The 56,248-nt window shown below is 66.5% G+C and carries 50 protein-coding genes and 1 tRNA gene (2 of these 51 only partly in view); 32 read left to right on the top strand and 19 right to left on the bottom strand.

Translation table 11 applies throughout. The annotated features are described in order from the left end of the window. A protein-coding gene (gene clpB / locus AC13GA_RS18575; RefSeq protein ID WP_337302828.1) for an ATP-dependent chaperone ClpB crosses the window boundary here: on the top strand, positions 1-353 show its 3' end. Its footprint begins 2,233 nt before the window's first position; 353 of the gene's 2,586 nt are visible here — the last part of the coding sequence; its start codon lies beyond the left edge, outside the window; it ends in the stop codon at positions 351-353. A gap of 72 nt (positions 354-425) precedes the next feature. On the opposite strand, the gene AC13GA_RS18570 is transcribed toward clpB, so the two are convergent. The 3 genes from AC13GA_RS18570 to AC13GA_RS18560 all read right to left on the bottom strand — a co-directional run bounded on the left by AC13GA_RS18570 (position 426) and on the right by AC13GA_RS18560 (position 3,390). Next, on the bottom strand, positions 426-1,226 hold the full coding sequence (locus tag AC13GA_RS18570; protein ID WP_482998733.1) for a MipA/OmpV family protein: 801 nt from the start codon (positions 1,224-1,226) through the stop codon (positions 426-428). Between the two features lie 140 nt (positions 1,227-1,366). Then, a complete protein-coding gene (locus tag AC13GA_RS18565; protein ID WP_482998732.1) occupies positions 1,367-2,656 on the bottom strand; it encodes an ATP-binding protein in 1,290 nt (429 codons plus the stop codon). After that, positions 2,653-3,390, bottom strand: a complete 738-nt coding sequence (locus tag AC13GA_RS18560) for a winged helix-turn-helix domain-containing protein (RefSeq protein ID WP_482998731.1) — start codon at positions 3,388-3,390, stop codon at positions 2,653-2,655. The genes AC13GA_RS18565 and AC13GA_RS18560 overlap by 4 nt, the downstream gene beginning before the upstream one ends. A gap of 181 nt (positions 3,391-3,571) precedes the next feature. Here AC13GA_RS18560 and AC13GA_RS18555 point away from each other — a divergent pair, with 181 nt between their 5' ends. After that, positions 3,572-4,858, top strand: a complete 1,287-nt coding sequence (locus AC13GA_RS18555; protein ID WP_482998730.1) for an O-acetylhomoserine aminocarboxypropyltransferase/cysteine synthase family protein — start codon at positions 3,572-3,574, stop codon at positions 4,856-4,858. A gap of 307 nt (positions 4,859-5,165) precedes the next feature. On the opposite strand, the gene ybaL is transcribed toward AC13GA_RS18555, so the two are convergent. Next, a complete protein-coding gene (ybaL, locus tag AC13GA_RS18550; protein ID WP_006386675.1) occupies positions 5,166-6,866 on the bottom strand; it encodes a YbaL family putative K(+) efflux transporter in 1,701 nt (566 codons plus the stop codon). Positions 6,867-7,018: 152 nt separating this feature from the next. Beyond that, entirely contained in the window at positions 7,019-9,406 is a 2,388-nt protein-coding gene (locus tag AC13GA_RS18545) for a TonB-dependent receptor plug domain-containing protein (protein ID WP_482998729.1), read from the bottom strand. 336 nt (positions 9,407-9,742) lie between these two features. Here AC13GA_RS18545 and AC13GA_RS18540 point away from each other — a divergent pair, with 336 nt between their 5' ends. Then, positions 9,743-11,608 (top strand): ATP-binding cassette domain-containing protein, encoded by a 1,866-nt coding sequence (locus AC13GA_RS18540; RefSeq protein WP_046987513.1) that lies wholly within the window; start codon positions 9,743-9,745, stop codon positions 11,606-11,608. Between the two features lie 75 nt (positions 11,609-11,683). Here AC13GA_RS18540 and ampR read toward each other — a convergent pair whose 3' ends face one another. Then, complete coding sequence (ampR, locus tag AC13GA_RS18535; protein ID WP_295380451.1) at positions 11,684-12,550, bottom strand: LysR family transcriptional regulator AmpR; 867 nt, start codon at positions 12,548-12,550, stop codon at positions 11,684-11,686. A gap of 177 nt (positions 12,551-12,727) precedes the next feature. On the opposite strand from ampR, the gene blaL2 reads away from it, so the two are divergent. The 3 genes from blaL2 (at position 12,728) to AC13GA_RS18520 (ending at position 15,634) form a co-directional block, all read left to right on the top strand. After that, positions 12,728-13,639 (top strand): L2 family extended-spectrum class A beta-lactamase, encoded by a 912-nt coding sequence (gene blaL2 / locus AC13GA_RS18530; protein WP_482998728.1) that lies wholly within the window; start codon positions 12,728-12,730, stop codon positions 13,637-13,639. 85 nt (positions 13,640-13,724) lie between these two features. Further along, positions 13,725-14,939, top strand: a complete 1,215-nt coding sequence (locus tag AC13GA_RS18525; RefSeq protein WP_482998727.1) for a cation:proton antiporter — start codon at positions 13,725-13,727, stop codon at positions 14,937-14,939. Positions 14,940-14,992: 53 nt separating this feature from the next. Next, positions 14,993-15,634: a hypothetical protein gene (locus AC13GA_RS18520; protein WP_482998726.1), complete on the top strand. Its 642-nt coding sequence runs from the start codon at positions 14,993-14,995 to the stop codon at positions 15,632-15,634. A 95-nt stretch (positions 15,635-15,729) separates the two neighbouring features. On the opposite strand, the gene AC13GA_RS18515 is transcribed toward AC13GA_RS18520, so the two are convergent. Then, positions 15,730-16,476 (bottom strand): DUF3011 domain-containing protein, encoded by a 747-nt coding sequence (locus AC13GA_RS18515; protein ID WP_253078800.1) that lies wholly within the window; start codon positions 16,474-16,476, stop codon positions 15,730-15,732. 157 nt (positions 16,477-16,633) lie between these two features. Between AC13GA_RS18515 and aspS the strand changes: the two genes are divergently transcribed. The 18 genes from aspS to queC all read left to right on the top strand — a co-directional run bounded on the left by aspS (position 16,634) and on the right by queC (position 33,017). After that, positions 16,634-18,385 carry an aspartate--tRNA ligase gene (gene aspS, locus AC13GA_RS18510; protein WP_308518171.1) on the top strand — a complete coding sequence of 584 codons (1,752 nt, stop codon included), beginning with the start codon at positions 16,634-16,636 and terminating at the stop codon, positions 18,383-18,385. Positions 18,386-18,401: 16 nt separating this feature from the next. Continuing rightward, positions 18,402-18,734: a DNA primase gene (locus tag AC13GA_RS18505; protein ID WP_253078802.1), complete on the top strand. Its 333-nt coding sequence runs from the start codon at positions 18,402-18,404 to the stop codon at positions 18,732-18,734. Between the two features lie 32 nt (positions 18,735-18,766). Continuing rightward, the gene (locus tag AC13GA_RS18500) at positions 18,767-19,288 is read left to right on the top strand and encodes a GNAT family N-acetyltransferase (RefSeq protein WP_136639860.1); all 522 of its coding nucleotides are present in this window, start codon (positions 18,767-18,769) and stop codon (positions 19,286-19,288) included. A gap of 75 nt (positions 19,289-19,363) precedes the next feature. Further along, entirely contained in the window at positions 19,364-19,996 is a 633-nt protein-coding gene (locus AC13GA_RS18495; RefSeq protein WP_012511900.1) for an esterase/lipase family protein, read from the top strand. 162 nt (positions 19,997-20,158) lie between these two features. Next, a complete protein-coding gene (locus tag AC13GA_RS18490) occupies positions 20,159-20,890 on the top strand; it encodes a YebC/PmpR family DNA-binding transcriptional regulator (protein ID WP_006386270.1) in 732 nt (243 codons plus the stop codon). A gap of 128 nt (positions 20,891-21,018) precedes the next feature. Further along, on the top strand, positions 21,019-21,540 hold the full coding sequence (gene ruvC, locus AC13GA_RS18485) for a crossover junction endodeoxyribonuclease RuvC (RefSeq protein WP_006386268.1): 522 nt from the start codon (positions 21,019-21,021) through the stop codon (positions 21,538-21,540). 13 nt (positions 21,541-21,553) lie between these two features. Next, entirely contained in the window at positions 21,554-22,147 is a 594-nt protein-coding gene (gene ruvA, locus AC13GA_RS18480) for a Holliday junction branch migration protein RuvA (protein WP_005410756.1), read from the top strand. Positions 22,148-22,195: 48 nt separating this feature from the next. Then, the gene (locus AC13GA_RS18475; RefSeq protein ID WP_482998725.1) at positions 22,196-24,115 is read left to right on the top strand and encodes a potassium transporter Kup; all 1,920 of its coding nucleotides are present in this window, start codon (positions 22,196-22,198) and stop codon (positions 24,113-24,115) included. 474 nt (positions 24,116-24,589) lie between these two features. Continuing rightward, the gene (gene ruvB / locus AC13GA_RS18470) at positions 24,590-25,630 is read left to right on the top strand and encodes a Holliday junction branch migration DNA helicase RuvB (protein ID WP_046983214.1); all 1,041 of its coding nucleotides are present in this window, start codon (positions 24,590-24,592) and stop codon (positions 25,628-25,630) included. Continuing rightward, positions 25,620-26,051, top strand: a complete 432-nt coding sequence (gene ybgC / locus AC13GA_RS18465) for a tol-pal system-associated acyl-CoA thioesterase (protein WP_253078804.1) — start codon at positions 25,620-25,622, stop codon at positions 26,049-26,051. Before ruvB ends, ybgC begins: the two co-directional genes overlap by 11 nt. 10 nt (positions 26,052-26,061) lie before the next feature. Continuing rightward, positions 26,062-26,841 carry a protein TolQ gene (tolQ, locus tag AC13GA_RS18460; RefSeq protein ID WP_046983215.1) on the top strand — a complete coding sequence of 260 codons (780 nt, stop codon included), beginning with the start codon at positions 26,062-26,064 and terminating at the stop codon, positions 26,839-26,841. Between the two features lie 24 nt (positions 26,842-26,865). Next, positions 26,866-27,294 carry a protein TolR gene (gene tolR / locus AC13GA_RS18455; protein ID WP_006386166.1) on the top strand — a complete coding sequence of 143 codons (429 nt, stop codon included), beginning with the start codon at positions 26,866-26,868 and terminating at the stop codon, positions 27,292-27,294. Further along, on the top strand, positions 27,284-28,339 hold the full coding sequence (gene tolA / locus AC13GA_RS18450; RefSeq protein ID WP_253078805.1) for a cell envelope integrity protein TolA: 1,056 nt from the start codon (positions 27,284-27,286) through the stop codon (positions 28,337-28,339). The genes tolR and tolA overlap by 11 nt, the downstream gene beginning before the upstream one ends. A 295-nt stretch (positions 28,340-28,634) precedes the next feature. Further along, entirely contained in the window at positions 28,635-29,954 is a 1,320-nt protein-coding gene (gene tolB / locus AC13GA_RS18445) for a Tol-Pal system beta propeller repeat protein TolB (RefSeq protein ID WP_006386162.1), read from the top strand. 64 nt (positions 29,955-30,018) lie between these two features. Next, positions 30,019-30,537 carry a peptidoglycan-associated lipoprotein Pal gene (gene pal, locus AC13GA_RS18440; protein WP_006386160.1) on the top strand — a complete coding sequence of 173 codons (519 nt, stop codon included), beginning with the start codon at positions 30,019-30,021 and terminating at the stop codon, positions 30,535-30,537. 3 nt (positions 30,538-30,540) lie between these two features. Next, on the top strand, positions 30,541-31,359 hold the full coding sequence (ybgF, locus tag AC13GA_RS18435) for a tol-pal system protein YbgF (RefSeq protein WP_046983217.1): 819 nt from the start codon (positions 30,541-30,543) through the stop codon (positions 31,357-31,359). Positions 31,360-31,572: 213 nt separating this feature from the next. Next, positions 31,573-32,274, top strand: coding sequence for a 7-carboxy-7-deazaguanine synthase QueE (queE, locus tag AC13GA_RS18430; RefSeq protein WP_046983218.1), 702 nt, complete (start codon positions 31,573-31,575; stop codon positions 32,272-32,274). A 77-nt stretch (positions 32,275-32,351) separates the two neighbouring features. Then, a complete protein-coding gene (gene queC, locus AC13GA_RS18425) occupies positions 32,352-33,017 on the top strand; it encodes a 7-cyano-7-deazaguanine synthase QueC (protein ID WP_253078807.1) in 666 nt (221 codons plus the stop codon). A gap of 141 nt (positions 33,018-33,158) precedes the next feature. On the opposite strand, the gene AC13GA_RS18420 is transcribed toward queC, so the two are convergent. Continuing rightward, positions 33,159-34,115, bottom strand: coding sequence for a DUF2268 domain-containing putative Zn-dependent protease (locus tag AC13GA_RS18420; RefSeq protein ID WP_482998724.1), 957 nt, complete (start codon positions 34,113-34,115; stop codon positions 33,159-33,161). Positions 34,116-34,293: 178 nt separating this feature from the next. On the opposite strand from AC13GA_RS18420, the gene AC13GA_RS18415 reads away from it, so the two are divergent. Further along, positions 34,294-34,369 (top strand) — tRNA-Lys (locus AC13GA_RS18415). Between the two features lie 319 nt (positions 34,370-34,688). On the opposite strand, the gene AC13GA_RS18410 is transcribed toward AC13GA_RS18415, so the two are convergent. Then, positions 34,689-35,045 carry a winged helix-turn-helix transcriptional regulator gene (locus AC13GA_RS18410; RefSeq protein WP_227416532.1) on the bottom strand — a complete coding sequence of 119 codons (357 nt, stop codon included), beginning with the start codon at positions 35,043-35,045 and terminating at the stop codon, positions 34,689-34,691. Between the two features lie 142 nt (positions 35,046-35,187). Here AC13GA_RS18410 and AC13GA_RS18405 point away from each other — a divergent pair, with 142 nt between their 5' ends. Continuing rightward, entirely contained in the window at positions 35,188-36,132 is a 945-nt protein-coding gene (locus AC13GA_RS18405; RefSeq protein WP_482998723.1) for an aromatic alcohol reductase, read from the top strand. A gap of 395 nt (positions 36,133-36,527) precedes the next feature. Here AC13GA_RS18405 and AC13GA_RS18400 read toward each other — a convergent pair whose 3' ends face one another. Then, on the bottom strand, positions 36,528-36,845 hold the full coding sequence (locus tag AC13GA_RS18400; RefSeq protein WP_136639864.1) for a hypothetical protein: 318 nt from the start codon (positions 36,843-36,845) through the stop codon (positions 36,528-36,530). A 198-nt stretch (positions 36,846-37,043) separates the two neighbouring features. Here AC13GA_RS18400 and AC13GA_RS18395 point away from each other — a divergent pair, with 198 nt between their 5' ends. Next, positions 37,044-37,895, top strand: coding sequence for an alpha/beta hydrolase (locus AC13GA_RS18395; protein ID WP_482998722.1), 852 nt, complete (start codon positions 37,044-37,046; stop codon positions 37,893-37,895). An 84-nt stretch (positions 37,896-37,979) separates the two neighbouring features. After that, the gene (locus AC13GA_RS18390; protein WP_482998721.1) at positions 37,980-38,918 is read left to right on the top strand and encodes an alpha/beta hydrolase; all 939 of its coding nucleotides are present in this window, start codon (positions 37,980-37,982) and stop codon (positions 38,916-38,918) included. Positions 38,919-38,955: 37 nt separating this feature from the next. Here the strand turns inward: AC13GA_RS18390 and AC13GA_RS18385 are convergent, their stop codons facing one another. Both AC13GA_RS18385 and AC13GA_RS18380 read right to left on the bottom strand, forming a co-directional pair. Further along, positions 38,956-39,381 carry a response regulator gene (locus tag AC13GA_RS18385; protein WP_046983224.1) on the bottom strand — a complete coding sequence of 142 codons (426 nt, stop codon included), beginning with the start codon at positions 39,379-39,381 and terminating at the stop codon, positions 38,956-38,958. 94 nt (positions 39,382-39,475) lie between these two features. After that, the gene (locus AC13GA_RS18380; RefSeq protein WP_482998720.1) at positions 39,476-40,243 is read right to left on the bottom strand and encodes a CPBP family glutamic-type intramembrane protease; all 768 of its coding nucleotides are present in this window, start codon (positions 40,241-40,243) and stop codon (positions 39,476-39,478) included. 149 nt (positions 40,244-40,392) lie between these two features. Here AC13GA_RS18380 and AC13GA_RS18375 point away from each other — a divergent pair, with 149 nt between their 5' ends. After that, complete coding sequence (locus tag AC13GA_RS18375) at positions 40,393-40,710, top strand: TFIIB-type zinc ribbon-containing protein (protein WP_136639868.1); 318 nt, start codon at positions 40,393-40,395, stop codon at positions 40,708-40,710. A 6-nt stretch (positions 40,711-40,716) separates the two neighbouring features. Here AC13GA_RS18375 and AC13GA_RS18370 read toward each other — a convergent pair whose 3' ends face one another. The 6 genes from AC13GA_RS18370 to AC13GA_RS18345 all read right to left on the bottom strand — a co-directional run bounded on the left by AC13GA_RS18370 (position 40,717) and on the right by AC13GA_RS18345 (position 47,736). Further along, positions 40,717-41,229 (bottom strand): GNAT family N-acetyltransferase, encoded by a 513-nt coding sequence (locus AC13GA_RS18370; RefSeq protein ID WP_428710166.1) that lies wholly within the window; start codon positions 41,227-41,229, stop codon positions 40,717-40,719. An 81-nt stretch (positions 41,230-41,310) separates the two neighbouring features. Continuing rightward, positions 41,311-42,336 carry a copper resistance protein B gene (locus AC13GA_RS18365; protein WP_482998719.1) on the bottom strand — a complete coding sequence of 342 codons (1,026 nt, stop codon included), beginning with the start codon at positions 42,334-42,336 and terminating at the stop codon, positions 41,311-41,313. Further along, a complete protein-coding gene (locus tag AC13GA_RS18360; RefSeq protein WP_482998718.1) occupies positions 42,333-44,135 on the bottom strand; it encodes a copper resistance system multicopper oxidase in 1,803 nt (600 codons plus the stop codon). The genes AC13GA_RS18365 and AC13GA_RS18360 overlap by 4 nt, the downstream gene beginning before the upstream one ends. Positions 44,136-44,210: 75 nt before the next feature. Continuing rightward, complete coding sequence (locus AC13GA_RS18355; RefSeq protein WP_046983229.1) at positions 44,211-44,594, bottom strand: CopL family metal-binding regulatory protein; 384 nt, start codon at positions 44,592-44,594, stop codon at positions 44,211-44,213. Between the two features lie 224 nt (positions 44,595-44,818). Next, positions 44,819-46,624 (bottom strand): DNA helicase RecQ, encoded by a 1,806-nt coding sequence (gene recQ / locus AC13GA_RS18350; RefSeq protein ID WP_482998717.1) that lies wholly within the window; start codon positions 46,622-46,624, stop codon positions 44,819-44,821. A gap of 563 nt (positions 46,625-47,187) precedes the next feature. Continuing rightward, entirely contained in the window at positions 47,188-47,736 is a 549-nt protein-coding gene (locus tag AC13GA_RS18345; protein ID WP_025879374.1) for a Dps family protein, read from the bottom strand. Positions 47,737-47,822: 86 nt separating this feature from the next. Between AC13GA_RS18345 and hrpA the strand changes: the two genes are divergently transcribed. After that, positions 47,823-51,905, top strand: coding sequence for an ATP-dependent RNA helicase HrpA (gene hrpA, locus AC13GA_RS18340; protein WP_482998716.1), 4,083 nt, complete (start codon positions 47,823-47,825; stop codon positions 51,903-51,905). 110 nt (positions 51,906-52,015) lie between these two features. Here the strand turns inward: hrpA and AC13GA_RS18335 are convergent, their stop codons facing one another. Further along, positions 52,016-52,552, bottom strand: coding sequence for a hypothetical protein (locus AC13GA_RS18335; RefSeq protein WP_253079764.1), 537 nt, complete (start codon positions 52,550-52,552; stop codon positions 52,016-52,018). Between the two features lie 129 nt (positions 52,553-52,681). Here AC13GA_RS18335 and AC13GA_RS18330 point away from each other — a divergent pair, with 129 nt between their 5' ends. Further along, a complete protein-coding gene (locus tag AC13GA_RS18330) occupies positions 52,682-54,838 on the top strand; it encodes a RelA/SpoT family protein (protein ID WP_046987844.1) in 2,157 nt (718 codons plus the stop codon). Between the two features lie 30 nt (positions 54,839-54,868). Next, on the top strand, positions 54,869-56,248 hold the 5' portion of the coding sequence (locus AC13GA_RS18325) for a hypothetical protein (protein WP_482998715.1). It continues 186 nt past the right edge of the window; the window shows 1,380 of its 1,566 coding nt (coding positions 1-1,380); it begins with the start codon at positions 54,869-54,871; its stop codon lies beyond the right edge, outside the window.

Raw genomic sequence — 56,248 nt, 5'->3', positions numbered from 1 at the left:
TGGGCGTGGTGCAGGCGCACTTCCGTCCGGAGTTCATCAACCGCCTGGACGACATCGTGGTGTTCCACCCGCTGGACAAGCAGCAGATCAAGCAGATCGCGCGCATCCAGATGCGTGGCCTGGAGAAGCGGCTGGCCGAGCGTGGGCTGAAGCTGGTGGTATCCGATGCGGCGTTCGATCTGCTCGGCAACGTCGGCTTCGATCCGGTGTACGGCGCACGTCCGTTGAAGCGTGCGATCCAGGCGCAGCTGGAGAACCCGCTGGCGCAGAAGATCCTGTCCGGCGCCTTCGTCAACGGCGATACCATCGAAGTCGGCAACGACGGCGGCCACCTGGTGTTCGCCAAGGCGTGATTCACACGGGGCGCTGCTTGGTCGCAGCGCCCCGTTTCCTGCGTGTAGCACCGGGTCACACCCGGCGTCCCCTCAGAAGCGGTGCGTGTATCCGCTCATCAAGCCGAACTGATTCGGCTTCTGCACGATCGGGCTGTCGGCCGCATCGCCGAGCAGGCGCGTGCCTTCCGCCGAGATGTACCAGTTGCCATTGCGGCCCACGCGGTGGCTCCACTTCAGGCCAAGCCCGGCACTGACCAGGCCTGCTTTCGGCTTGTGCTGGGCAAATCCGGTGCGCGCTGCCTGTTCCGGACTCACGCCGTACCAGGTCTGCATGTAGCCGCGATTGCCGTACTCGGTGGCGACACTGCCACTGACCACACCACCGGCAAAATCGAACAGCGGCATCGACAGGCTCAGCTGCATCTGCTGGGTGGCCAGGCCGTTGTCACCCTTGTCTTCATCCTTGCGGGTGAACTGCCAGCTGCCGCTCAGCACGGCTTCGCCCAGCGTATAACCAGCCGAGAGGCCGACCAGGGGACGGGTACGGATATCACCCATGCCGCGCAGGAAGTCCGAACCGCCGAGCGCGGAGTCCTCGTCGCGGCGGCTGCCGCTGGCACCGATGTAGGCACGCAGGTGGGTGTGTTCGCCGATGGCCGTACCCCAGCCGAGGCCACTGGTGCCCAGAAACCAGCCACCGGGTGACATGGCATCGAAGGACAGCATGGGCGACGCCTGGTACTCCTTGCTGCCGCTGTAGCGCGGTGTCGCACCGGCACCGGCGGCGACTTCGAAGGTCCAGTGGTCATCCTTGGCGTGGGCGATCGGCGCGGCGAACAACGGCAGCAGGGCGAGGCAGAGCAGGGTGGGGGTACGGTGACGCAGGGACATGGGCACTCTCGACGAAGGGAGGAATGCAGCACGCGCATCCGGCGAGTGCTGCAGGGTCGCTAGCGTGGCGATACGCCAGCGGCCGTTCCCTCCGCAGTTGTGCGGGAGTTGTAATCAACTGTAATCGCGCCCGTGGGCGTTCAGCTGGCAGCCAGCGGCCAGTGCATTTCGAAGCGTGCGCCGCCCAGCGTGGCGCGGCTGATGTGCAGTTCCCCGTCATGGCGTGCCGCGATGCGGCTGACGATGGCCAGGCCCAGTCCGAAGCCACCGGTATCGCGACTGCGGCTGTCGTCCAGGCGGGTGAACGGGCGGATTGCTTTCTCGCGGTCGGCTTCGGCGATGCCTGGGCCGTCGTCATCCACGCGCAGGCAGGCGCGACCGCCGACGCCGACAAGAGAGACCTCCACCTGCGAGCGCGCATGGCGCAGCGCGTTGCCGACCAGGTTGCTCAGTGCCAGCTGCAGCAGGCGTGGTTCTGCGTCCACCCGCGGCAGTGCGCTGGGTTGCACGCGCAGTACCAGGCCGGCGCGTTCGGCATCGCGGCGCGCATCGGCCAGGCAGGCCTGCAACCAGTCATTGGCTTCGATGCGCTGCAGGGGCTCGGCTTCGTTGGGATGTTCCAGGCGCTCGTAGGCCAGCAGTTCGCTGACCAGTCCGTTGAGCTCGGCCAGGTCACCGTGAAGCCCCTGCGCCAAGCGCGCGCGTCGTGCCGGATCGTCGCTGTCCCGCATCAGGTCCAGGCCGAAGGCCACGCGTGCGATCGGCGTGCGCAGTTCATGCGAGATGGCATGCGTGAGGTCACGCTGGCGCTGCACAAGCTCAGCCACGCGCGCGGCCATGCGGTTGGAATGATCGACAATGACCCGGATCTGCGAGCGTGGCGACACCTGCGCGCGCGCCTGCAGGTCGCCGGCACCGATGCGATCGGCATGCATGCGCAGTGCCTCCAGGTCGCGCCAGAGCAGGCGTACCCAGGCATACAGGCTGGCGCCGACCAGCAGCAGGATGCCGAGGTAGGCAGCGATGGTCATATACGTTGTCATCGACACCGCACCGGGCAGGCGCAGGTGCAGCCAGCGGCCGTCCACGCTGTCGATGGGCAGCAGTACCTGCTGGTAGAGGTCGCGCACGATGAAGCCATCGGCCCGCACCGCCGCCAGTTCCTGCGGGTTGAGCGCGGGAGGCCTGTCGAGCAGGGTCAGGGCGATGCCGTAGTGCGGCTGCCACTGCTGCAGGCGCTCACGCTGCTGTTCTGCATCCAGGCCAGCCAGGCCACTGCGCAGGGCGTACACCTGCCCGCGCACCTGCTGCACGAACACGCGGTCCTGCACGGGCGTGTAGATGCCATCCAGGATGTGGTTGAGGAAGAACACCGAAACCAGGAAACAGGCACCGGTGACGAACCACAGCCACAGGAACAGGCGCTTCACGCCGACCAGGCCGAGGGATTGAACTGGTACCCCCGGCCCCATACGGTCTTGATCCGTCGAGGTTCGCGCGCGTCGTCGCCCAGCTTGCGGCGCAGCTTGCCGATGCTGACATCGACGCTGCGGTCCAGCCCATCGAAGCCGATGCCGCGCACCGCCTGCAGGATCTGGTCGCGCGAGAGGATCTGCCCCGGCTGGCTGGCCAGCAGCCACAGGATCTCGAATTCGGTGGTACCCAGCTCCACTGCCAGGCCGTGCAGGTGAACGTCGCGCTGCATGCGATCGATCAGCAGTCCGCCATGCATCAGCCGGCAAGGCGAACCGGTGCTGCCGCTGCCGTGCCGGCGGCGCAGCAGGGCGCGCAGGCGGGCCAGCAGCAGGCGCGGTTCGACCGGCTTGTGCACGTAGTCGTCGGCGCCGGACTCCAGGCCGAGCACCTGCTCGATGTCGTCCTCGCAGGCAGTCAGCATCAGGATCGGCACGTCGGAGAAGCTGCGGATCTGCCGGCACACGTCGATGCCGCCGAGGCCGGGCAGCATCAGGTCCAGCACCACCAGTTCCGGTGCGTGCTGGCGGCAGGCGGCGCCGGCCAGGTCGCCGCGGGCGATGTGCTGCACGGCGAAGCCATGTTCGTGCAGGTAGTCGCTGACCAGTTCGGCCAAGCGGCGGTCGTCCTCCACCAGCAGCACCGGGGTCGGTGTGCCGCTGGCGGCGGGTGTCCAGGGGGATGACTGCATGCGCTTGGGCCTCCGTGCCCGGGCAGGAGCGCCCGGCGGCGAAGCCTAGCAACGGCCCATGACGGCTGCCTGAATCGCGGCCAACCTGATAACCACCGGTACGGGCGTTATCGCCAGTGGCTCTCAGCGGTCTCTGCCGGCTGGCCTATCGTGGCCGTTTCCCCGGATGGAGCCTGGCGCAATGAGCGACCCGCAGTGGCAACTGGAAACCCTGGCCGTGCATGGCGGCTATCGTCCCGATCCGACCACCCGCGCGGTGGCGGTGCCGATCTACCAGACCGTGGCATACGCCTTCGATGACACCCAGCATGGTGCCGACCTGTTCGACCTGAAAGTGGCCGGCAACATCTACACGCGCATCATGAATCCCACCACCGATGTGCTGGAGCAGCGCGTGGCGGCGCTGGAAGGCGGCATCGGTGCGCTGGCGCTGGCTTCGGGGCAGGCCGCGATCACCTACGCCATCCAGACCATCGCCGAGGCCGGCGACAACATCGTCGCCTCCAGCGCGCTGTATGGCGGTAGCCTTAATCTGCTGGCGCATACGTTGCCGCAGTACGGCATCCAGACCCGCTTCGCCGATCCGGCCGATCCATCCGCGTTCGCCGCGCTGATCGATGAACGCACCAAGGCGGTGTTCGTCGAGTCGATCGGCAATCCTCGCGGCAACGTCACCGAGATCGCCGCCATCGCCGAGGTCGCCCATGCCGCCGGCGTGCCGCTGATCGTCGACAACACCGTGGCCACGCCATTCCTGCTGCGCCCGTTCGAGCATGGCGCCGACATCGTGGTGCATTCGCTGACCAAGTACCTGGGCGGCCACGGCACCAGCCTGGGCGGTGCGATCATCGACTCGGGGCGTTTTGACTGGGCCGCTCAGCCCAAGCGCTTCGCCCGCCTCAACCAGCCCGACCCGAGTTACCACGGCGTGGTCTATACCGAAGCACTCGGACCGGCCGCCTACATCGGCCGCGCGCGGGTGGTGCCGCTGCGCAATACCGGCGCGGCGCTGTCGCCGTTCAATGCGTTCCTGATCCTGCAGGGCATCGAAACCCTGGCCCTGCGCATGGAGCGCATCAACGCCAACGCGCTGGCGGTCGCACAGTTCCTGCAGGCGCACGCAAAGGTGGCCTGGGTGCGCTACGCCGGGCTGGCCGACGACCCCGAGCATGCCGCCGCACAGCGCTACCTGGGTGGGCACGGCTCGGGCGTACTGACCTTCGGCCTGCCTGGCGGGCGCGAGGCAGGTGCACGTTTCCTCGATGCCCTGAAACTGTTCACCCGGCTGGTCAATCTGGGTGATGCGAAGTCGTTGGCTACCCACCCGGCCTCGACCACCCACCGCCAGCTGGACGCCGTCGAGCTGGCCAAGGCCGGTGTCAGCGAAGACACCGTGCGGCTGTCGATCGGCATCGAGCACATCGGCGACCTGCGTGCCGACCTGGAGCAGGCTTTGGCTGGCGCCTGATAGCCACGCGCTTGGTCGTCATCGCCACAGGCGATCACCATGGGCCGTGCAATGCGCTACGGTGGAACTGCCTCTCCAAGGCAATGGCAACGTGGCGATCCAGATCCCCGGTCGATGCGGGTCGACCGGGGATTTTTTGTTTCCGGGGTCAGATCCGTTTTCCTGCGGAAAACGGATCTGACCCCATGCGACGCCGTGTCGACCAAGGTCGACACCTACCAACAGCCGCAGGAAGCCCGCTTTTGTTGTTGCTCTGGCTTTTGCTGTCGCCTCTGCGGGTGCAGGGCGCCGCCCTGCCGCAGAACCCTCACACCACCGGAATGCTGTGCTGGCCCAGGTTGCGATACGGCGGCGTGGCCATCACCATCTCGGCCAGCGAATAGGCCAGCTCGCGCTCGGCCATCACCGTCCCGTCGGCACCATGCTCCAGCAGGTGCTTCACCTCGGCATCGCTGTGTGCTCGCGCCAGCAGGGTCAGATTCGGGTTCAGTGCACGCAGTTTGGCCAGGGTCTCGCCGGCTTCCAACGGCTGTGGGATTGCCAGCACGGCGATCTTGGCGCGCTCGGGATGGGCTTCGGCCAGCACCTTGTCCGAGGCCGCACTGCCGCGGATGCCGGGCAGTCCCGCCGCATGCGCTTCGGCGACATGCTCCTTGTTGTCGTCGATGATCATCACCGGCACGCCACGGTCGCGCAGAACCTGCGCCAGCGCACTGCCGACCCGACCGTAGCCGATGACGATGGCGTGGTCGTGCAGGTCCAGCGACGGCCCAGGTGGCAACTCGGTTTCCACCGCGGCCGGCGTGGTTTCCTGGTGCTTCAGCAGCCAGCGGTCGAGCAGGCCGAACACCAGCGGGTTGAGCATGATCGAGATCAGCGCGCCGGCCAGCACCAGAGCCTGCCCGGTGGGCGGCAGGATCTTCAGGGTCACGCCGAGGCCGGCGATGATGAAGGCGAACTCACCGATCTGCGCCAGGCTGGCGGAGATGGTCAGTGCGGTACCGGTGGGATGGCCGAACGCTCGCACGATGAAGAACGCGGCGGCGGACTTGCCGAACATGATGATCGCGGCGGTGGCCAGCACCTGCCACGGGTGCTCGATCAGGATGCTGGGATTGAACAGCATGCCCACCGAGACGAAGAACAGCACCGCGAACGCATCGCGCAGCGGCAGCGAATCGCTGGCCGCCTTGTGGCTCAGTTCGGATTCGTTGAGCAGCATGCCGGCAAAGAATGCGCCCAGCGCAAAGGACACGCCGAACAGCATCGCCGACCCGAACGCCACGCCCAGCGCGATCGCCAGCACCGACAGTGTGAACAGCTCGCGCGAACCGGTACCGGCAATGCGTTCGAGGATCCACGGAATGACCCGGCGGCCGACCACCAGCATCACCGCCACGAACAGGCCCAGCTGCACGAAGGTCCAGCCGATGCTTGCGAGCACGCTGCCGAGGGTGTGCTGCTCGTTGGCCGCATCGGGACCGAACACGCCGGCCATCACCGGCATCATCACCAGCGCCAGCACACAGGCCAGGTCTTCCACGATCAGCCAGCCGACCGCGATCTTGCCGCGCTGGGTTTCCAGCAGGCGCCGCTCTTCCATCGCCCGCAGCAACACCACGGTACTGGCGGTGGCCAGCGCGAAACCGAACACGATGCCGTGGATGACCGGCCAACCCATCAAGGCTGCCAGGCCCCAGCCGAGCAGGGTGGCGACCAGGATCTGGCCGATCGCACCGGGAATGGCGATGGCCTTGACCGCCATCAGGTCCTTCAGCGAGAAGTGCAGGCCGACGCCGAACATCAGCAGCATCACCCCCAGTTCGGCCAGCTGGTTGGCCAGCGCCTGGTCGGCGACGAAGCCGGGGGTGAACGGACCTACACAGATGCCAGCAACCAGGTAACCGACCAGCGGAGACAAACGCAGCTTGTTGGCCAGCGCGCCAAAGATGAAGGCGAGCCCCAGGCCAACGGCAACGATGTTGATCAGGTCGGTGTCATGGTGCATCGGCTCTCGCAGAAAAACGGGGGTATCCCGATTTTCACCGATGACGCCAGATACGGCAAACCTTAAATGCGAATGGGGTCAGATCCCTTTTCCCGCAGGAAAAGGGATCTGACCCCGCCACGGAGTTGCCGACCAGGGGCCGGCACTACCACTTACCAGGTGTACTTGACCCGGCCGTACACGTACGCGCCGTTGAAGCCGAACGGCGAGTAGTTGCTGTACGGCAGCATGCCGAAGGTCGAGTTCTGCAGGTCTTCGGTGCGGTCCGGGTACTTGTCCAGCAGGTTGTCGGCGCCCACGGTCAGGGTCCAGTTGCTGCTCGGCTTGTAGCTGGCCGAGGCATCCACCACCCAGGCGTCGCCGTAGGTCTGGTCGCGCAGCGCGGTGGCCGAGTTGCGCACGGTGAACTTGCCGTAACGGGTCGCCGCCAGGCCCAGTTCCCAGTGATCCGAACGCCAGGTGCCGCTCAGGATCGCCTTGTCGCGCGGGAAGCTGTCCTCGATGCGGCCGATTTCATCGCGGCCGATCAGCGACTGGTTCAGGCCCAGCGTGCCGAACACCGCCGGGGTGACTCCAACGCGGCGCACTTCGGTGTCGTTGTAGCTGTAGGCGGCGGTCAGTTCCAGGCTGCTGGCGCTGAACGGCACGGTGTAGCTGGAGACGAAGTCGACGCCACGGGTACGCGTATCCAGGCCATTGGTGAAGTACGAGAACGCGGTCACCTGCGGCAGGCCCAGGGTGCCCAGCAGCGCGCTGGTTGCCGCATTGGTGGTGATGCTGGAGGACAGTGCGATACGGTCATCGATGTCGATCTGGTAGGCATCGACGGTGATGTACAGGCGGTCGATCGGCTGCAGCACCAGGCCCACGCTGTAGGAGGTGGAGGTCTCGGCCTTCAGCGGCGAAGCGCCCAGCGCCTGCGCGGCCTGGCTGGTGGTGGGGAACGTGCCGCGTTCGACGAACACGCCGTTGGTGAACTGGCTGGTCACCGCCTGGTAGCCCTGCTGGGCCAGCGACGGTGCACGGAAGCCACTGGAGGCGGTGGCACGCAGCGCGACCTTGTCGGTGAACGCATAACGCGCCGACAGCTTGCCGGAGAAGCGGTCGCCGAAGTCCGAGTAGTCCTCGTAGCGGCCGGTGACGCCGGCCGAGAATTTCTCGGTCAGGTCCGCTTCCAGACCCGCATAGACCGCGTAGTTGTGGCGGTCGGCATGCACTTCATTGGTCGGGGTGAAGCCGCCGAAGCCCTGCGCGCCGCTGCCGGTGTACGAGTTCAGCTCGCCCGGCTTCTGGTCCCACTTTTCCTTGCGGTACTCACCGCCGAAGGACAGCGTGACCGGGTAGGCCAGGCCCCAGTCCAGCGACTTGGTCAGGTCGGCATTGAAGATGTCCTGCTGGTACTTCAGCGTGCCGTCGTAGAACGAGCGCGGGCTGGTCGCACCCAGGCTGTAGTTGATGCTGTTGCGGGTGTGGAAGTCGAGGGTGTTCTCGCCGTGGTTCAGGCTCAGGTCCCAGGTCCAGCCGCTGTCGGTGTTGCCCTTGACCCCGGCCACCAGCGAGCGGTCCTTGGAATACTGGTTGATCTCCGGCACGAAGCCGTCCGGGTAGGTCTGCGCCAGCAGTGCGCCCTGGCTGTTGTGGTTGCGCGAGCGGTAGAACGCGAACGAGGTGATGTCGCGGTTGCTGAGCAGCGCGCTGGCGTAGCCGGTCACGTGGTCGCTGAAATCGAAGCTGGCGTTGACCGAGGCGGCGGTGGCGTCCACGCGCGGGTCGCCGACGATGAAGGTGGTCTGGCCGATGCTGGGGAAGTTGCCGGTGTTCGGCGTGGTGCCACGGTACGGGCCGGCGCGGTTGCTCTCGTCCTGCTGGCTGATCTGGCCGGCGACGTGCACGCGGCCACGGCCGTTGCCGAACTCGACGCCGGTATCGCCGGAGAGCTGGTACTTGTTGCCGTCGCCGGCCGAGTACTGGCCGTAGTCCACCGCCAGGCTGCCACCACTGCCGCTGCCCTTGAGCACGATGTTGATGACGCCGGCGATGGCGTCAGAGCCGTACTGCGCCGACGCACCGTCGCGCAGCACTTCCACGCGCTCGATCGCAGCGATCGGGATCGCATTGATGTCCACGGCCGACGAGCCACGGCCGATGCTGCCGTTGACGTTGATCATCGCCGAGGTGTGGCGGCGCTTGCCGTCGACCAGCACCAGTACCTGGTCCGGCGACAGGCCGCGCAGCTGCGCCGGGCGCACGCCGCTGGTGCCATCGGTCAGGGCAGGGCGGGGGAAGTTCAGCGAGGGCAGGGCGCGCGACAGTGCGGTGGCCAGCTCGCTGGTGCCGGTGGACTGCAGGGCTTCGGGGGTGATGATGTCGATCGGTGACTGTGACTCGGCCACCGTGCGGTCGGCCACGCGGGTACCGGTGACGATCACCGTGTCCAGGGTGTTGGCGGCGGTGCCGGCCTGCTGGGCAGCGGCAACGAACGGAGAACCACCGAGTGCGACAGCGACGGCGGCGGCGATCAGGCTGGTCTTGCGGGTCATCGGGATGGGGCTCCGGTTGGCGGGGGCGGCACCGGAATCGACATCACGGGGGTGAGGCGGACGGCGGTTGTTGCGGTGCGCAATACAGGAATTAACGGGATATTCAGCGCCTGTCAAATGCCGGTCATCAGAAAAAACGTTGCAGCAGCAACCATTTAGCCCGGATCGGCACTGACGGGGGAGGGGACCCGGGAGGCGCGCGGCGAGAACGTGGGAGAGAGGAACGTCGGCCGCTGCGCATCCCGGGGCCCGTCAAGTATTCGTTAACGTTAGAATTGCGTCGCAGGAACAGTGCTCACCAGCACATTCCATTCGGTTATATGGACCCCTCCCCCGATGATCTCCCTTCGTAATTTCGCCTTGCGCCGCGGCGAGCGGCTGCTGTTGTCCAATGTCGACCTGACCCTGCATGCCGGTTACCGGGTGGGTGTGGTCGGCCGCAACGGTGCCGGCAAGTCCAGCCTGTTCGCGGCAGTGAAGGGTGAGCTGGAGGCGGACAAGGGCGACGTCGATCTGCCCGGCAAGGTGCGCATCGCCAGCGTTGCCCAGGAAACCCCATCGCTGCCGGACCCGGCGCTGAGCTTCGTGCTGGGCGGTGATACCGAAGTGGCTGCCGTGCTGGCCGCCGAGGCCGATGCCACCGCCCGCGAGGACTGGGAGGCCGTGGCCGAGGCACACACCAGAATGGCCGAGCTCAATGCCTACGACGCCGAAGCGCGCGCCGGCAAGCTGCTGCACGGCCTCGGTTTCCCGGCCGAGACCCATCACCGCGCGGTGTCCTCGTTCTCCGGCGGCTGGCGCGTGCGCCTGAACCTGGCCCGCGCGCTGATGATGCCCAGCGACCTGCTGCTGCTGGACGAACCGACCAACCACCTGGATCTGGACGCGGTGTACTGGCTGGAACAGTGGCTGCTGAAGTACCCGGGCACGCTGCTGCTGATCTCGCATGACCGCGAGTTCCTCGACAACGTGGCCACCCACACCCTGCACCTGCACGGTGGTGGCGCCAAGCTCTACCCGGGCGGCTACACCGACTTCGAGCGCCAGCGCGCCGAACAGCTGCGCCAGCAGCAGATCGCGCACGACAAGGAACAGGCCGAGCGCGCCCATCTGCAGAGCTTCATTGACCGCTTCAAGGCGCAGGCCAGCAAGGCCGCGCAGGCGCAGAGCCGCATGAAGCGCCTGGCCAAGCTGGCTGGCACCGAGGCGGTACGCGCCGAACGCGAGTTCCGCATCGAGTTCGCGCCGCCGGCCAAGCTGCCGTTCTCGCTGATCCGCCTGAACCACGTCGAGGCTGGCTACGGCAAGGACGCGGTGATCCTGCACAACGTCGGCTTCGGCCTGGAAGCGGGCCAGCGCATCGGCCTGCTCGGCCCGAACGGCGCCGGTAAGACCACCCTGGTGAAGACCCTGGTGGGCGAGCTGGCACCAATCGTCGGCGAGCGCATGGCGCACCCTGACCTGAAAATCGGCTACTTCGCCCAGCACACGGTGGAGTCGCTGCACGAAGGCCAGTCGCCGATGGAGCATTTCCGCGAGATCGCCCCGGACGCACCGAACCAGTCGTTCCGCGATTTCCTCGGCAAGTGGAACTTCCCGGGCGACCGTGCGTTCGAGCCGGTCGATGGTTTCTCCGGCGGCGAGCGCGCGCGCCTGGCGCTGGCGCTGATCGCCTGGCAGCAGCCGAACGTGCTGCTGCTGGACGAACCGACCAACCATCTTGACCTGGAAATGCGCGAGGCGCTGGCTGAGGCACTGGCCACCTTCGAAGGCGCGATCGTGATGGTCTCGCATGACCGCCATCTGATCGGCCTGGTCTGCGATACCTACTGGCGCGTGGCCGATGGCGTGGTCGAGCCGTTCGACGGCGACCTTGACGCCTACGCCGCATGGCTGCGCACTCGTCCGCAGGCGCAGGGCACCAAGGCGCGCATGGAGCAGGTGGAAGAGCCGGTGGTGGTCAAGACCGCGCCGGTGGCGCAGGTGGTGCAGAAGAAGCCGGTGAATCCGCACAAGCTGGCCGCGGCCGAATCCAAGGTGGCCGAGCTGGAAGGCGCCCTGGCCGAGCTGGACCGCCAGCTGGCTGACCCGGCCAACTACGCCGATGCCACCCGCATGGCGGTGATCGGCCGCGACCGCGAAACCACCGCCGCGCAGCTGGAGAAGGCCGAAGCGGCGTGGATGGAGCTTCTGGAGTCCTGATCACGCAGAAAAGGGGACGGAGGGGATTAAGTCGTTTGTGTCACAAACGACTTAATCCCCTCCGTCCCCTTTTTGTTATGTGCCTTGCGCCTGCAGCCATTCGCGGAACCGCTTCGCTGGCTCGCGTTCGGTACGTGAGCGCAGCCGGGTCAGCCAGTAGCGGCCAAGATCCAGCGTGGTGCCGAATGGCTGCAGCAACCGGCCTTCAGCCAGTTCCTGCTCGAACATGCGCAACGGCAGCAGTGCCACGCCGGCGCCACCGATCGCGGCCATGGCAACGGTCAACGACGAATCGAATACCGGCCCGCGTGCTTCCAGGCCACTGATCCCGGCGGCCTGCAGCCAACGCGGCCATTCGTCGCTGCGGTAGGAGCGCAGCAGCGGCAGCGTGCCCAGGTCGCGTGGCTGCTTCAGCCGCCGCGCCAATGCCGGCGCGCACAGCGGTGCGAACGGCGCATCGAGGATCGCCGTGCAGGCCTGGCCCTGCCAGTCGCCGTTGCCGAAACGGATCGCCAGATCCAGGCCTTCGCCGGCCAGGTCGATGCGGTTGTTGTGGGTCTGCAGGCGCAGCTCGATATCCGGATGCGCGGCCTCGAATGCGGCCAACCGTGGCAGCAGCCAGCCGGTAGCGAAGGTACCGACCACGCCCAGGGTCAGCACCTCGCGCGCCGGGCCGCCGGTGTAGCGCGCGATGCTGGCCGAGATGCGCTCGAACGATTCATTGAGCACCGGATACAGCGCCGCGCCCTCGTCGGTGAGCGCCACGCCACGCGGCAGGCGATGGAACAGGCGGATGCCGAGGCGGTCTTCCAGCCCGCGGATCTGGTGGCTGAGTGCGGCCTGGCTGACGCACAGTTCCAGCGCGGCGCGGGTGAAGTTCTGGTGGCGTGCGGCCGCCTCGAAGGCACGCAGGGCGTTCAGCGGCAGGGTTGGGTGCAGCATCAAGGGAGTCGTGAGTCAGGGTGATGGCTGATCCTACCTGCTCGACAAAGATTTCAGGAAAATTAATGGGTTGATTGCGACAGTCATGAACTGCGCTAATGTCTCCCGCTGATTTTTCGCGCTGGTCGCCTGCGTGCGAGGCTTCAATAATCGAACGGTCCCCCAGGAGAACCCCGCATGCTCGCCCGTCGCCGATTCCTCCAGTTCAGTGGTGCCGTCGTGGCTTCCTCGCTTGCTCTTCCGTTGCTGGCACGCGCGACGGGCAAGACCACCGCCAACGCGCCGGCCGAAGCTGCGATCACCGCGGCCACCGACTTCGCGACGCTGGAAAAGGCCTGTGCGGGACGCCTTGGCGTAACCTTGCTCGATACCACCAGCGGCCGCCGCATCGGCCATCGCCAGGACGAGCGTTTCCCGATGTGCAGCACTTTCAAAAGCGTGCTGGCCGCCACCGTACTCAGCCAGGCTGAGCGCACTCCCGCGCTGCTGGACGCGCGCGTCCCGGTGCGCGATGCCGACCTGCTCTCGCATGCGCCGGTCACCCGTCGCCACGCCGGCAAGGACATGACCGTGCGTGACCTGTGCCGGGCGACGCTGATCACCAGCGACAACACCGCCGCCAATCTGCTGTTCGGCGTGGTCGGTGGCCCGCCCGCGGTGACCGCCTTCCTGCGCGCCAGTGGCGATGCGCTCAGCCGCAGCGACCGGCTCGAGCCTGAGCTGAACAGCTTTGCCAAGGGTGACCCGCGCGATACCACCACGCCCGCCGCGATGGCCGCGACCCTGCAACGGGTGGTGCTGGGCGAAGTGCTGCAACCGGCCTCGCGGCAGCAGTTGGCCGACTGGCTGATCGACAACGAAACCGGTGATGCCTGCCTGCGCGCGGGCCTGGGCAAGCGCTGGCGGGTCGGCGACAAGACCGGCAGCAATGGCGAAGACGCGCGCAACGATATCGCCGTGCTGTGGCCGGTAGCCGGCGGCGCACCGTGGGTGCTGACCGCCTATCTGCAGGCGGGTGCGATCAGTTATGAACAACGTGCCACTGTGCTGGCGCAGGTGGGGCGGATCGCCGATCGCCTGATCGGTTGAGGTAACCGGGGTCATTCAAAAGTCGCTTGCCGGATCGGTCGGGCGCGCGCATCCTGCGCGCCTTCGAACTACATGGATGTCCCCCATGAGCCATGAGCTGATCTACCTGCTGCTGATCTTCGCGTTGCTGGTGATCCCGCGCGCGCTGCAGCGTTTCAGCCTGCCGGCGCCGCTGACCTGCCTGCTGTTCGGCATCATCGGCATGCTCTGGCTGGGCGACCAGGCGCACGACGCAGTGATCGGCCTGCTGGCCACGCTGGGCATTTCCTCGTTGTTCCTGTTTGCTGGCCTGGAAGTGGACCTGCAGGCACTGCGCCGCGGCATGTGGCCGTTGCTGGCGCACCTGGTGATCCGCAGTGCGACCCTGTTCGGGGTGGGCTGGCTGGCCTGGCGCTACGCGGGGCTGCCGTGGCAGGCCGCCGGCCTGCTGGCGCTGGCGCTGCTGACCCCCTCCACCGGTTTCATCATGGATTCGCTGTCGCGGCTGGGCCTGAGCGAGGACGAGCGGTTCTGGGTCACCAGCAAGGCCATTGCCGGTGAACTGCTGGCACTGGCGGCGTTGTTCATCGTGCTGCAGGCCGGCGATCCGGGGCATATGGCGCTGTCCAGCCTGGCCCTGCTGGCGATGATGATCGGCCTGCCGCTGCTGTTCATTGCGTTGGGGCGCTGGGTGGCACCGCACGCGCCGGGCTCGGAGTTCTCGCTGCTGGTGATGGTGGGTATGGTCGCGGCCTATATCACCTACCTGCTGGGCGTGTACTACCTGGTCGGCGCGTTCATCGCCGGCCTGGTCGCGCGCCTGCTGCACCAGCGCATGCCGCTGCTGGCCTCGCACGAGAACCTGCACGCGCTGCGCCTGTTCGCCTCGTTCTTCGTGCCGTTCTACTTCTTCAATGCCGGCACCAAGGTGCCCAGCGAAGCGCTGAGCTTCGAGGCACTGGGGCTGGGTATCGTGATCACCCTGGTGGTGCTGCCGTTGCGCATCGGCGTGGTCTGGCTGCAGCGCCGGGTGATGTTCGGCGAAAGCTTCCGCAGCAGCCTGCGGGTTTCGCTGGCGCTGGCCCCGACGTTGATCTTCACCCTGGTGCTGGCGGCGATCATGCGCGAGCGTTTCCAGATTCCGGCGGTGTTGTTCGGTGCGCTGCTGCTGTATGCGGCACTGACCACGCTGCTGCCGTCGCTGGTGTTCCGCAGCCCGTTCGATGTCGATCCGGTTGAACAGGAGCCGGCGGGCGAGGGCGAGGCGGCACCGGTGGCCGCCACCGAAACGCTGCCGGTGGCGCAGACGGCTGAACGTTGATCGGGGAGCGTGCGCGGTTTGCGCCCACCGGCCATGGCCGTTAGGGTTGGGGCATGAAACTGCCCGCCGCCGTCACCGCATCCGCCCTCCTGCTCAGCCTCGCTGCGTGTACGCAGCGCTCCGACACGGTCGCCCATGATCTGGCGACCGCACCAGCCGACGCCTTCATGGCCGCCGTGGCCGCACATTGCGGCCAGGCCTACGCGGGCAAGGTGGTGGAGGACACCCCGGCACCCACTGGCAAGGACCCGTTCGCTGGCCAGCGCCTGGTCATGCACGTTCGTGGTTGTGCCGACCCGGCGCATGAGCTGCGTATCCCGTTCCATGTCGGCGATGACCACTCGCGTACCTGGGTGCTGACCCGTACCGCGACCGGCCTGCGCCTGAAGCACGATCATCGTCATGCAGACGGCAGCCCTGATGCGATCACGCTGTATGGCGGCGACAGCACGCCGCCGGGGACCGCCGAGCGCCAGCAGTTCCCGGCCGATACGGATTCGGTGGCCATGTTCCGCCGCGCCGACATGCTGGCGTCGACCCACAACACCTGGGCGATGGAGATCGATCCCGACCAGACCTTCGTCTACGAACTGACCCGACCCGACGGCCGTCGCTTCCGCGTTCAGTTCGATCTGAGCAAGCCAGTGGACCTGCCGCCAGCGCCGTGGGGCGACGAGAAGGCACCCGCGCCGTGACCCAGGGGTCGGATCCCTCCTGCGGAGGGCCCCGACCCCGATGCTGAACCCAAGGGTCAGCGCCCTGGCCGTCGGCCAGGGATCCGACCCTGCACTCAACGCGTGCCGAATCGGGCCCGGCAACCGTTGCTTACCCACACCTGGCCACGCGAGTAACCCCAGCTGCGGCCTTCCTGGCAGGCGCTGCCGGACAGTTGCTGCTGCAGCACCGGCCGGCCCTGGCGCTCATCCCAGTCGCAGGTCTGCGAGCGGTTGTTGTTGCTGCTGCAGGTGACCGAGTAGTTGCGATCACCGCCGCCACCCCAGCCGCCGCCACCGCCGCCCCAGCCGCGGGCCTCGGCGAACTCCGCACGGCAGCCGCCGCTGACCCAGATCGCGCCATTGCGCACGCCCCAGGTGCGGCCTTCATCGCAGGGGCTGCCGGACAGTTGGCGGACCATGCGGGCATTGCGCCAGCCGACCTGGCAGCTGCGCTCGCGGTTGTTCTGGCTTTCGCAGCGGATCGTTTCGCCCGGGCGGCCGTTGCCGCCCCCCCAGCCACCGCCGTTGCCGCCGCCCCAGCCGCCGCGGGCCTCGACGAATTCGGCGCGGCAGCCGTTGGTGACCCAGATGCTGCCGTTACGGCTGCCCCAGGTTCGTCCTTCATCACAGTCCGAGCCGGACAGCTGGCGGACCAGCTGCGCTCCGCGCCAACCGGTGTTGCAGACCCGTTCGCGGTTGTTTTGGCTTTCGCAGCGGACCACGCCGCTCTGCGCATGCGCGGAAGGGGCGGGCAGGGCAAGGGTGCCCAGTGCACCCAGGGTGAGGCTCACGGCCAGGCTGGCCAGGGACAGCGGTTTCATGGCGGCATCCCATACGGTGGCAGGTGCCCGACTATAGGGAGAGGGGCGATCAAGCCGGTGTGACTGGCAGGATTTGCCCCGGCCGGGGCCTCGGCCGCAGAATACGAGGCTTTCCGGCCTCCATCGGGCGCCGGCGTTCTCCAGCGGAGCTTCCCCCATGCGTACCCACTTCTGCGGCCTGGTCGATGAGACCCTGATTGGCCAGACTGTCACCCTCGCCGGCTGGACCGACGTGGCCCGTAACCAGGGCGGCGTCTGCTTCATCGATCTTCGAGATCATGAAGGCATCGTGCAGGTGACGGTGGAGGTCGACAACGCCGAAGTGTTCGCCGTGGCCGCGTCGCTGGGCTACGAGGACGTGCTGCAGGTGGAAGGCGTCGTGCGCGCCCGCCACGCGGTCAACGACAAGATGCGTACCGGCAAGGTGGAAGTGATCGCCACTGCCATCACCGTGCTGAACAAGGCCGCGCCGCTGCCGTTCCACGCCCACGAGAACCCGGGCGAAGAAACCCGCCTGAAGTACCGTTACCTGGACCTGCGCCGTCCGGAAATGCAGCGCATGCAGCGCACCCGCATCAAGCTGGTGCAGGCCCTGCGCCGCCACCTGGATGAGAAGGGCTTCCAGGACATCGAGACCCCGATCCTGACCAAGGCCACCCCGGAAGGCGCGCGTGACTTCCTGGTGCCGGCGCGCATGCACCCGGGCGAGTTCTACGCCCTGCCGCAGAGCCCGCAGCTGTTCAAGCAGATCCTGATGGTGGCCGGCTTCGACCGCTACTACCAGATCGCGCGCTGCTTCCGCGACGAAGCGCTGCGTGCCGACCGCCAGCTGGAGTTCACCCAGCTGGACATGGAGTTCGCCTTCGTCCGCGAGCGTGACGTGCAGGATTTCGTCGAGGACATGATCCGCGCCATCTTCAAGGAAGTGGTCAACGTCGAACTGGATGCAAGCTTCCCGCGCATGACCTGGGCCGAGGCGATGCGTCGCTACGGTTCGGACAAGCCGGACCTGCGCATCGCGCTGGAGCTGGTGGACGTGGCCGAGCTGGTCAGGAACAGTGAGTTCCCGGTGTTCACCGGCCCGGCCAACGATGCCGACGGCCGCGTGGCCGCGCTGCGCATTCCGGGCGGTGCGTCGCTCAGCCGCAAGCAGATCGACGAGTATGCCGCGCATGCCGCCAAGTACGGCGCCAAGGGCCTGGCCTACATCAAGATCGCCGACAACGGCGAAGTCAGCTCGCCGATCCAGAAGTTCTTCAGCGAGGAATCCTTCGCCGCCCTGGTCGCGCACGTCGGTGCCGGCAACGGCGACATCGTGTTCTTCGGTGCCGGCGGCTACAACAAGGTCTCCGACTTCATGGGCGCGCTGCGCCTGAAGGCCGGCAAGGACTTCGGCCTGGTCGCCGATGGCTGGGCCCCGCTGTGGGTGACCGACTTCCCGATGTTCGAATGGGACGACGAAGCGCAGCGCTACGTCGCCCTGCATCACCCCTTCACCGCACCGGCGGTGGACGACATCGCCGACCTGCGTGCCAATGCCCGTACCGCCGTTTCGCGCGGCTACGATATGGTGCTCAACGGCAATGAAATCGGCGGCGGCTCGATCCGTATCCACCGTCCGGACATGCAGAGCGCGGTGTTTGAACTGCTGGGCATCGGCGCCGAAGAGGCCCGCGCCAAGTTCGGCTTCCTGCTCGACGCGCTGAACTTTGGCGCGCCGCCACACGGTGGCATCGCCTTCGGCATCGATCGCATTGCTGCGCTGATGGCTGGCACCGAGTCGATCCGCGACGTCATCCCGTTCCCCAAGACCACCGGTGCACAGGATCTGATGACCGACGCGCCGTCGCCGATCGTCGACGTGCAGCTGGCCGAAGTACACATCCAGGTTCGCCCCAAGACCAACTGATCAGGAGATCCAGGCAATGACCGAGTTTGCGTTTTCGCTGGAGTGGGAAAAGCTGGGCAATGAGGGCTCCGAGGCCACCCTGGTCACCGAGCGTGCACGTGTGTTCGGTGGTTGGCTGGTCCGTGTCGGTACCAACCCGGCGGCGATGGCCCTGACCTTCGTCGCCGACGGCGAAGGCCGTTGGGATGGTGAGGACTTCGGCGTCGAGGATTACGAGGACGACGAAGAGGAAGAGTACGACGAGGACGAGGAGGGCGAAGAAGAGGAAGACGGCGAGGAAGAAGAGGACGACGAGGAATACGAAGAGGAAGAGGAAGAAGACGAGAAGGCACCGGCAGAACGGGCTTGACCCGAACCGTTGTCCTGACGTCAACTCGACCCATGTATTCGATCCGCCGCGCTACCGTGGACGACGCGCCGACCCTGTCGGCGCTGGCCGCCCGCACGTTCACCGAAACCTTCGGACATCTTTATCCGCCACAGGACCTGCAGGCGTTCCTGGAGGAGTCCTATACGGTCGAGCGCCAGCGCACGATCCTGGCCCACCCCGATTACGCGGTGTGGCTGCTGGAACTGGATGGGGAGGCGGTCGGCCATGCCGCCGCCGGCCCCTGTGGCCTGCCGCATCCCGAGGTGAAACCTGGTGACGGCGAACTCAAGCGCCTGTACCTGATCAAGACTCAGCAGAGCTGCGGCTGGGGCAGCCGGCTGCTGGAAACCGCACTGGCCTGGCTGGAACAGGAGGGCCCGCGTACGTTGTGGCTGGGCGTGTGGTCGGAAAACTTCGGTGCACAGCGCTTCTACGCCCGTTATGGTTTCGAGAAGGTCGGCGAGTACCTGTTCCCGGTTGGCGACACGAACGATCTTGAATTCATCCTGCGCCGCGCACCGCGCGAGGCCTGACGTTCACCGCCGCTTGCTGCGCGCGCGTGTCCAATCACCGTACGTTCCTGCCCCGCTGACCGCCAGGCTGTTTGCATGACTCCCCCCGTATTACTGCTGCATGGCATCTGGAATGCCCGCGCCTGGGTCGGGCCGCTGGCCTGGCGCCTGCGTGCGCGTGGCTTCCAGGTGCATGCGTTTGGTTACTCCTCGGTGTTCGGCGGCCCGGATGTGGCCGTGCCGCAGTTGCTGGAGCGGCTGGCCGATGCCGGCCCGCTGTCGCTGGTGGGCCATAGCCTGGGCGGACTGCTGGCGCTGGAGGCATTGCGTCGCAATCCGCAGTTGCCGGTGCAGCGCGTGGTCTGCCTGGGGTCGCCGCTGCGCGGCAGCGGCACGGCGCGCTCGTTGTCCGAACATGGCTGGGGCTTGGCCCTGGGCCGCAGCAGCGATCTGCTGCTGGACGGCCTGCCGGACTGGCAGGGTAAAGCCGAGGTCGGCCTGATCGCCGGTTCGGTCCCGCACGGGCTGGGCAGCCTGCTCGGCGCCATTGACGATGCCTCCGACGGTACCGTGGCGCTGGCCGAGACCCGGCTGCCGGGGCTGGCCGACCATTGCGTGGTGCGTACCAGCCACAGCGGCCTGGTGGTGTCGCCGGATGCGGCCCGGCAGACCGCGCATTTCCTCCGTCACGGCCAGTTCCAGCACGGTCGCGACGCCGCCGCCGCGTAAGTCGGTGGGTGCGAACGACCTCCATCGGTGGGGGCGAGCCGTCGGTTCGCACGCTCTTCGCCGGGCCATGCCCGGCGGCATCTGGCCGGCCTCGACACGGTCAACGGGCCCGATCAGGTAGAATCCGCGGCCTTATCCATCAACGCACGTACGGAAAGACCCATGGGTAGAGGCCCCTCCATCGAAAACCGCAAAAACGCGTCTGACGCGAAGCGCGGCAAGATTTTCACCAAGATCATCCGTGAGATCGGCGTTGCCGCGCGGGGCGGTGGAGGCGACCCCAACAACAACCCGCGGCTGCGCGTGGCGATGGACAAGGGCCTGACCGCGAACATGTCCAAGGATGTGATCGAGCGGGCCATCAAGAAGGCCACCGGCGAGCTGGAAGGCGTCGAGTACGAGGAAATCCGCTACGAGGGCTATGCCCCGGGTGGCGTGGCGGTCATCGTCGACTGCCTGACCGACAACCGCGTGCGCACTGTGGCCGATGTCCGCCATGCGTTCAGCAAGTGCGGCGGCAACATGGGCACCGAAGGCTCGGTGAGCTTCATGTTCAAGCGCGTGGGCGTGCTGCATTTCGCCGCAGGTGCCGATGAGGACGCCATTTCCGAAGCGGCCATCGAGGCCGGTGCGGACGACATCGTGGTCTATCCCGAAGATGGCGCGATCGACGTGCTCACCGCCGCCGACAGCTACCACGCGGTCAAGGAGGCGATGGAAGCGGCCGGGCGCACGCCGGATCATGCGGAACTGACCTTCCGTGCCGACAACGACATCAAGGTCGAAGGCGACACCGTCCTGCAGGTCAAGAAGCTGCTGGACATGCTGGAAGACCTCGACGACGTGCAGGATGTGTACTCCAACGCCGATCTCGGCGCGGACGCGTACGCCTGACGGACGCATCACCGGTCGCCTTTGGCGGCCGGTGAGCGGACAATGCGCACCATGATGACCCCAGCCGTTTCCTGCCATTGCCGCTGCCAGCGTCCGTCCCGGACCTTCGGCAGCCGCGTGTGTGCCGCATGACCCGCATTCTTGGCATCGACCCGGGTTCGCAGCGGACCGGGGTCGGCATCATCGATGTCGATGCCACCGGCCGGGTGAGCCATGTGCATCACCAACCGCTGGTGCTGTTGGGTGCTGATGACTTCCCGCAGCGGATGAAGCTGCTGGTACTGGGCCTGGCCGACCTCTGCCGTGAGTACGAACCGCAGGAAGTGGCCATCGAACGCGTGTTCATGGCACGCAACCCCGATTCGGCGCTGAAGCTGGGCCAGGCCCGTGGCGCGGCGATTTCGGCCGTGGTGCTGCGCGACCTGCCGGTGCACGAATATGCCGCCAGCGAGATCAAGCTGGCAGTGGTTGGCCGTGGCGGCGCCGAAAAGCAACAGGTTCAACACATGGTCGGGCTCATGCTCAACCTGAAAACCAAGCTGCAGGCCGACGCGGCCGACGCGTTGGCGGTGGCCATCACCCATGCCCACGTAAGGGCAACGGCCAACCGCCTGGGGCTCAGTGCCCGCCAGGCGTGGGGCCGCAAATGAGGAGCTGCACGCAATGATCGGTCGACTGCGCGGCATCGTCGCCTACAAGGCGCCGCCGTGGCTGGTGGTGGACGTGAACGGAGTGGGCTACGAGCTGGAGGCGCCGATGAGCACCTTCTACGACCTGCCCGAACTCGGCCGCGAGGTCACCCTGTACACCCATTACTCGCAGAAGGAAGACAGCGTCTCGCTGTACGGCTTCCTGCGCGAGGGCGAGCGCAGGCTGTTCCGCGACGTGCAGAAGGTCAGCGGCATCGGCGCGAAGATCGCGCTGGCCGTACTGTCCGGCGTCACCGTCGAAGAATTCGCCCGCATGGTCCAGGCCGGCGACATCACGGCGCTGACCCGCATCCCCGGCATCGGCAAGAAGACCGCCGAGCGCATGGTGCTGGAACTGCGCGACCGCGCGGCGCAGTTCGGTGCCGGTGGCGCGCTGCCGACCGGCAGTGGTCCGGCCCCGGCCGATCCGCTGTCCGATGCCACCGTGGCCCTGCAGCAGCTGGGCTACAAGCCGGCTGAAGCGGCGCGGATGGCCCGCGATGCCTTCAATGAAGGTGACGAAGTGGCCACCGTGATCCGCAAGGCGCTGCAGTCGGCGTTGCGCTGACCCGCTTTCCTTCCCTCAACGAACCGCCTGAGCTTCGCCAGGAGTCCCATGTCCAGCAGTCAAACCCCGCACGCAGCCGCCCCCGGCGGCCACGGTCACGCCCCTCCAGCCGGAGGCCTGGCGCTGATCATCGGTGCGATCGGCGTGGTCTTCGGCGATATCGGCACCAGCCCGCTGTACACCCTGAAGGAGGCGTTCTCGCCGCACTACGGGCTCAACAGCGACCATGACACCGTGCTGGGCGTGCTGTCGCTGGCGTTCTGGGCGCTGAACATCGTGGTCACCCTGAAGTACGTGACCATCATCATGCGCGCCGACAATGACGGCGAAGGCGGCATCATGGCGCTGATGGCGCTGACCCAGCGCACGCTGCGCAACGGGTCGCGTTCGGCCTATGTGGTCGGCATCCTCGGCATCTTCGGTGCCTCGCTGTTCTTCGGCGATGGCGTGATCACGCCGGCGATATCGGTGCTGGGTGCGGTCGAAGGCCTGGAGGTCGCTGCGCCGGGGCTGCATGCCTTCATCGTGCCGATCACCGTGGTGGTGCTGCTGGCCGTGTTCGCGGTACAGCGCTTCGGTACGGCGAAGATCGGCAAGCTGTTCGGGCCGATCACCTCGATCTGGTTCATTTCGCTGGCGGCGATCGGCATCTACAACATCGTCGACGCGCCGGAAGTGCTGAAGGCGTTCAACCCGTGGTGGGCAATCCGTTTCTTCATGGAACATGGCTGGCACAGCATCTTCATCCTGGGCGCGGTGGTGCTGGCAGTGACCGGTGGCGAGGCGCTGTACGCCGACATGGGCCACTTCGGTGCCAAGCCGATCCGCCACGCCTGGTACTTCTTCGTGCTGCCGTGCCTTGTGCTGAACTACCTGGGGCAGGGCGCGCTGGTGCTCAACCACCCCGAGGCGGTAAAGAACCCGTTCTTCGAAGCGGTGCCGTCGTGGGCGCTGTACCCGATGATCATCCTGGCCACGATGGCAGCGGTGATTGCCTCGCAGTCGGTGATCACCGGCGCGTTCTCGGTCTCGCGCCAGGCCATGCAGCTGGGCTACATCCCGCGCATGCGCATCAAGCACACCTCGCACGACACCATCGGCCAGATCTACATCCCGGGCATCAACTGGGGTATCGCAGTGATGGTGATCGGCCTGGTGCTGGCCTTCCGCAGCTCGTCCAACCTGGCCGTGGCCTACGGCATCTCGGTGTCGGCCACCATGCTGATCGATACCCTGCTGCTGGCCCTGGTCGCACGTTCGCTGTGGCCCAAGGCACGCAACTGGATCCTGCCGCTGTGCGTGGTGTTCTTCATCATCGACCTCGGCTTCGTCATCGCCAACGGCGCCAAGCTGCTGCAGGGCGCCTGGTTCCCGGTGGTGCTGGGCATCTTCCTGTTCACCATGATGCGCACCTGGCGCCGTGGCCGCGAACTGCTGCGCGACGAGATCCGCAAGGACGGCATCCGCATCGACACCTTCCTGCCAGGCCTGATGCTGGCGCCGCCGGTGCGCGTACCCGGCACCGCGGTGTTCCTCACCGCCGACCCGACCGTGGCCCCGCATGCGCTGATGCACAACCTCAAGCACAACAAGGTGCTGCACGAGCGCAACGTGTTCCTGCATGTGGTGACCTTGCCGGTGCCGTACGCGGCGGAAGGGCAACGCCTCAAGATCGAATCGGTGGGCGATGAGTTCTACCGGGTCTACGTGCGCTTCGGCTTCATGGAGACTCCGGACGTACCATTGGCGCTGATGCGTTCGTGCGACCACGGCGGCATCTACTTCGACCCGATGGACACCACCTTCTTCGCCAGCCGCGAAACCATCGTCGCCACCGCCAACCGCGGCATGCCGATCTGGCGCGACAAGCTGTTCGCGCTGATGCATCGCAACGCCGCCCCGGCGACTGGGTTCTTCCGGATTCCGGGCAACCGCCTGGTGGAGCTCGGAGCGCAGGTGGAGATTTAATCTCCACCTGCGCTACGTCCCACGATTTGCTGTGCAAATCGTGGGCCCCGCCCGTATTCCACCTTATCCCCCCGCCTGTCGGCTCGCCCCCTTGAACAACAAGGGGGCTCCACCTGCGGAGGCGCCGCGCGCCAGAAGCCGAGCCCACTCTGCTCCTCAGTTCCATCCACCCATGGCGTGGATCTACCGTGTCGACCAAGGTAGACACCCACCAATAGCAGGCCATGCCATTCCGGCAGATCGCGGAGATCTGTCGAAGGCGGGGTGGGTCCGGTTGCGGGGGTGTCCGCGGCATGGATGCCGCGGCCAAGCCCCCATGGATGGGTTTACGGCGTCCCCCGCAACCGGACCCACCCCGCCATCCATCAGGAAACCTGCTTCTGCTGTCGCTCCGGCAGTTGAAGTTGCAGTTGCTTCTGCGGGTGCCGGGCGCAGCCCGGCCGAATCTCCCCGCTTTTACCGCATAATCAGCACATGACCGACGACCGCATCATCGCCGCCGGCGCCACCCGCGAGGATGACGCCGCCGACGCCAGCATCCGACCCAAGCGACTTGCCGACTATCTCGGCCAGGTGCCGGTGCGCGAGCAGATGGAGATCTACATCCAGGCCGCCAAGGGTCGTGGCGACGCGCTGGACCACGTCCTGATCTTCGGCCCACCCGGCCTGGGCAAGACCACGCTCAGCCATGTCATCGCCAACGAACTGGGCGTGGCCCTGCGGGTCACCTCTGGCCCGGTGATCGAAAAGGCCGGCGATCTGGCCGCACTGCTGACCAACCTCCAGCCGCACGATGTGCTGTTCATCGACGAAATCCATCGCCTGTCGCCAGTGGTCGAGGAAGTGCTGTACCCGGCGATGGAAGACTTCCAGATCGACATCATGATCGGCGAGGGTCCCGCCGCCCGCTCGATCAAGATCGACCTGCCGCCGTTCACCCTGATCGGTGCCACCACCCGTGCCGGTCTGCTGACCGCGCCGCTGCGCGACCGCTTCGGCATCGTCCAGCGCCTGGAGTTCTACAGCGTTGAAGAGCTGACCCGCATCGTGCGCCGCTCGGCAGCGATCCTGGCCATCGACTGCACCGCCGATGGCGCTGGCGAGATCGCGCGCCGCGCGCGCGGCACCCCGCGTATCGCCAACCGCCTCCTGCGCCGCGTGCGCGACTATGCGCAGGTGAAGGCCGGCGGCCACATCGACGAAGCCGTGGCTCAGGCTGCGATGAAGATGCTCAAGGTCGACCCGGAAGGCTTCGACGAGCTCGATCGGCGACTGCTCAAGACCATGGTGGATTACTTCGACGGCGGCCCGGTCGGCATCGAATCGCTTGCTGCGGCGCTGTCTGAAGAGCGCGGCACGCTGGAAGACGTGGTCGAGCCGTACCTGATCCAGCAGGGTTTCCTGGTGCGCACCGCGCGTGGCCGCATGGCCACCCACAAGGCCTACCGGCACATGGGCCTGAAGCCGAAGAACCCGCCGCAGGACCTGTTCGCCGAGGTTCCCGATGTCGGTTGAGCCCCGATTCAGTTGGCCGACACGCATTTACTGGGAAGATACCGACGCAGGTGGCGTGGTCTACCACGCCCGCTACGTGGCCTTCATGGAACGGGCCCGGACCGAATGGATGCGTGCGCTGGGCTATGGCCAGGAGCGCATGCGTGCCGAGCACGGGATGGTCTTCGCGGTGCGTTCGATGCAGATGGATTTCATCAAGCCGGCACGGCTGGATGACACCCTGCAGGTGAGCGCAACGCTGGTCCAGCTGAAGAAGGCCAGCATGGCCTTCGACCAGCAGATCCTGCGCGACGGCGAGCTGCTGCTGTCGGCCCAGGTCCGCATCGCCGCACTGGAAGCGGCCAGTTTTCGCCCGCGTGGCATGGACGAAACCGTCCTTGCCGTGCTGAAACCCCACCTCCACCCCGAATCCGAACATTGAGGAACAACGGATGATCGCAACGCTCCTGGCCCTGCAGGCCACGGTCACCGAGGCTTTGCCGGCTGACGTCAGCAATGCCGCGACCCAGACCCTTGCCCAGGCCACCACCGGCGGCGGCATCAACTACCTCGAACTGATGGCCAAGGCCAGCCTGCCGGTGAAGATCATCGTGCTGGCGCTGCTGGTCGGCTCGTTCGTCAGCTGGGTGATCATTTTCCGCAAGGCCCGCATCTTCAAGCAGGCCACGCGCGAAGCCGACGAGTTCGAGAACCGCTTCTGGTCCGGCGCCGACCTGGGCAAGCTGTACAGCTCGGCCACCGACCGCAGCCGCAATGTCGGAGGCCTGGAGGCGATTTTCGAAGCCGGTTTCCGCGAATACAGCCGCCTGCGCGACAAGCGCCGGCTGGACGGCCGTGCGCAGCTGGAAGGCGCGCAGCGTGCCATGCGCACCACCTACACGCGCGAAGTCGACCAGCTCGAACGCAACCTGGAACTGCTGGCCAACATCGGCTCGACCGCCCCCTACGTGGGCCTGGTCGGCACCGTGTTCGGCATCATGGTGACCATGCACGACATGATCAGCAGCGGTGCACAGGCGGGTATCGCCGCGGTTGCCCCGGGTATTTCCGAGGCGCTGTTCGCCACCGCCATCGGCCTGTTCGTGGCGATTCCGGCGGTGTGGGCCTACAACCGCTTCACCACCCGCGTGGAGCGCATGTCGGTGCGTTTCGAGACCTTCGCCGACGAGTTCAGCTCGATCCTGCAGCGCCAGAGCGCTGGCGACGAGTAAGCGCCTGACCCGGGAGTCCATGCCATGTCCGCTGCCATCGGTCGCCGCAAGCGCCGCAAGCTGAAATCGGAAATCAACGTCGTTCCCTACATCGACGTCATGCTGGTGCTGCTGATCATCTTCATGGTCACCGCGCCGCTGCTCACCCTGAGTTTTGATGTCGACCTGCCCAACTCCAACGCCAAGGCGCTGGAGAGCAAGCAGGACCCGGTGATCGTCTCGGTGCGCCAGGACGGTCAGCTCAGCCTGAAGCTGCCTGACGCCAAGGAGCCGACCGCCGTGTCGGCCGAGGAACTGGAAGGCCGCCTGGCCGGCATCGCTGCCCAGGACAAGGGCGTGCGCGTGATCGTCGCCGCCGACCGTGCCGTGGCCTATGAAAAAGTCATTGCCGCGATGGATGTGATCAAGCGCGCCAAGGTAGACAAGGTAGGCCTGGCCACCGATGCACGCTGACGCCCTGCCACCCCCGCATCAGCGCGAACCCGGCTGGGGCCTGCCCCTGGCCCTGGCCGTGCTGGTGCACCTGCTGGTCGCGCTGATCTTCATCGGCGCCTGGCTGTGGTCGCCCCAGCGCAACACCGATGCCGCCGCCGGCGATCCGTCGGTCGAGGCCAGCTTGGCGCTGTCCTCGTCCGAGGCCGCTGCCGCGCGCCAGGCCCTGCGCCAGTCGGAGAAGCTGGAAGACCTGCCACCGCCGGTCGCTGAGCCGATCCCGGTGCCGGAAGACACCATTCCGCCGCCGCAGCCAATTCCCGAGCCGCGCCCGCAGGACGCCCCCACGCCTCAGCAGCAGCAGGCGCAGGAGCGTGTCGCGCAGCCGGACACCAAGGATCAGGAAGCGGTGAGCGCACTGGCCATCTCGCAGGAGAAGGCCAAGCAGGAACAGGAAGCCAAGCGCCGCCAGGAGCAGATCGACCTGACCGAACGCAAGCGCCAGGAAGAAGCGGAGCAGAAGCTGCGCCTGGCCAAGCAGCAGGAAGCGGACGAAAAGAAGAAGCAGGCCGAGCAGGAGCGCGTGGCCGCTGACAAGGCCGAGGCCGAGAAGCAGAAGAAGATCGCCGAGATCCGCGCCCGCCGCGAGCAGGCCGAGAAGGAAGCCAAGCTGGCCGAGCAGAAGCTGCGCCAGGTCGCCGCCGCGCGCAACGCCGCCGGCAGCGCCGCCGCCGGTGCCAGTGGTGCGGCACAGCCGGCTGGCGGTGGTGGTGGCACCAGCGATGACCTTTCTGCCAAGTACGCCGCCGCGATCCAGGCCAAGGTGCTGTCACAGTGGGTGCGCCCGGATACGGTGCCGCTGGGCCAGCGCTGCACCATCACCATCACCCAGATTCCGGGTGGCACGGTGATGCAGGCCAAGGTCAGCCCGAACTGCCCGTACGACGAGGCCGGCAAGCGCTCGATCGAGGCCGCGGTGCTCAACGCGCAGCCGCTGCCATACCGCGGGTTCGAGTCTGTGTTCGCGCGCACGCTCAACTTCACCTTTACCGCCCAGGATCGCTGAGGCGGGCAGGGCAGGGTGGCCATCGGGCCACCTGCGCCCACGGATGTCGCGCTTGCCTCTGGCGGGCCCGGTTTCAGCCGGGCAGGCTGGGTGTCGCCCGGGAACGCCGCCTTTCGAGGGGGCCGTGATCGGGGTCGACGAGGCCGGTGGGTGCGATGTTAGCCACGACGTTAACGGTGCGTGAGAGAACGGGCTGGAACTGACCCGGAATTCACGTACCCTTGGTTCATGATTGCGAAGCGGTTCACTTCCGCTTTGCTATCCCTCGTTCCGGTTTCCCCCTATTGAGCGCTCCATGAAAAAGATGCCTCGCTGGCTTGCCGTGTTTGCGGCCCTGTTGCTGCCCTTTGCTGCCGTTGCGCAGCAGAAGGGGCTGGATATCGACATCATCGGCGGCAATGCCTCCGCGCTGCCGATCACCGTTGTGCCGATGCCCTACCAGGGGTCTTCGGCCGCACCGCAGACCGACGTCGCCGGCGTGGTCCGTGCCGACCTTGAGCGTTCGGGCCAGTTCCGCACGCTGCCGGAAGCGCAGATCGTCGAGAAGCCGGTGCGCGGCGGCGACATCCAGTTCGCCACCTGGCGCGCGCTGAAGCAGAACTACATCGTGGTCGGCCGCGTGCTCGACGCCGGTGCCGGCGCCTACCGCGTCGAGTACGAGCTGTTCGACGTGCCCAAGGGCGAGCGCCTGCTGGGCCTGGCGATGACCGCCCGTGGCAATGCCATGCGTGACGTCGCCCACCAGATGGCCGATGCCATCTACGAGAAGATCACCGGTGTGCGCGGCGCCTTCTGGACCCGCATCGCCTACGTGACCGCCAGCGGCAAGGGCGATGCCATGCGCTATGCGCTGATGGTGGCCGACTCCGACGGCTTCAATCCGCAGACCATCGTGCGTTCGGCCGAGCCGCTGCTGTCGCCGTCGTGGAGCCCGGATGGCAGCAAGCTGGCCTATGTCAGCTTCGAACGTGGCAACTCGGCCATCTACATCCAGAACATCGGCACCGGCGCGCGTGAGCTGGTCACCAGCTTCCGTGGCATCAACAGCGCCCCGGCGTTCTCGCCGGATGGCCGCAAGCTGGCCCTGACCCTGTCGCGTTCGGGCAACCCGGAAATCTACGTGATGGACCTGGGCAGCAAGCAGCTGGCCCAGCTGACCAACCACTTCGCCATCGACACCGAGCCGACCTGGGCGCCGGACGGCAGCGCGGTGTACTTCACTTCCGACCGCGGTGGCCGTCCGCAGGTCTACAAGGTGGGTGCGGGCGGCGGCAGCGCCGAGCGCGTGACCTTCCAGGGCAACTACAACGCCAAGCCTTCGGTGTCCTACGATGGAAAGAAGATCGCCGTCGCCCAGGGCTCGGGCAACAGCTACAAGATCGCGATGATGGACAGCTCGCTGGGTTCGCCCCGCTGGAGCACACTGTCCCCCGGTTCGCTGGATGAGTCTCCGAGCTTTGCGCCCAACGCAAGCATGGTGTTGTACGCCGCCCGCGAGGGTGGCCGTGGTGTGCTGTACGCCGTTTCGGCCGATGCGCGCGTGCGCCAGCGGTTGGTTCTGGCCGACGGAGATGTGCGCGAACCGGCATGGTCCCCATACCGTACCCAGCGCTAAAAGAGTGTTAATATTTTCGCTGTCTTGATCCCCTCATCGGCCTAGGAGCCACAAAGGTATCGCCATGAACAAGTCCACCCGCGTTCTGCTTGTTTCCCTGCTGTCTGTGGCCGTCCTGGCCGGTTGCTCGAAGAAGGTCAAGGAAGAGCCGCAGGCTCCGGTTGACACCGGCACCTCGACCACCACCCCGACCGGTCCGTCCACCTCCGGCCTGTACGGCCCGGGCGACCTGGACACCGATGCCTGCCTGCGTCAGCGCGTTGTCTACTTCGACCTGGACAAGGAAGACGTGAAGCCGGAATTCCAGGCCATCATGGCTTGCCACGCCAAGTACCTGCGTGACCGTCCGTCCTCGCGCATCACCCTGCAGGGCCACACCGACGAGCGCGGTTCGCGCGCGTACAACCAGGCCCTGGGCGAGCGTCGTGGCAACGGCGTCAACTCGGCGCTGCAGGCCAACGGTGGCTCGGCTTCGCAGCTGACCGTCGTGTCCTACGGTGAAGAGCGTCCGGTCTGCACCGAGTCGAACGAGTCCTGCTGGTCGCAGAACCGTCGCGTCGAAATCGTCTACACCGCGCAGTAATCCATGCGCATTGGCATCAAATTGATGCTGGTCGTTGCGGCAGCCCTCGTGGCTGCCGCACCGGCGCATGCACAGCGACAGAGTCTGGCCGACCGTGTCGGCGCGATCGAGCAGCAGATGTACAACAACAGTGCCAATCAGGACCTGTTGAACCAGATCAACCAGCTGCGGCAGCAGGTGACCAGCCTGCAGGCCTCGATCGAGCAGTTGCAGCACGACAACGCCCAGCTCAAGCAGTCCGCCCAGGACCAGTACCTGGATCTGGACAGCCGCCTGAACCGGTTGGAAGGGGGCAATGCCGCCCCGGCCCTGCCGCCCGTTCCGGCGAGCGCGCCGAAGGCCGCCCCGGCCCCGGCAAAACCCGCAGCGGCGGCCACTTCCGAGCGGCCGCCTTCCGTCCATGGTGATGCCGGCAGCCTTGCCGCCACTGGCGACGAGCGCACCACCTACAACGTCGCCTTCGATTCGTTGAAGGCCGGCAAGTACGATGATTCGGCGCAGCTGTTCCTGAGCTTCCTGCAGCTGTACCCGAACGGTGTCTACGCGCCGAACGCGCTGTACTGGCTGGGCGAGAGCTATTACGCCACCCGCAATTTCCCGATGGCCGAGACCCAGTTCCGTGAACTGCTCTCGCGCTATCCGACCCACGACAAGGCCGCTGGCGGCCTGCTCAAGGTCGGCCTCTCGCAGTACGGCGAGGGCAAGGTCGACCAGGCCCAGCAGACGCTGGAGACCGTCGTGGCGCAGTACCCCGGCTCGGACGCCGCGCGCACCGCGCAGGACCGCCTGCAGTCGATCCGCCTCGGCAAGCAGATCCGCTGATCCGCTGATCCGCTGACCGGGCGTACAATACGTGTCCTGTAGAGCCGAGCCCATGCTCGGCTGCTTTCGTTTCCGGACCGGCAAACCCGTCCGGATCCGGTAGCGCCGGGCCATGCCCGACCGGCCGCTGTTGTAGAGCCGAGCCATGCTCGGCTGCTTTCGTTACCGGCCACGGTAGCCCATCCGCCACGTGTCCCACCAAGAAGTCCCGCCATGACCGCCGTTACCCCGTCCAGCGCCGCCGCCACACCCAGCGAGATCGTGCAGTCGCCGCTGCCACGCCTGAAGATCACCGAGATCTTCACCTCGCTGCAGGGCGAAGCCGATACCGCCGGATGGCCGACCGTGTTCGTGCGCCTGACCGGCTGCCCGCTGCGCTGCCAGTACTGCGACACCGCCTACGCCTTCCATGGTGGCACTTGGTGGGACATCGACGACATCGTGGCCGAGGTGCTCGCCCAGGGCGTGCGCCATGTCTGCGTGACCGGTGGCGAGCCGCTGGCGCAGAAGCGCTGCCTGGTGCTGCTGCAGAAGCTGTGCGATGCCGGCATGGACGTCTCGCTGGAAACCTCCGGCGCACTGGACGTCAGCGCGGTGGACCCCCGCGTGTCGCGCGTGGTCGACATCAAGACGCCCGGTTCGGCCGAAGCCGCCCGCAACCGCCTGGAAAACCTGCCGCTGCTGACCGCGCGCGACCAGATCAAGTTCGTCATCTGCAGCCGCGAGGACTACGACTGGGCCAAGACCATGCTGGCCGAGCACGACCTGGTGAAGCGTTGCACCGTGTTCTTCTCGCCCAGCAAAGGCGAGATCACCGCGCGCCAGCTGGCCGACTGGATCGTGGAAGACCGGCTGCCGGTGCGGTTCCAGATGCAGTTGCATAAAATCCTGTGGAACGACGAGCCGGGCCGATGAGCCCGCGCAGCGTTCCCTGATGTAGCTCCGGCGCGGGACAGCGTGCTGGCTTTTCCCCCAAACCGGAAGATTGACCCATGAAGAAGGCAGTCGTGCTTCTCTCCGGCGGCATGGATTCAGCCGCCGTCATTGCCATGGCCCAGGAACAGGGCTTTGCCGTGCATGCCCTGAGCGTGCGTTACGGCCAGCGCCACACCTCTGAACTGGACGCCGCCGCCCGCGTGGCCAAGGCCCAGGGCGTAATCGCGCACAAGACCGTGGACGTGGACCTGCGCAGCATCGGCGGCTCGGCGCTGACCGACGATATCGACGTGCCCGAAGCCGGCGGTGCCGGCATCCCGGTCACCTACGTACCGGCGCGCAACACCATCATGCTGTCGCTGGCCCTGGGCTGGGCCGAAGTGCTCGGTGCCAACGACATCTTCTGTGGCGTCAACGCCGTGGACTACTCCGGCTACCCGGACTGCCGCCCCGAGTTCGTGGCCGCGTTCCAGGCGCTGGCCAACCTGGCCACCAAGTCCGGCGTGGAAGGCGCGGGCATCAAAGTGCACGCACCGCTGCAGTTCCTCAGCAAGGGCCAGATCGTCAGCGAAGGCGTGCGCCTGGGCGTGGACTTCGGCCTGACCGTGTCCTGCTACAACGCCGACGCCAACGGCGCCGCCTGCGGCCACTGCGACGCCTGCCGCCTGCGCGCGCAGGGCTTCACCGAAGCCGGCGTGCCGGACCCCACGCTGTACGCCTGAGGTAATGGGGGCTGATGCCCCAATGGTGGGTGCCAACCCTGGTTGGCACTGAGCGGCGGGCACGGCCCGGCGCTACCGGGCAGGTCTGACTCTGGTGGGTGCCAACCCTGGTTGGCACTGAGCGGCGGGCACGGCCCGGCGCTATCGCTGCTGCAACCACCCCGACGCCTCGATAAACGCCCGCACCGCGATCGGATCGGTGTAATCCAGCTCGATCATCCGCGCGATGCCCGCCTTTTCATCGGCCTGCTGCCGCATGTACTCCTGCGCGATGCGGTAGCCGGCGTAGTAGCCCACATCACTCACCCCGAACGGATTGCGGGCGCTGTTGTACAGCCAGTTGTCGAGATTTTCCCCATCCATCTCAGCAATGAAGCGCGTGCGGATGTCCGCTTCGTGTGTTGCGCCGTAGTCGTAGAAGGGTAGTGCCGGCCGGCGCCCGCTGATGCGCTCCGCCACATACTCGGCCACGCCCTCGCGCACCGCGTACTGGGCCAGCCTACCCGTGGTCTCACGCTGCTGCGTGTGCACGTACTCGTGCAGGTTGTTCTGCGCGTTGTTCGCGCCCGGCCGGCTGTCGTAGAAGATCCGCAGGCGGTCGCGCATCTTCGCCGGGAGTTCGCTAACGTCCACGTGCTCATCGCCCAGCGCCATCTCCGCGCCGATCAGCACCTTGTCACCCAGCGTGGTACCACCGGTACGCAGCACGCCCACCGCGTAGGTGATGGTGGCCGGGCGCAGAGCAGGGTAGAGCGCACGGAACGCGGCCAGATCGCGCTCCAGCGAGGCACTGGCTTGCTGCGCGTTGACGGTGAGCGGGCGTACCGAGGTCCAGAAGCGCGGCCACGCGTTCATGGCCTCGGCGTATTCGCGGGCGGTGTAGTTGCGCACCTGCATCAGCGCATGCAGTCCAGGGCTGCCCGGATCGATGTAGCGCTGCTGGACCAGCGCCACCTGACGCTCAGCATCAGGCTCGGCGCGCACCGCGTCATAGGTGGCCCAGAAGCGGCCGATATCATCGGTGACGACCTGGGACGGGGCGGCCAGTACCGAACACGGCAGCAGCAAGGCAGCAATCAGGCTGAAGGGCAGGCGCATCCGTGGCTCCGAGCGGGGATCATACCTGGGATGCGCAGGAGGCCCGGAAGGTTTAAGCGGGCTCGCCTGGCCGGGTAGTGCCGGCCGCTGGCCGGCACCCGCAACACATCGGGGTTTCACCCGGCCCGGCAAAGTAGGGTAGAATGCCCACCCCGCCGAAAGGCCGGGGAAGTGCAATGGGCCGTTAGCTCAGTCGGTAGAGCAGAAGACTTTTAATCTTTTGGTCGAAGGTTCGAATCCTTCACGGCCCACCAATTGCATCAACGACTTAGGCGCCCTTGCGGCGCCTTTTTCATATTTCCGGAAAAATTAAGTGGTTCCACGCTCGAGCACGTGCAGCTTATGAGGCGGTTGAACCACCGGCAGTTCGTGGTCGTATCGCTGTCGCATCTCTTCGGTGACGTGACCACATGCGGTCTTGCGGCGCCTTCGGTGACGCCCCGATGTTGTAGCCCACACAAGGCCAAACGCTTGGCGTCGGATGTGACCGACGCGGATACCTCGGTGATGACGCGCTGGAGCATCCCCCCAGTGGGTGAAGCTACCTGCCTGCGCCGCTGCTTGCCTATATCTTCATTTCCCGTCTGAAGAATCAAAATTCTGCCGACATTGGCGGAATTCCTCCGCATGAGCCACTACCCATGTCCACATGGGAATCATCAGTACAAGAAGGTCCTTGCCCAGCGCTGTGATGCTGTACTCCACATGTGGCGGTACTTCGTGGAAATCCTGCCGGCTGATCAACCCGTCACGTTCCAATTGCCGGAGGGTGCGCGTAAGCATGCGTTGGGTGATTCCCTTCATCCGTCGCGCGACCTCGGCATGACGCAGCGTTCCATACACGCCAAGCGCATGGATGATACCCAGGGACCAGCGGCTACCGGCGTGCGCTAAAACCTCCCGGCGCAGTCCATCTTCGTCCTCGCTCATCCCGTCGCATATGGCTTGAGAGTGCCTTAGGAGTTCTTCCGGACTCATGAACGGTGCGGTCGGTATCATCGATGTGCCTTCTTACGTGTGGGCCATTAGGCGAGCAGAATCGCCGCCATCGTACACACACAAGGCGATTTCCATGTCATCTCATATCAGCACTACCCCCTCTCGGTCGATCCTGGTGCTCGGCGCAGGCGAGCTTGGAATGCCTGTCATCCGGAACCTTGCACGTTTGGCCGTAAGTCATCCAGGCACACGGATCAGTGTGATGCTACGGGCGACGTCGATCGACTCAGAACTGCCGGAGAAGCAGCGGGTGGTCGATGAAATCCGCGCCTTGGGGGTGAATATCGTTGCTGGCGATCTGGTAACTGAATCAGTAGAAGCGTTGGCGGCTACCTTCGCGCAGTTCGACACAGTGATTGGATGCACCGGCTATGCCGCAGGCCGCGATACGCCAATGAAGGTTGCGCGTGCGGCGGTGAAGTCTGGTATTCCCCGCTACTTCCCTTGGCAGTTCGGTGTCGATTTCGATGCCATTGGGCGCGGTGGCCCCCAGGATCTGTTCGACGCCCAGTTGGACGTGCGCGAGTATCTGCGTTCGCAGACTGCGATGGATTGGGTGATCATCTCCACTGGGATGTTCACCAGCTACCTCTTCGAGCCCGACTTCGGCGTGGTCGACCTGATTGGGCATAAAGTGAACGCCCTGGGCTCGGCGAGCAACGCTGTCACCTTGACCACGCCGGATGATATCGGTGCAATGACAGCGCGCATCGTGTTCCACACACCTGCGATCCGCAACGAGATCGTGTATCTGGCAGGTGACACCATCCGCTACGGCGACCTTCCGAATATTCTGCAGAAGGCGTTCGGCGAACCTTTCGAGCTGACGATCTGGGGTGTACCCCAGCTCATGCAGGAACTGGCTAACGACCCGGGCAACATGATAAAGAAGTATCGCGCGGCCTTTGCCCAAGGGAAGGGCGTTGCGTGGGATGTGGAGCGAACCTTCAATGCGAAGATCGGGGCCGAGTTGCAGGGCGTGCAGGCGTGGCTGGATTCCAACGTGCAGCGCTCCTGATTTGCCGCTGGATTGTGAGGAGGCGCCTACTGGGCGCCTTTTTCATTGCCGTTCCCGACCGCACGCTCACGATGGTTGTACGTCGCGGCACACCAGTTCGCCAACGGCTCGGCAACCGGCGTCAAACGGTGGAGTCTTGGTCGTGGATCCCGTGCATATCGCTTGAGACGCCGGAAGAATTGTCGAGTGAGCTTAGGACCTGCAATGGTTCCACGCTCGATGGGCGGAAAAATAGAGCGGCGCAACCGGTTGTTTTCAAAGGAAGCGCCAGCTTTCTTTTAATCTTTTGGTCGAAGGTTCGAATCCTTCACGGCCCACCATTGCATCCAGTGACCCAAGTCATTCAGGAAGGCACCGCCAAGCGGTGCCTTTTTTGTTGCCTTGGTCCAGTGCCTCTACTTCGTCCGCATTCCCTTGGCTTTTGCGGCTGCTGCGTCGGCAGCCTCCTGTGCGGCCGTTGCTGCCGCATTCGCGGAACGCGCCGCTTCCGCTTGAGCCGCCTCGAAGTCTGCCCGGCGCTGCGCGCTGATCCGGCGTTCCAGTTCTGCAGATGCGACGAAGCTTTCCGGATACTTCGAGGCACAGGCCTGTTGCACCAGTTGTACCGCACGGTCGGACAGGCCGGGTTGGATGTTGCCGAGCAGGCAGTCAGCATACGGTGCAGATGCAGCGGGGCCTGCAGCCAGCGCTGTGATGACCAGGGCATTCAACATGCGTACCTCCTTGTAGGTTTCGATTGGACTACGGTGTGGTCTGGCCCGAGTATGGCCCCGTTCGTGGTGCAGGTGTTCCCCTCCTCCACGCAGGGCTTGGATCTACTGAGCATCTGGCAGCGGTAGCGAGCATGCCGAAACCGCCAACGCGCCGGCCCTGACGCTATGCTCGGCATCTTTCCCAGGATGGCTTACCCCATGCGCTTGATCGTGCTGTCGCTTCTGCTGTCCGCTGTCTCCGTCGCGCCCCTGATGGCCGCCGAAACTGCACCGCCCGCGCTGGCCGATGCCGCAGCCCCACTGGTCATCGGCGAGACCTTCACCATCGAATCGAAGGCGCTGGGCGAAACCCGCCGCATCAACGTCTATCGCCCGCAACCCTGGGGCCTGGACCCGAAGGCACCGTTGCCAGTGCTGTACATGGCCGATGGCGGCATCGGCGAGGACTTCCTGCACGTGGCCGGGCTGGTGCAGGTAATTGCCGGCAACGGCAGCATGCGCCCGTTCCTGCTGGTCGGCATCGAAAACACCGAGCGTCGCCGCGACATGACCGGCCCCAGCAGCGACCCGCAGGACCAGAAGATCGCGCCGCGCATCGGCGGCTCGGCGGCCTACCGCCGCTTCCTGCGCGATGAGCTGATGCCGCAGGTGCGTCTGCGCTACCCGACCACCGACGAGCGTGCGCTGATTGGTGAATCGCTGGCCGGCCTGTTCGTGATCGAGACGCTGCTGCAGGAACCGACACTGTTCAACTGCTACATCGCGCTGGACCCCAGCCTGTGGTGGAACCGGGGCACGATGCTGGCCGCTGCGGCCAAGCAGCTGCCGGCTGTGACGCGCGCGCAGCCCCGTGTGTTCCTGGCCAGCAGCGGACAGCCGGAACTGGCCGCATCCACTGCGCGACTGGCCGAGTTGCTGCAGCAGGCTTCGCCGTCGCCGCTGGTGAAGTACCTGCCGCTGCCTGAGGAAACTCACGCCACGATCTATCACCCGGCCGCCCTGCAGGCGCTGCGCACGCTGTTCCCGGCGGCGCCGCCGGCCTCGCCCTGACCTGGCGTGGCACTGCATCGCACGACGTGTGAGGATGCGGTAGCGGCGCCACCCGGGTGCGCCGCCTGCAACGGGAGAGCGCGGATGCAGCGTGTGCGTGGATGGAGTGTGGCGGCCTGCCTGGCCGTGAGTGGCTGCGCGATGTCGGTGGCGCCACCGGCAACGCAGAATGAAGCGAAGGAAAGCGCGGCCACCGCTGCGCCGGGCGTGGTGCTGCCGGATACCGAAGCATTGCGCGTGCACGATCCTGTGGGCCGCGATTACCCGATATGGGTGGCGCTGCCGGCCGACTATGCCGCACACCCTGAGAAGCATTATCCGGTGCTGTACGTGACCGATGCGCTGTACAGCTTCCCGCTGGTGCGCAGCGTGCGCAATCTGGTGGGGCAGCAGGGCGTCAACATCGAGAATTTCATCCTGGTTGGGCTGCCACCGCAGGAAGGCCTGACCTCGAAGCAGAGTCGCTCGCGCGACTACACGCCCAGTAATCCGGCGCGTACTGCTGAGGGCTATTACAGCGATGACGTCACCTACGGCGGTGCCGCGCACTATCGTGATTTCCTGGCGGCACAGGTGCTGCCGATGGTCGATGGGCGTTATCGCACCGACCCCGCCCGGCGCCTGTTCGCCGGCCATTCCTATGGTGCGCTGTTCGGCGCCTACGTGCTGACCACGCAACCCGACATGTTCAGCACCTACATCCTGTCGAGTCCTTCGTTGTGGTTCGACCAGCTTCTGCTGCCGCGCATGCAGGATGCTGCCGTGATTCCGGTGCAGCCCACGCGCGTGCTGCTGTCGGTGGGCAGCTACGAGACGGACAAGCCAGGGCCGCGCTATTCAACAGGCAACGACATGCTGCGGCAGACCGCGGACTTCACCACCCAGCTGCAGCGCAGTGGCCGCAAGCTGCAGGTGGACAACGTGGTGATCGACGGCGAGGACCATCTCACGGTCTACCCACGGGTGATCACTCGTGCACTGCTGGAGGTGATGCCGGGCGAAGGGCCGTACACCGGCGGTTGATGGCCGGTCGCATCCACGCCATGCGTGGATGATTGCCTCAGGCCGCGCTGGCCTGCGGCGGCGGCATCAGCGTGGCATCCGCCGCATGGCGGAAACACAGGCGGATGGCATCGAGCAGCTCGCTCATGCTGTACGGCTTGGGCAGGAAGTGGATGCCCTCCCGCAACTGCGGCAGCACGCGGTGCTGGTCCATGCCGGAGGTTACCAGGATCGGCAGCTGCGGCAGGTGCTCGCGCACGCGGTTGGCGGTTTCGATGCCGCTGATGCCGCCCAGGCAGACGTCGGTGAACAGCAGGTCGAACGGTTCGCCGGCGTTGAGCAGGCCCAGTGCGGCCTCGGCGCTGCTTACAGCGGTGACCTGGCAGGCCTGGCTTTCCAGGGCGAGACGACTGAGTTCCTGGGTTTCCTCGGCGTCCTCGATCAGCAGGACGCGCGGTTCCACAAAGCGCTTGGACAGCAACATGACGCGGCAACTCCGGACAACAGGGGGAGCGAAAGGCGCGCAAGTATGCGCAAGCCGGTAGTGATCCCGGCGTGCACGGCAAGCTAAGTGGGCGTTACAACCGCGACTGGCGCCGGCGACGCACGTGCCAGGCCAGGATCGTGACCGCGAGCAGGGCCGTGCCGATGCGCAGGCCGGTAGCCTGCCAGCCCAGTGCAACGGCATCATCGAGGCTGAACACATTCCAGGCCAGGTTCATCGAAACGTGCAGGACCAGGCCGCACCACAGGGTGTCGCCGTCCAGGTGATCAAGCCAAGCAAAGATGAAGCCGCCGAACGCGATGACCGCGCCAATGAACAGCGCGATGCCGCCACCGTCGAACCCACCGAAGCCGAGCCAGTGCACCATGCCGAACAGCACCGCCTGCGGCAGCGCGAGCAGGGCCCACGGGCCGCGAATGAGCTTCACCAGCAGCACGAAGCCGAGGCCGCGGAACAGCACTTCCTCGGCCAGCGGGAACAGCACGGCCAGCATCGTGGCGTCCAGCGCGGTCAGCGCCGTGTTCGGGGTGCCGAGCAGCGCCAGTCCCAGCCAGCAGGGGAGGCTGGCCAGCAGCACCCACGTCGGACCGCGCCAGCCGTTTCCACGTAGGCCGAGGCTGGCCAGCAGGCCAATGCCGCGGGGGCGCAGCAGCGTAGCCAGCAGCAGCGCAACCAGCACTGCCAGTGCGTTGTCCAGCAGGCTGCCGCCATAGGGCATGGGCAGGGCGGGAATGGGAGTTCCTGCGGCTGCGGCGATATCGCGCAGGTTCAGGCCCAGGCCAACGCCCAGCAGGACCAGCAACAGACGTGTGGCGGTGGGCAAGCGGGACAACACTGTCATGTACGCACTCCCTGCGGGACAAGTCCGCAGTGTCGGGCCTTTCGGCAATACCGGCACGCGCCGGAAGTCCCTGTGCCTTCGGTCATGCGTTGCCGCACAGTCATCACCGCGCAGGTACAGTCGATGCCAGACCGACAGGAGCAATGCCGATGCTGTGCCCCGTGTGCAAGACCCAGACCCTGCAGATGGCCGAACGCCATGGCATCGAGATCGACTACTGCCCGAGCTGCCGTGGTGTATGGCTGGATCGTGGCGAACTCGACAAGATCATCGAGCGCGCCACTGACGGTGCAGGTGCCGCCATGCCGCCGCCAGCGCCTGTGCAACCGCAGGCCGCTCCGCCGCCGGTGATGCATCGCGATACCCGTCATCTCGGCCAGCGCCATGATGACAACCGTGGCCAGTACAGCCAGGGCTACAAGAAAAAGAAGAAGGAGAGCTTCCTCTCCGAACTGTTCGATTTCTGACGCTGCTCAGGGCCGGCGCAGGATGAATTCGCGGTCGCGGCTGTCGCCGACAATGAAATCGTACTCGCCGGCCTTGCTGCAGCCATAGCGCGCATAGAAGCGCTGCGCGCCGAAGTTCTCTTCCCACACGCCCACCCACAGGGTGCGGCGGTGTGGCTGGTCCAGCCAGGCCATGAACGCATCCATCATGCGCGCGCCATGGCCGCCGTTCTGGTGTGCGGCCAGGATGTAGAAACGCTTCAGCTCAATGTCGCCCTCGCGCGCATCCGCATGCGGCAGGGTGTTGGCGCCGGCGGCGAGATAGCCGACCACCGAGTCACCGTCCATCAGCAACCAGACCGCACTGCGCGGATCGGACAGTTCGGCCCGCTGCGATGCGATGCCGTAGTGCGCCTGCAGGAAATCGTGCAGATCCTGCGGCGGGTACGAATCGCCCCAGGTTTCGGTGTAGGTGGCGATGGCGATCACCGACAGCGCGTCGGCGTCGGCGAGGGTGGCGCGGCGGATCAGCAGCGACATGGTGGAGCCTGCATTGGAACGTGGCGCAGTGTAGCCGGCCCCGGCGGCTGCCGGGGCTGGCCACTGCTCACGTAACGCTGCTCAGAACCACATGCGCACGCCCGCCACCCAGCGCGTGTCGCGCGCGTGGTCACCGGCGTAGTCGGCGGTGTCCCCAAACGTGCGTTCGTGGCTGATGCCGATATAGGGCGCGAAGCGGCGGCTGAACTCATAGCGCAGTCGCAGCCCGGCTTCGACCTTGTTCAGGCCACGGCCGATGCCATACTCCTTCTCGTCCTTGGCCGCGACTGTAGCTTCCAGCAGGGGCTGCAGGACCAGGCGGTTGGTCAGCAGCACGTCGTACTCGACCTCGGCCTTGGCCAGCACCTGGCCGCCGGAGCCCATGTACAGCGTGGCTGAGCTCTCGAACTTGTACGGCGCCAGGCCCTGGATGCCGATCGCCGCCCAGGTGCGTGAGTCGGCGGGCCGGAAGTCCTGGCGCACACCGACCAGTACGTCCCACCACGGCGATACGCTGCGACCATACAGCGCTTCCAGCGATGACGACTCGGTGCGGCCACGACTACGCTCGCCATCGGTGCGCAGCCACAGGCGGTTGATGTTGCCGCCGATCCAGCCGGTGGCCTCCCAGGCTTGGCCGTTGCTGCTCTTGCCATCCCAGTGTTCGAGACGGTCGATCAGCAGCAGGCTGTTGATCTCCGGCGCGTGTTCCATCGCACCGTGCGCGATGGGCGGGAACGCGGCGGCGCGGTCGGCATCGGTGGGCACCGGGATCGGTTCGCGCGGTTCGGTCGGTGCGGGTGTGCCGTGCCCCAGCGCCGCGTGATCCATCTTGGAATGGTCCATCGCCGCTGGCTGCATCGCGCCATGGTCCATCTTCGAGTGGTCCATGGCCGAGTGGTCCATGCCGGCGGGATCTGCCGCACCCATGTCCATCTTCGAATGATCCATCTTCGAATGATCGACCTGTTCGGCCGGCGTCTTCACGGCCTTCGCGGGCGCGTCCATCGTGTCCATGTCATGACCGGCATGGGACTGCGCGAACACCGGCAGCGTAGCAGCCAGGCCCAAGGCCAGCAGGCTGGGGGAAAGGAGGGAGCGGCTCATTCTTCGATCCTCACTTCGCGCATCATGCCCGCTTCCATGTGGTACAGCAGATGGCAGTGGTAGGCCCAGCGGCCGAGTGCGTCGGCGCGTACGCGATAGGTGCGGCGTGTACCGGGCGGCATGTCGATGGTGTGCTTGCGCAGCTGGAATTCACCCTGTGCGTTTTCCAGGTCGCTCCACACGCCATGCAGGTGGATCGGGTGCTGCATCATGGTGTCGTTGACCAGCACGATGCGCATGCGCTCGCCGTAGTTCAGCCGCAGCGGTTCGGCCCCGGCGAAGGGAATGCCGTCGAACGACCAGGAGAACTTTTCCATGTGGCCGGTCAGGTGCAGCTCGATCTCGCGGCCGGGCTCGCGGCCGTCGGGGTCTTCGAACAGGCTGCGCATGGCACCATAGGTCAGAACCTGGCGACCGTTGTCGCGCAGGCCGATGCCGGGGTCGTCCAGTTTCGGCTCGGTGGCCGAACTCTGCATGTCCACCAGTGGATTGTTGCGCTCGCTGGCCGGATGCTTTGGCGCTTTGCTGGCGGTCTCGCCGCCGCCATGTGCGCCGTGGCCCATGCTGGCACCGCAGCCGCCTTCCATGCCCTTCATCGCCGCCATGTCGTGGCCACCGCTGCCCATGTCGTGTCCCATGTCGCTCATCGTCAGCAACGGGCGCGGGTCGCGCGCGGGAATCGGTGCCTGCAGTCCATGGCGCACGGCGAGGGTGCCGGCGGCATAGCCGGTGCGGCCCATGTCCTGGCAGAAGATGGTGAAGGCATCCTGGCCGCTGGGCTCCACCAGTACGTCATAGGTTTCGGCCGGGGCGATGCGGAACTCGTCGATGCTGACCGGATGGATGTACTGGCCGTCGGCGGCGACCACGGTCATCTTCAGGCCGGGAATGCGCACGTCGAAGTAGGTCATCGAGGCGCCGTTGATGAAGCGCAGCAGCACCTTCTCACCGCTGCGGAACAGCCCGGTCCAGTTGCCAGCCGGGGCAGTGCCGTTCATCAGGTAGGTGTAGGTATGGGCGTTGATGTCGGAGATGTCGCTTGGCGTCATCCGCATCCGGCCCCACATGCCCCGGTCGGACAGCGCGGCCGACCAGCCATCTCGGCGGGCGTCGCGCAGGAAGTCGGGCAGGGTGCGCTTGTAGTAGTTGTCGTGCTCGGCGAGCTTCTTCATGCGCCGGAACAGCGCGCCGGGATCCATGTCGGTCCAGTCCGACAGCATGATCACGTGTTCGCGGTCATGCCGGTAAGGCGCCGGCTCGGCCGGGTCGATGATCAGTGCACCGTACAGCCCTGCCTGTTCCTGGAACAGTGAATGGCTGTGGTACCAGTAGGTGCCCGACTGCTTCAGCTCGAAGTGGTAGTGGTAGGTCTCGCCGGGGCCGATGCCGTTGAAGCTCAGGCCGGGCACGCCGTCCATGTTGGCCGGCAGCAGGATGCCGTGCCAGTGGATCGAGGTCGGATGGCGTTCCAGCGTATTGCGCACGAACAGGTCCACGGACTGGCCTTCGCGCCAGCGCAGGATCGGTGCCGGCAGCGAGCCGTTGACGGTGATCGCCGGGCGGGTGCGGCCGGTGAAGTTGGCCAGCGATTCGCCGATGGCCAGTTCAAGGCGGGTATCGCTGAGCACGGCCGGGGCACCGGCCAGGCGCGGGGCGGCGCTGGCGGCGGCAAGCGCGCGCTGCGGCACGCCGACAGCGGCGATGCCGGCAACCACGCCACCGGCGGCGAGGCCCTGTACGAACAGGCGGCGCGACGGCATGGGCACAGCGCCCGGGCCGGGGGGAATGCGGGTATTCATGAGGGTGACTCCAGACACGGAAAGACGCCGGCGGGTAACCGGCTCCAGTGCGCAGGGCGCACGGTGCGTGTGGAATCAGCCGATGGGAGGGCGCGAGATCGGCGGCAGCGGCGGCGCCGGGCGGCCATTGGCCGGCATCGGCTGCGGTGCCAGCGACAACGCCGGGCCAGCCATGACCGGCAACGGCAGCACCACCAGCAGCGGGTGCTGGGCGCAGCTGCGCACGCAGTCCTTGATCTGGCAATGAGCGTCGTGGGCGGGGGCCTTGGCCTGCGGGGCCTCGTCGGCCTGCATGCCGGCGTGGTGGTGGCAATCAGGGGTGCCACCTTCAACAGCAGCGGCTACGGCGTGGGCCATCCGGCCCATTTCCTCGTGACCACTGGCCATGGCCGCGTTCAGCCCGTTGAGCAACAGGCTGAGCATGAGCACGACACGGAGCAGGGTCGAGGCCAGGGACATGACACTAATCTAGCTGCAAGTGGGCGCGGATGCACTTCCGGCTGAATGGCCGGTTCAAGGTTGGAGCAGCACCAATGTATGTAGAGCCGAGCCCATGCTCGGCTGCTTGTGCGGCAACAGCAGCCGAGCGTGGGTTCGGCTCTACGAGGACACCAGCGCGCTGTCAGCGAAGGGGTAGCGCCGGGCCATGCCCGGCGAGCGCCCAACGCGGCAACGCGTGGCGGTCAACCTTCCTCGCGCACGATCTCCACCAGGCGCGGGCCGTAGCGGCTCAGCTTGGTGCCGCCGATGCCGCCGACCCGGGCCAGTTCGTCCAGGCTGGTCGGGCGCTGCTCGGCGATGTTGCGCAGGGTGCTGTCGTGGAAGATCACGAAGGCGGGCACGTTCTGTTCGCGTGCCAGTTCGGCACGCAGGCCGCGCAGGGCATTGAACAACGCCAGGTCCTGCGGCAGCACCGACAGGCCGGTGCGCTGGGCACTGCGCTCGCGGCCGGTGCTGGTGCTGACGGCGTCGCGACGCATGCTGATCTGCCGACGTCCGGTCAGTACATCGCGGCTGGAATCGGTCAGGCGCAGTCCGCCGTGGCCCTCGCTGTCCACTTCCAGCAGGCTGGCGGCCACAAGTTGGCGGAATACGCTGCGCCAGGTGCGCGCGTCGAGGTCGCGGCCGATCGCGTAGGTGCTCAGTTTGTCGTGGCCCTGCTGCCTCACTTTCTCGTTCTCGCTGCCGCGCAGAACGTCGATCAGGTGGCCGACGCCGAAACGCTGGCCACTGCGGTACACGCAGCTGAGCGCCTTCTGCGCAGGAATGGTCGCGTCCCACGACGCTGGCGGGGTCAGGCAGTTGTCACAGTTGCCGCAGGGCTCGGGGTAGGTTTCGCCGAATCCGGCCAGCAGCACCTGGCGGCGGCATTGCATGGATTCGCAGTAGCCCAGCAGGTGGTCGAGCTTGCCCCGTTCCAGCTGCTTGCGTTCTTCGCCGGCCTCGGACTGCTCGATCATCTGCTTGAGCAGCACCACATCGCCCAGGCCGTAGCAGAGCCAGGCCTCGGCGGCTTCGCCATCGCGACCGGCGCGGCCGGTTTCCTGGTAGTAGCCTTCCATCGACTTGGGCAGGTCGGTATGGGCGACAAAGCGAACGTCCGGCTTGTCGATGCCCATGCCGAAGGCGATGGTCGCGCACATGACGATGCCGTCTTCGCGCAGGAAACGGCGCTGGTTGTTTGCACGCACTTCCGCGGGCAGGCCGGCGTGGTAGGGCAGGGCGTTGAAGCCCTGTGTGCAGAGGAACTCGGCGGTTTCCTCTACCTTGCGCCGTGACATGCAGTAGACGATGCCGGCCTCGCTGCGATGGCTGCGCAGGAAATCGCTCAGCTGCTTGCGGGCGTTGTCCTTCTGCACCACGGTGTAGCGGATGTTGGGGCGGTCGAACGAGCTGACGAAGTGGCGTGCTTCCTGCAGATCCAGCCGCTCGGCGATCTCACGCTGGGTTGGCGGGTCTGCGGTGGCAGTCAGCGCGATCCGCGGAATCTCCGGCCAGCGCTCGTGCAGGACGGTCAGCTGGCGGTATTCCGGGCGGAAGTCGTGGCCCCATTGCGACACGCAATGGGCTTCGTCGATGGCGAACAGGGCGATCCGGCTGCGCGACAGCAGCGACAGGAAGCGGCCGGTCAGCAGGCGCTCGGGAGCGACATAAAGCATGTCGAGCTCACCGGCGAGCAGCTCGCGTTCGACGCGCCCGGCGGTCTCTGCGTCCAGAGTCGAGTTCAGGTACTCGGCGCGCACGCCGAGCTGGCGCAGGGCTTCGACCTGGTCCTGCATCAAGGCGATCAACGGCGAGATGACGATGCCACATCCGTCACGCAGCAGGGCCGGCACCTGGTAGCACAGCGACTTGCCGCCGCCGGTGGGCATGAGGACCAGGGCATCGTGACCGGCAGCCACATGCTCCACGATGTCCTGCTGCGGACCACGGAAATCGTCGTAACCAAAGACGCGTTGAAGCAGGTCGTGCGCGGGACGGGAAGCCATCCGGCTAGTTTACCCCGGCGGGGGTTCGGCAGGGCTGCGCCCTGCACCCGCTACAAGCCGGTGCAACGTCAAAGGCAACAGCCGGCTCTGGCTTGTCTGCTGGCTGGGTGGGGCGGTGTGGGCTTGCAGGACACGCCGTAAACCCGTCCATGGGGGCTCGATGGCGCCATCCATGGCGCCAACGGTCCTGCAAGCCCACACCGCCCCACCCCCGACAGATTCCCGTTGACGGTGGGGCCATCCACGCGATGCGTGGATGGAATCTGTCAGATATCGACAAACAAAATGGGGTCAGATCCGTTTTCCGCAGGAAAACGGATCTGACCCCAAGGCATGTCCTGACAGATCGCGGAAACCTGTCGAAGGCGGGGTGGGTCCGGTTGCGGGAGTGTCAGCCGCATGGATGCGGCTGCCAAGCCCCCAAGGACGGGTTCACGGCGTCTCCCGTAACCGGACCCACCCCGCCAACCCCCAGGAAACCAGCTTTTGCTCCGGCTGTTGCTGTTGCCGTGGCAGTTGCCTCTGCGGGTGCAGGGCGCAGCCCTGCCGAGCCCCCCAAACTCTTACTGCAGCAGGGAGCGCAGCATCCAGGCGTACTTCTCGTGGGTCTGCAGACGCTGGGTCATCAGATCCTCGGTCGGGGCGTCGTCAGCGTCGTCGGCCACATCCAGCACTTCACGTGCCGTACGGCATACCGCTTCGTTGGCGACCACCAACTGGCGTACCATTTCACGCCAGTCCGCACTGTCGGTCAGGCCCGGCTCCTCGACGATCGAGGTCAGCGCAGCAAATTCCCGGTAGGAGCCCGGGGCATTGAAGCCCAGTGCGCGGATGCGCTCGGCCACATCGTCCAGTGCCGCCCACTGCTCGGTGTACTGCGTTTCGAACATGGTGTGCAGCGAGTTGAACATCGACCCGGTCACATTCCAGTGGAAGTTGTGGGTCTTCAGGTAGAGCGTGAACGCATCGGCCTGGAACCGTGCCAGACCGTCGGCAATCTTCTTGCGATCGCCCTGGGTGATCCCGATATCGATGTTGGGGGCCGACGGCGCGGAAGCCGCAAGCTTCTGCTTGCCGGTCTTGGGCTTGGTCGTGCTCTTGGTCTTCGCCATGGGGTTCCTCCTTGTGGAATCGTTGGCCTTCACAATAAATCAGTCGTGATGACTGGTCGCATTCAAAGTTTTAAACGAACCGATTGATGAACGCTATCGACAAAATGCCGCAGTCCCGCCAGCGCCAACAGCGTGCCGCCATTGACGGTGCCATGAGCCGCGACCGTGGACGATTGCTGGGAATGCTCTCGCGTTGCCAGGCCAAGCCGCAGGATGCGGCGTTGGCCGCCACCTTCGAGCAGGCCTTGCAGGTATCGGTGCAGCGCCGGCAGGCGCGGGCGCAACAGCAGCCGTCCATTACTCTGGACCCGCAGCTGCCGATTGCGCGTGAAGCCGAGACGATCACCCAGCTGATCCGCGACCATCAGGTGGTGGTGATCGCTGGCGAAACCGGTTCGGGCAAGACCACCCAGCTGCCCAAGCTGTGCCTGGCCGCCGGCCGTGGCCAGGCCGGCATGATCGGCTGCACCCAGCCGCGCCGGATCGCCGCACGCGCGGTGGCCAGCCGCGTGGCGCAGGAACTGCAGAGCGAGCTGGGCCAGCTGGTGGGCTACCAGGTGCGCTTCAACGACAAGGTCGGCGAAGACACCCGCATCAAGTTCATGACCGACGGCATCCTGCTGGCCGAGATCGCCAGCGACCGCTGGCTGTCGAACTACGACACGATCATCGTCGACGAGGCGCACGAACGCAGCCTCAACATCGACTTCCTGCTGGGCTACCTGAAGCAGCTGCTGCGCAAGCGCCCGGACCTGAAACTGATCGTGACCTCGGCCACCATCGACACCGAGCGCTTCGCCCAGCATTTCGACAATGCGCCGGTGATCAGCGTCGAAGGCCGTACCTATCCGGTGGAGGTTCGCTACCGCGCGCTGGAAGGTGAGGGCGAGCAGGCGGGCGAGCGCACCGTCAACGACGCCATCGTCTCGGCCATCGACGAGATCACCCGTCTGGATGCGCGCGGCGACGTGCTGATCTTCCTGCCGGGCGAGCGTGAGATCCGCGATGCGCACCAGTCGCTGGAGCGCCGCAAGTACCGCAATACCGAGGTGCTGCCGCTGTACGCGCGGTTGTCCAACCAAGACCAGGACCGCGTGTTCAACCCCGGCTCGAACCGCCGCATCGTGCTGGCCACGAATGTGGCGGAAACCTCGCTGACAGTGCCGCGCATCCGCTACGTGGTCGATCCCGGTTTCGCCCGTGTAAAGCGCTACAGCCCGCGCAACAAGCTCGACCGCCTGCACATCGAGCCGATCTCGCAGGCCAGTGCCAACCAGCGCAAGGGCCGCTGTGGCCGCGTGGCCGAGGGTATCTGCTACCGCCTGTACGCCGAAGCCGATTTCCAGGCACGGTCGGAATTCACCGATCCGGAAATCCGGCGCTCCAGCCTGGCCGGGGTGATCCTGCGCATGCTGCAGCTTGGCCTGGGACGCATCGAGGACTTCCCGTTCCTGGAGGCCCCCGACGAACGTGCGGTGGCCGACGGCTGGCAGCATCTGACCGAACTGGGCGCGATCGACAGCGAGCGTCACCTGACCGCGATCGGCAAGCAGATGGCGCGCCTGCCGGTGGACGTGAAGCTGGCGCGCATGCTGGTGGCCGCGCAGGCCGCTGGCTGCCTGCGGCCGATGCTGGTGATCGCCTCGTTCCTGGGCATCCAGGACCCGCGCGAACGGCCGCCGGAAGCGCGTGGCGCGGCCGACAGCGCGCATGCGCAGTTCGCCGATGGACGCTCCGAATTCGTCGGCGTGCTGCGCCTGTGGGATGCCTACCGGCAGGCCCACGAAGACCTGACCCAATCGAAGCTGCGCGACTGGTGCGGCCGCCATTTCCTCGGCTTCCTGCGCATGCGCGAGTGGCGCGAGCTGCATCGGCAGCTGCGCCTGCTGTGCGAGGAACTGGGCTGGAAGGAAGAAGCCAACGAGGCGTCGATGGCGCCGTTGCTGGCCGGCAGCAGTGCACCGCCTGCAGCCCGCGATGATGCCAGTGCAGTGAAGGCCACCCGTGGCCAGCTGCACCGTGCCGCGCGCCTGGCCCGCGAAGGCAAGGCTGAAACCGCACCTGCGCCGGTGGCGGCACGCGCGCAGAAGGATCAGGCGCCCGACGGTGGTGGTTACAGCGAGCGCGTGCGTGCCGCCACCTACCAGACCTTGCACCGGGCGCTGGTGGCGGGCCTGCCGACGCAGATCGGCCACCGCACCGACAAGGGCGATTTCCAGGCGCCGCGCCAGCGTCGCTTCCTGCCCTTCCCGGGCTCGACGCTGTCCAAGCGGCCACCGCCGTGGCTGCTGGCGGCCAACCTGCTGGACACGCAGAAGGTATGGGGCATGACCCTGGCGGCGATCGAGCCGGACTGGGTGATTGCCGAACTGCCGCACCTGCTGCTGCGCAAACATTTCGATCCGCACTGGTCACGCGCACAGGGCCAGGTGCTGGCCTCCGAGCAGATCAGTCTGTTCGGGCTGGTACTGGCACCGAAGAAGCCGGTGCACTACGGCCGCATCAACCCGGGCGAAGCGCACGACATCTTCGTGCGCCAGGCGCTGGTGACCGGCGAGATCAACACCCGCGCCAGCTTCGTGGCCGACAACCAGAAGGTGCTGGAGGTCGCGCGCGAGGAAGAAGCCAAGCTGCGCCGCGCCGGCATTGTTGCCGACGAGGATTGGCAGGCCCGCTGGTACCTGGACCGGGTGCCGCCGCAGATCCATTCGGCCGCGGGGCTGGATACCTGGTGGAAGGGGCTGGCACCGGAACAGCGGAAGACCCTGCACTGGTCGCTGGTCGATCTGTTGCCGGGTGAGGGCAGCGAACAGGAGCGTTATCCGAAGTACCTGGCGCTGGGCCAGGCGCGCTTGCCGCTGCATTACCGCTTCGAGCCGGGCGCTGACGATGACGGCGTGACTCTGGACGTGCCGCTGCACCTGCTCAATGCGCTGGATGCCGTGCAGCTGGGCTGGCTGGCACCGGGCTTCGTTGCCGACAAGGCGGCCGCGTTGATCCGCAGCCTGCCCAAGGCGATGCGCCGCAACTATGTGCCCGCGCCGGACTTCGCGCGTGCATTCTTCGAGGCATTCCCGCAGCCCAGTGCCGACGCCATCACCGGCGAGCTGGCGCGCTTCCTGTCACGCGCGACCGGCGCCAAGGTGGCAGCCACTGACTTCGAACCGGATTCAATCGAAGCGCACCTGCACATGAACCTTCGCCTGCGCGACGAGAACGGCAAGGTACTGGCAACGTCGCGCGATCTGGAGGCATTGCGTGCGACGTTCGGTGGCCGCGCCGGTGATGCCTTCGCCGCACGCGCGGGGCGCGAGATGGCCGCCGATGGCCTGCGCACGTTCCCGGCCACACCGATTCCGCTGCAGGTACCGGGCGAGGCGGGTGTTCCTGCCTACCCGGCGCTGCTGGACGAGGGCGACAGCGTGGCCCTGCGCATCTTCGCAGACCGCCAGCAGGCCGAAGAAGCACATCCGCTTGGCGTGCGCCGACTGCTGGAGATCGGTCTCGGCGAGAAGATCAAGCAGGCGCGCAAGCAGTTGCCGGTAGCGGCCAAGACCGGCCTGCTGTACGCCTCGATCGAAACGCAGGAGCGCCTGCGGGGGGATCTGGTCGACGCCGCATTGAACGCGGTGTTGGCCGATGGCCTGGGCGAGATCCGCGATGCGCAGGCATTCGAGCAACGTCGCGAGCATGCGGCCAAGGCGTTGTTCGGCGAAGCCATGCAGCGGCTGAAACTGGCCGAGGCCATCCTGGCGCTGGTAGCGGAACTGAAGCCGATGCTGGAAGCACCGCTGATGGGCTGGGCGCGTGGCAATCTGGATGACATGGAGGCGCAGCTGGTCGGGCTGATCCACCCCGGCTTCCTGCGCGATACGCCGGCCGACGCGCTGGCGCAGTACCCGCGCTACCTGAAGGCGATGATCCTGCGCACCGAGCGTGCCAAGCGCGATCCGCCACGTGACCAAGCACGCATGCTGGAACTGCATCCGTTCCTGGAGGCGTTGCAGGTGGGTGAGCAGCAGGGCCTGCGCGAGCGCCCGCAATGGCAGGCGCTGCGCTGGGATCTGGAAGAGCTGCGGGTGTCGCTGTTCGCGCAGGAGCTGGGCGCACGCACCGGCATCTCGGCAAAGAAGCTGGCGCAGCGGGTGACCGCACTGCGCCAGGCGTGAACCCGGTCCTGTAGAGCCGAGCCGATGCTCGGCTGCTTCTGGCGATGGACGATGGCGGTCCATGGAAAGGCAGCCAAGCGCGGGCTTGGCGCTACTGGAAGGCCATGGCCTTATTTGGTACGACGAACCTTCGGCTGTACGTTCACGCCGTCAACTTTCATGTACCACACGCCCATCACGCCAGGACGCATGCTGACTTTGGGTGCATCCCTGCGTCCGCCGGAGTAGTGGGTGGAATCGACCTGCTCCCATTCCTGTCCGTTCTGCAGCACATAGTGGCGGCCCTGGCCGAATCCACGGAACTCACCCTGCAGGTTGCTTTCGATCGGCTCGGCGCTGCCGAAATCGAAGAAGCCACGATTCTTCTTGATTACCTCCTGGCGGCCCTCTTCGCGCGCTTCCTCGCGCACCGCGGCGACCGCCTGGGTGGTGGCCGCTTCGACCTTGCCCTGCAACCAGCGGTTGAGCGCAGCCAGCTCGGTGGCGTTGAGCTTGTCCAGACCGGCAGCCTTGAACTCGGCCGGCGACATCTGCTGCTGCAGGTCGCCCTCGACTACGCGCTGGGCCAGTGCAGGCGCCGGCAGGGACAGCAGCAGTGCGGCGCAGACCAGCAGCCGTGGGCGGAAATGCGGGAGGATCGAGGGCATGGCGGGACTCTCCTGGGTTTGCCCGCGAGTGTAGCGGCATGTGCTCATGCCGGGCGATGCAGCCGCAGCGATTGTCCCTGAACGGCACCGGCGCTAGTGTAGAGGCCTCTGTCTTGCCTGCTCGATGCTGTGAACCGCGCTTCCGTCCCCGGCCTGGATGCCTTGTTGAACCGTCCCTCGGCAGCGGTGCTGCCCGCTCCGCTGCGCCAGGCCCTGCGCGAGCGCTGGGAAGCGCCGGAGTGCGACCACCAGATGCGCGCCAGCTGGTCGGTGCTGGGTGACACCCTCGACGCATTGGCAATGCTGTCTGCCGATGAAGGCGCGGTGGTCGCGGCCCTGCTGTTCGACCTGCCTGGCCTGCGGGCGAGCCTGGAACAGTTGCCGCTGGGCAGCCACAAGGCCGCGGTGATCGGCCTGCTTGACGGCCAGGACGCCGCCGACCCGGTATGGGCGCTGCACGCCGGCCGCGAGGCAGGGCGCAACAGTGAAGGCCTGCGCCGGCTGCTGCTGGCGATCATCCGCGACCTGCGCGTTGTACCGATCCTGCTGGCCCGGCAGCTGGCGCGGATGCGTGCCGCCGACAAGCTGGACGACGAGCAGCGCCGCGCGCTGGCGCAGCTGACACGCGACATCCACGCGCCATTGGCCAACCGGTTGGGCATCTGGCAGCTGAAGTGGGAGCTGGAGGATCTGGCGTTCCGCCACCTGGAGCCGGAGACCTACCGGCGCATCGCCCGTGAGGTGGACGAAACCCGCATCGCGCGCGAGCGCTACGTCGAGAACGTCAAGAAGGTGCTGTCGCGCGAGCTGGTCGCGCAGGGCATCAGAGCCGAGGTCAGCGGTCGCCCGAAGCACATCTACAGCATCTGGCGGAAGATGCAGAAGAAGCGTCTGGCATTCGACCAGCTATATGACATCCGCGCGGTGCGGGTGATGGTCGACGATGTTGCTGCCTGCTATGCCGCGCTGGGCGTGGTGCATGCGCTGTGGGCGCCGGTGCCCAGTGAGTTCGACGATTACATCGCCCGGCCCAAGGCCAACGACTACCGTTCGCTGCATACCGCCGTGGTCGGGCCGGAGGGCCGCACCATCGAAGTGCAGATCCGTACCCATGAAATGCACTCGCAGGCCGAGCTGGGCGTAGCCGCGCACTGGAAGTACAAGGAAGGCGGCAAAGGCGCGGAAAAGTCCTTCGACCGCAAGATCACCTGGATGCGCCAGCTGCTGGAACAGGCGCAGGAGGGGCAGGGCAATGAGCTGGCCGGTGCGCTTGATGCCGAGCTGACCGAAGACCGTGTCTATGCTCTGAGCCCGAAGGACGAGGTACTTGACCTGCCGCAGGGCGCCACGCCGCTCGATTTCGCCTATCAGGTGCACACGATGGTGGGGCACCGTTGCCGTGGCGCCAAGGTCAACGGCCGCATCGTGCCGCTGACCTACCGCCTGCGCAGCGGCGACCGTGTCGAAATCCTGACCGGCAAGGAGGCCGATCCGCGCCGCGACTGGCTGATGCCGGCCCTGGGTTTCCTGGCCAGCAACCGTTCGCGCGAGAAGGTGCGCAGCTGGTTCCACAAGCTTGACCGCGCGCGCAACGTGCAGGCCGGTCGCGAGCTGCTGGAGCGCGAATTGAAGCGGCTGGGCCTGCAGCACTCGGACCTGGCGGCAGCGGCGAAGAAATTCCATGCTGACAGCGTCGATGACCTGTACATCCAGGTGGCGCTGGGTGATACCGGCCCGAACCAGGTCAGCCGTGCGCTGCTGGAAGCAGAGCGTGCGGCCAGCCAGCCGGCGCCCGCGCCGACCCTGCCGCGGCCGACCGCGCGCCGCGAGAACCTGGGTAAATCCAAGTTCACCGTGCAGGGCGTGGGCAACCTGCTGGTGCAGCTGGCACGCTGCTGCCAGCCGGTGGCCGGCGAACCGATTGTCGGCTACCTGACCCGTAGCCGCGGTGTCACCGTGCATCGTGCAGACTGTGTCGCGCTGGCTCGGCTGGCCGCCACCAGCCCGCAGCGCATCCTGCCGGTGGAGTGGGGGCAGGCCGGGGGCGGCTACGAAGTGGACGTGGTGGTCGATGCGGTCGATCGCCGCTGGCTGCTGAAGGACATCACCAACCTGATCGCCCAGGAAGACGCCTACGTGCTCGACATCCACAGTGACAACGTGCGCAACAGCGGCCGTGCCCATCTGCGGTTGCGGCTGAAGGTCAGCGACTACGGCCAGCTGTCCAACCTGCTGGGCAAGCTGGACGCGCTGCCGGGCGTGAGCGAGGCGCGTCGCCTCGGCTAGGCTTCACGCTGCCCCGGCTACCCTGCACGCATGGAACGCGAGCCTCCGCATCGCCCGCATGGCGCTGAACATCCTGCGCTGGACCGCGTCCGCCGCGAAGGCCGTTGGTGGTGGCTGCAGGCGCGCCATGCACGCCGGGTCTGGCGGTGGGCACTGGTCGCCGCGCTGGCGGTGTTCGTGCTGCTGGTGTTGCTGCGCAAGCCATTGGCCGACTGGTTCTGGGACGAGCCGCAGATCGAGCAGCTGCTGGCAGAAGGTGATCGCGCATTGGCGGCCGGTCGACTGAGCGCGACCGACGGCAGTGGTGCGCGCGAACGCTACCAGGCCGTGCTGGCACTGGATGGCGACCGTCCGCAGGCGCGCCAGGGCCTGGCCCGTACGGGTGCCGCCGCGCTGCAGCAGGCCCGCGACAAACTGCAGGCCAATGACCTGGACGGCAGCGTGCAGGCGCTGGCGCTGGCCCGTGAGCTGCAGGTGCCGCAGGCTGATGGCGATGCCGTGGCGCGCCAGCTGCAGGCACGTCGCAGCGCCGGAGCAGGTATCGGCGCGCTGCTGGCGCAGGCCCGCAATGCCTTTGCCGCCGGCCGCCTGGATGACGGGGACAGCAGTGCACTGCCTCTGTTCCAACGCATCCTGGCAGTGCAGCCGGATAACCTGCCGGCGCTGGAAGGGCGCGAGGATGCCCTGAGCGATCTATTGCAGCATGCGCGCACACTGGCCGGGCGCGGTGAACTGGCCGCGGCCGCTGGCATCGTGCAGCGCGCACGCCAGTTCGATGCCGGCCATGCCGATCTGCCCGCCAGCCAGGAAGCGTTGGCACAGGCGGTTGACCAGCGCTTGCGGCAGGCCCAGCGTGCCTTGCAGCGGCAGCAGCTGGACGCTGCAGGGAAAGGGTTCCTGGCCGTGCTGGCCGTCGCACCCGACGATCCCAACGCTCAACGTGGCCGTGAGCAGTCGCTGCAGGCTGTGCTGGCACGCAGCCAGAAACAGGCTGACGACTTCCAGTTCGAAGCTGCACAGCGTGATGCCATGCTGGCGCAGGAACTGGGGGCGTCGCCGGCGGCGCGGCAGCAACTGGCGCAGCGCCTGCAGCGTGCGCAACAGGCGCAGCAGGCAATGCAGCAGCCAAGCGTCAGCAATGCGCAGCGTGAGCGGCAACTGCGCGAGCACCTGCGCAGGGTTGAACGCGCCGAGCGTGCTGGTCAGTGGATCAGCCCGCCGGGCCACAGCGCGTTCGATGCGCTGCGTGAGGCGCAATCACTGGCACCGCGCGATGCCCGGGTGAAAGCGGCTGCCGCGCGGCTGCTGCCGGCCAGCCGACGTTGCTTCGATGACAACCTGCGACAGAACCGCGTGCAGGCCGCGGGCGCCTGCCTGCAGGCCTGGCAGACACTGTCGCCAACCGCGGCG

Source organism: Stenotrophomonas sp. 22DLJC03, assembly GCF_056861405.1.
This window is presented reverse-complemented; position numbering and strand designations above follow the sequence as displayed.

What these genes read in the sequence shown, in the direction of transcription:
- AC13GA_RS18570 (WP_482998733.1), bottom strand. Translation starts at nt 1,226, where the DNA reads ATGTCCCTGCGTCACCGTACCCCCACCCTGCTCTGCCTCGCCCTGCTG.
- AC13GA_RS18560 (WP_482998731.1), bottom strand. Translation starts at nt 3,390, where the DNA reads ATGCAGTCATCCCCCTGGACACCCGCCGCCAGCGGCACACCGACCCCG.
- AC13GA_RS18555 (WP_482998730.1), top strand. Translation starts at nt 3,572, where the DNA reads ATGAGCGACCCGCAGTGGCAACTGGAAACCCTGGCCGTGCATGGCGGC.
- ybaL (WP_006386675.1), bottom strand. Translation starts at nt 6,866, where the DNA reads ATGCACCATGACACCGACCTGATCAACATCGTTGCCGTTGGCCTGGGG.
- AC13GA_RS18545 (WP_482998729.1), bottom strand. Translation starts at nt 9,406, where the DNA reads ATGACCCGCAAGACCAGCCTGATCGCCGCCGCCGTCGCTGTCGCACTC.
- AC13GA_RS18540 (WP_046987513.1), top strand. Translation starts at nt 9,743, where the DNA reads ATGATCTCCCTTCGTAATTTCGCCTTGCGCCGCGGCGAGCGGCTGCTG.
- ampR (WP_295380451.1), bottom strand. Translation starts at nt 12,550, where the DNA reads ATGCTGCACCCAACCCTGCCGCTGAACGCCCTGCGTGCCTTCGAGGCG.
- blaL2 (WP_482998728.1), top strand. Translation starts at nt 12,728, where the DNA reads ATGCTCGCCCGTCGCCGATTCCTCCAGTTCAGTGGTGCCGTCGTGGCT.
- AC13GA_RS18525 (WP_482998727.1), top strand. Translation starts at nt 13,725, where the DNA reads ATGAGCCATGAGCTGATCTACCTGCTGCTGATCTTCGCGTTGCTGGTG.
- AC13GA_RS18520 (WP_482998726.1), top strand. Translation starts at nt 14,993, where the DNA reads ATGAAACTGCCCGCCGCCGTCACCGCATCCGCCCTCCTGCTCAGCCTC.
- AC13GA_RS18515 (WP_253078800.1), bottom strand. Translation starts at nt 16,476, where the DNA reads ATGAAACCGCTGTCCCTGGCCAGCCTGGCCGTGAGCCTCACCCTGGGT.
- aspS (WP_308518171.1), top strand. Translation starts at nt 16,634, where the DNA reads ATGCGTACCCACTTCTGCGGCCTGGTCGATGAGACCCTGATTGGCCAG.
- AC13GA_RS18505 (WP_253078802.1), top strand. Translation starts at nt 18,402, where the DNA reads ATGACCGAGTTTGCGTTTTCGCTGGAGTGGGAAAAGCTGGGCAATGAG.
- AC13GA_RS18500 (WP_136639860.1), top strand. Translation starts at nt 18,767, where the DNA reads ATGTATTCGATCCGCCGCGCTACCGTGGACGACGCGCCGACCCTGTCG.
- AC13GA_RS18495 (WP_012511900.1), top strand. Translation starts at nt 19,364, where the DNA reads ATGACTCCCCCCGTATTACTGCTGCATGGCATCTGGAATGCCCGCGCC.
- AC13GA_RS18490 (WP_006386270.1), top strand. Translation starts at nt 20,159, where the DNA reads ATGGGTAGAGGCCCCTCCATCGAAAACCGCAAAAACGCGTCTGACGCG.
- ruvC (WP_006386268.1), top strand. Translation starts at nt 21,019, where the DNA reads ATGACCCGCATTCTTGGCATCGACCCGGGTTCGCAGCGGACCGGGGTC.
- ruvA (WP_005410756.1), top strand. Translation starts at nt 21,554, where the DNA reads ATGATCGGTCGACTGCGCGGCATCGTCGCCTACAAGGCGCCGCCGTGG.
- AC13GA_RS18475 (WP_482998725.1), top strand. Translation starts at nt 22,196, where the DNA reads ATGTCCAGCAGTCAAACCCCGCACGCAGCCGCCCCCGGCGGCCACGGT.
- ruvB (WP_046983214.1), top strand. Translation starts at nt 24,590, where the DNA reads ATGACCGACGACCGCATCATCGCCGCCGGCGCCACCCGCGAGGATGAC.
- ybgC (WP_253078804.1), top strand. Translation starts at nt 25,620, where the DNA reads ATGTCGGTTGAGCCCCGATTCAGTTGGCCGACACGCATTTACTGGGAA.
- tolQ (WP_046983215.1), top strand. Translation starts at nt 26,062, where the DNA reads ATGATCGCAACGCTCCTGGCCCTGCAGGCCACGGTCACCGAGGCTTTG.
- tolR (WP_006386166.1), top strand. Translation starts at nt 26,866, where the DNA reads ATGTCCGCTGCCATCGGTCGCCGCAAGCGCCGCAAGCTGAAATCGGAA.
- tolA (WP_253078805.1), top strand. Translation starts at nt 27,284, where the DNA reads ATGCACGCTGACGCCCTGCCACCCCCGCATCAGCGCGAACCCGGCTGG.
- tolB (WP_006386162.1), top strand. Translation starts at nt 28,635, where the DNA reads ATGAAAAAGATGCCTCGCTGGCTTGCCGTGTTTGCGGCCCTGTTGCTG.
- pal (WP_006386160.1), top strand. Translation starts at nt 30,019, where the DNA reads ATGAACAAGTCCACCCGCGTTCTGCTTGTTTCCCTGCTGTCTGTGGCC.
- ybgF (WP_046983217.1), top strand. Translation starts at nt 30,541, where the DNA reads ATGCGCATTGGCATCAAATTGATGCTGGTCGTTGCGGCAGCCCTCGTG.
- queE (WP_046983218.1), top strand. Translation starts at nt 31,573, where the DNA reads ATGACCGCCGTTACCCCGTCCAGCGCCGCCGCCACACCCAGCGAGATC.
- queC (WP_253078807.1), top strand. Translation starts at nt 32,352, where the DNA reads ATGAAGAAGGCAGTCGTGCTTCTCTCCGGCGGCATGGATTCAGCCGCC.
- AC13GA_RS18420 (WP_482998724.1), bottom strand. Translation starts at nt 34,115, where the DNA reads ATGCGCCTGCCCTTCAGCCTGATTGCTGCCTTGCTGCTGCCGTGTTCG.
- AC13GA_RS18410 (WP_227416532.1), bottom strand. Translation starts at nt 35,045, where the DNA reads ATGAGCGAGGACGAAGATGGACTGCGCCGGGAGGTTTTAGCGCACGCC.
- AC13GA_RS18405 (WP_482998723.1), top strand. Translation starts at nt 35,188, where the DNA reads ATGTCATCTCATATCAGCACTACCCCCTCTCGGTCGATCCTGGTGCTC.
- AC13GA_RS18400 (WP_136639864.1), bottom strand. Translation starts at nt 36,845, where the DNA reads ATGTTGAATGCCCTGGTCATCACAGCGCTGGCTGCAGGCCCCGCTGCA.
- AC13GA_RS18395 (WP_482998722.1), top strand. Translation starts at nt 37,044, where the DNA reads ATGCGCTTGATCGTGCTGTCGCTTCTGCTGTCCGCTGTCTCCGTCGCG.
- AC13GA_RS18390 (WP_482998721.1), top strand. Translation starts at nt 37,980, where the DNA reads ATGCAGCGTGTGCGTGGATGGAGTGTGGCGGCCTGCCTGGCCGTGAGT.
- AC13GA_RS18385 (WP_046983224.1), bottom strand. Translation starts at nt 39,381, where the DNA reads ATGTTGCTGTCCAAGCGCTTTGTGGAACCGCGCGTCCTGCTGATCGAG.
- AC13GA_RS18380 (WP_482998720.1), bottom strand. Translation starts at nt 40,243, where the DNA reads ATGACAGTGTTGTCCCGCTTGCCCACCGCCACACGTCTGTTGCTGGTC.
- AC13GA_RS18375 (WP_136639868.1), top strand. Translation starts at nt 40,393, where the DNA reads ATGCTGTGCCCCGTGTGCAAGACCCAGACCCTGCAGATGGCCGAACGC.
- AC13GA_RS18370 (WP_428710166.1), bottom strand. Translation starts at nt 41,229, where the DNA reads ATGTCGCTGCTGATCCGCCGCGCCACCCTCGCCGACGCCGACGCGCTG.
- AC13GA_RS18365 (WP_482998719.1), bottom strand. Translation starts at nt 42,336, where the DNA reads ATGAGCCGCTCCCTCCTTTCCCCCAGCCTGCTGGCCTTGGGCCTGGCT.
- AC13GA_RS18360 (WP_482998718.1), bottom strand. Translation starts at nt 44,135, where the DNA reads ATGAATACCCGCATTCCCCCCGGCCCGGGCGCTGTGCCCATGCCGTCG.
- AC13GA_RS18355 (WP_046983229.1), bottom strand. Translation starts at nt 44,594, where the DNA reads ATGTCCCTGGCCTCGACCCTGCTCCGTGTCGTGCTCATGCTCAGCCTG.
- recQ (WP_482998717.1), bottom strand. Translation starts at nt 46,624, where the DNA reads ATGGCTTCCCGTCCCGCGCACGACCTGCTTCAACGCGTCTTTGGTTAC.
- AC13GA_RS18345 (WP_025879374.1), bottom strand. Translation starts at nt 47,736, where the DNA reads ATGGCGAAGACCAAGAGCACGACCAAGCCCAAGACCGGCAAGCAGAAG.
- hrpA (WP_482998716.1), top strand. Translation starts at nt 47,823, where the DNA reads ATGAACGCTATCGACAAAATGCCGCAGTCCCGCCAGCGCCAACAGCGT.
- AC13GA_RS18335 (WP_253079764.1), bottom strand. Translation starts at nt 52,552, where the DNA reads ATGCCCTCGATCCTCCCGCATTTCCGCCCACGGCTGCTGGTCTGCGCC.